Origin of the sequence: Microbacterium daqui, assembly GCF_050408675.1 — a bacterium.
Taxonomy (GTDB): domain Bacteria; phylum Actinomycetota; class Actinomycetes; order Actinomycetales; family Microbacteriaceae; genus Microbacterium.
The window spans coordinates 108630-164316 of sequence record NZ_JBNTKF010000004.1; the positions used below are offsets into that span (position 1 = coordinate 108630).

Annotated in this window: 57 protein-coding genes and 2 pseudogenes (1 of these 59 running past the window's edge); 21 read left to right on the forward strand and 38 right to left on the reverse strand. The window is 63.7% G+C overall.

From position 1 onward, the window contains the following. A protein-coding gene (locus ACQUSY_RS04025; RefSeq protein ID WP_428903226.1) for an FtsX-like permease family protein crosses the window boundary here: on the reverse strand, positions 1-2638 show its 5' portion. Its footprint begins 74 nt before the window's first position; 2638 of the gene's 2712 nt are visible here — the first part of the coding sequence; it begins with the start codon at positions 2636-2638; its stop codon lies beyond the left edge, outside the window. A 196-nt stretch (positions 2639-2834) separates the two neighbouring features. On the opposite strand from ACQUSY_RS04025, the pseudogene ACQUSY_RS04030 reads away from it, so the two are divergent. The 4 genes and pseudogenes from ACQUSY_RS04030 to ACQUSY_RS04045 form a co-directional block, all read left to right on the forward strand. After that, positions 2835-2930: pseudogene (locus tag ACQUSY_RS04030) on the forward strand (HhH-GPD-type base excision DNA repair protein); the annotation flags it as partial. Between the two features lie 66 nt (positions 2931-2996). Then, complete coding sequence (locus ACQUSY_RS04035) at positions 2997-3245, forward strand: type II toxin-antitoxin system prevent-host-death family antitoxin (protein WP_141381621.1); 249 nt, start codon at positions 2997-2999, stop codon at positions 3243-3245. A gap of 9 nt (positions 3246-3254) precedes the next feature. Further along, positions 3255-3512, forward strand: a complete 258-nt coding sequence (locus ACQUSY_RS04040; RefSeq protein ID WP_428903227.1) for a type II toxin-antitoxin system RelE family toxin — start codon at positions 3255-3257, stop codon at positions 3510-3512. Between the two features lie 235 nt (positions 3513-3747). Continuing rightward, entirely contained in the window at positions 3748-4089 is a 342-nt protein-coding gene (locus tag ACQUSY_RS04045; protein WP_428903228.1) for a DUF1905 domain-containing protein, read from the forward strand. A 4-nt stretch (positions 4090-4093) separates the two neighbouring features. On the opposite strand, the gene ACQUSY_RS04050 is transcribed toward ACQUSY_RS04045, so the two are convergent. After that, complete coding sequence (locus tag ACQUSY_RS04050) at positions 4094-4585, reverse strand: GNAT family N-acetyltransferase (protein WP_428903299.1); 492 nt, start codon at positions 4583-4585, stop codon at positions 4094-4096. 55 nt (positions 4586-4640) lie between these two features. Here ACQUSY_RS04050 and ACQUSY_RS04055 point away from each other — a divergent pair, with 55 nt between their 5' ends. Next, positions 4641-5216, forward strand: a complete 576-nt coding sequence (locus ACQUSY_RS04055) for an HhH-GPD-type base excision DNA repair protein (RefSeq protein ID WP_428903229.1) — start codon at positions 4641-4643, stop codon at positions 5214-5216. Further along, on the forward strand, positions 5213-5635 hold the full coding sequence (locus tag ACQUSY_RS04060) for a DUF1801 domain-containing protein (protein ID WP_428903230.1): 423 nt from the start codon (positions 5213-5215) through the stop codon (positions 5633-5635). The genes ACQUSY_RS04055 and ACQUSY_RS04060 overlap by 4 nt, the downstream gene beginning before the upstream one ends. Before the next feature lie 10 nt (positions 5636-5645). Here ACQUSY_RS04060 and ACQUSY_RS04065 read toward each other — a convergent pair whose 3' ends face one another. The 4 genes from ACQUSY_RS04065 to ACQUSY_RS04080 all read right to left on the reverse strand — a co-directional run bounded on the left by ACQUSY_RS04065 (position 5646) and on the right by ACQUSY_RS04080 (position 9716). Further along, a complete protein-coding gene (locus ACQUSY_RS04065) occupies positions 5646-6173 on the reverse strand; it encodes a hypothetical protein (RefSeq protein ID WP_428903231.1) in 528 nt (175 codons plus the stop codon). 31 nt (positions 6174-6204) lie between these two features. Continuing rightward, the gene (locus tag ACQUSY_RS04070) at positions 6205-6774 is read right to left on the reverse strand and encodes a cysteine hydrolase family protein (protein ID WP_428903232.1); all 570 of its coding nucleotides are present in this window, start codon (positions 6772-6774) and stop codon (positions 6205-6207) included. Beyond that, a complete protein-coding gene (locus ACQUSY_RS04075) occupies positions 6771-8243 on the reverse strand; it encodes a purine-cytosine permease family protein (protein ID WP_428903300.1) in 1473 nt (490 codons plus the stop codon). Before ACQUSY_RS04075 ends, ACQUSY_RS04070 begins: the two co-directional genes overlap by 4 nt. A gap of 183 nt (positions 8244-8426) precedes the next feature. Then, on the reverse strand, positions 8427-9716 hold the full coding sequence (locus tag ACQUSY_RS04080; protein ID WP_428903233.1) for a M18 family aminopeptidase: 1290 nt from the start codon (positions 9714-9716) through the stop codon (positions 8427-8429). A gap of 94 nt (positions 9717-9810) precedes the next feature. On the opposite strand from ACQUSY_RS04080, the gene ACQUSY_RS04085 reads away from it, so the two are divergent. Further along, a complete protein-coding gene (locus ACQUSY_RS04085; protein ID WP_428903234.1) occupies positions 9811-11088 on the forward strand; it encodes a BaiN/RdsA family NAD(P)/FAD-dependent oxidoreductase in 1278 nt (425 codons plus the stop codon). Between the two features lie 439 nt (positions 11089-11527). Here the strand turns inward: ACQUSY_RS04085 and ACQUSY_RS04090 are convergent, their stop codons facing one another. The 9 genes from ACQUSY_RS04090 to ACQUSY_RS04130 all read right to left on the reverse strand — a co-directional run bounded on the left by ACQUSY_RS04090 (position 11528) and on the right by ACQUSY_RS04130 (position 20287). After that, positions 11528-12754, reverse strand: coding sequence for a Dyp-type peroxidase (locus tag ACQUSY_RS04090; protein ID WP_428903235.1), 1227 nt, complete (start codon positions 12752-12754; stop codon positions 11528-11530). Further along, positions 12754-13344 (reverse strand): copper chaperone PCu(A)C, encoded by a 591-nt coding sequence (locus ACQUSY_RS04095; protein WP_428903236.1) that lies wholly within the window; start codon positions 13342-13344, stop codon positions 12754-12756. The genes ACQUSY_RS04090 and ACQUSY_RS04095 overlap by 1 nt, the downstream gene beginning before the upstream one ends. Positions 13345-13374: 30 nt before the next feature. Beyond that, complete coding sequence (locus tag ACQUSY_RS04100) at positions 13375-13968, reverse strand: copper resistance CopC family protein (RefSeq protein ID WP_428903237.1); 594 nt, start codon at positions 13966-13968, stop codon at positions 13375-13377. A gap of 105 nt (positions 13969-14073) precedes the next feature. Next, complete coding sequence (locus ACQUSY_RS04105) at positions 14074-14697, reverse strand: hypothetical protein (RefSeq protein ID WP_428903238.1); 624 nt, start codon at positions 14695-14697, stop codon at positions 14074-14076. 249 nt (positions 14698-14946) lie between these two features. After that, a complete protein-coding gene (locus ACQUSY_RS04110) occupies positions 14947-16332 on the reverse strand; it encodes a glycine--tRNA ligase (RefSeq protein WP_428903239.1) in 1386 nt (461 codons plus the stop codon). A 134-nt stretch (positions 16333-16466) separates the two neighbouring features. Continuing rightward, entirely contained in the window at positions 16467-16676 is a 210-nt protein-coding gene (locus ACQUSY_RS04115; protein WP_428903240.1) for a hypothetical protein, read from the reverse strand. 14 nt (positions 16677-16690) lie between these two features. Further along, complete coding sequence (locus tag ACQUSY_RS04120) at positions 16691-17065, reverse strand: hypothetical protein (RefSeq protein WP_428903241.1); 375 nt, start codon at positions 17063-17065, stop codon at positions 16691-16693. Positions 17066-17394: 329 nt separating this feature from the next. Beyond that, complete coding sequence (locus tag ACQUSY_RS04125; RefSeq protein ID WP_428903242.1) at positions 17395-18321, reverse strand: serine hydrolase; 927 nt, start codon at positions 18319-18321, stop codon at positions 17395-17397. Position 18322: 1 nt separating this feature from the next. Beyond that, the gene (locus ACQUSY_RS04130) at positions 18323-20287 is read right to left on the reverse strand and encodes a M13 family metallopeptidase (RefSeq protein ID WP_428903243.1); all 1965 of its coding nucleotides are present in this window, start codon (positions 20285-20287) and stop codon (positions 18323-18325) included. A gap of 78 nt (positions 20288-20365) precedes the next feature. Here ACQUSY_RS04130 and ACQUSY_RS04135 point away from each other — a divergent pair, with 78 nt between their 5' ends. Continuing rightward, positions 20366-21688, forward strand: coding sequence for an MATE family efflux transporter (locus ACQUSY_RS04135; RefSeq protein WP_428903244.1), 1323 nt, complete (start codon positions 20366-20368; stop codon positions 21686-21688). A 35-nt stretch (positions 21689-21723) separates the two neighbouring features. Beyond that, positions 21724-22206, forward strand: coding sequence for a hypothetical protein (locus tag ACQUSY_RS04140; protein ID WP_428903245.1), 483 nt, complete (start codon positions 21724-21726; stop codon positions 22204-22206). Between the two features lie 36 nt (positions 22207-22242). On the opposite strand, the gene ACQUSY_RS04145 is transcribed toward ACQUSY_RS04140, so the two are convergent. Continuing rightward, the gene (locus tag ACQUSY_RS04145) at positions 22243-22863 is read right to left on the reverse strand and encodes a TrmH family RNA methyltransferase (protein ID WP_428903246.1); all 621 of its coding nucleotides are present in this window, start codon (positions 22861-22863) and stop codon (positions 22243-22245) included. A gap of 184 nt (positions 22864-23047) precedes the next feature. Here ACQUSY_RS04145 and ACQUSY_RS04150 point away from each other — a divergent pair, with 184 nt between their 5' ends. Next, on the forward strand, positions 23048-23371 hold the full coding sequence (locus ACQUSY_RS04150) for a hypothetical protein (RefSeq protein ID WP_428903247.1): 324 nt from the start codon (positions 23048-23050) through the stop codon (positions 23369-23371). A 14-nt stretch (positions 23372-23385) separates the two neighbouring features. Here the strand turns inward: ACQUSY_RS04150 and ACQUSY_RS04155 are convergent, their stop codons facing one another. After that, positions 23386-23796: a four-helix bundle copper-binding protein gene (locus tag ACQUSY_RS04155; protein ID WP_489685720.1), complete on the reverse strand. Its 411-nt coding sequence runs from the start codon at positions 23794-23796 to the stop codon at positions 23386-23388. 157 nt (positions 23797-23953) lie between these two features. Between ACQUSY_RS04155 and ACQUSY_RS04160 the strand changes: the two genes are divergently transcribed. After that, the gene (locus ACQUSY_RS04160) at positions 23954-24586 is read left to right on the forward strand and encodes a metal-dependent transcriptional regulator (protein ID WP_428903249.1); all 633 of its coding nucleotides are present in this window, start codon (positions 23954-23956) and stop codon (positions 24584-24586) included. A gap of 111 nt (positions 24587-24697) precedes the next feature. Here the strand turns inward: ACQUSY_RS04160 and ACQUSY_RS04165 are convergent, their stop codons facing one another. The 5 genes and pseudogenes from ACQUSY_RS04165 to ACQUSY_RS04185 form a co-directional block, all read right to left on the reverse strand. After that, positions 24698-25633, reverse strand: coding sequence for a nucleoside hydrolase (locus tag ACQUSY_RS04165; protein ID WP_428903250.1), 936 nt, complete (start codon positions 25631-25633; stop codon positions 24698-24700). A gap of 29 nt (positions 25634-25662) precedes the next feature. After that, on the reverse strand, positions 25663-26649 hold the full coding sequence (locus ACQUSY_RS04170) for an SDR family NAD(P)-dependent oxidoreductase (RefSeq protein WP_428903251.1): 987 nt from the start codon (positions 26647-26649) through the stop codon (positions 25663-25665). A 485-nt stretch (positions 26650-27134) separates the two neighbouring features. Beyond that, positions 27135-27713 (reverse strand): orotate phosphoribosyltransferase, encoded by a 579-nt coding sequence (pyrE, locus tag ACQUSY_RS04175; protein ID WP_428903252.1) that lies wholly within the window; start codon positions 27711-27713, stop codon positions 27135-27137. A gap of 10 nt (positions 27714-27723) precedes the next feature. Continuing rightward, positions 27724-27975, reverse strand: coding sequence for an ROK family protein (locus ACQUSY_RS04180; protein WP_428903253.1), 252 nt, complete (start codon positions 27973-27975; stop codon positions 27724-27726). Positions 27976-28030: 55 nt separating this feature from the next. Next, positions 28031-28243: pseudogene (locus ACQUSY_RS04185) on the reverse strand (LacI family transcriptional regulator); the annotation flags it as partial. Positions 28244-28377: 134 nt separating this feature from the next. Here ACQUSY_RS04185 and ACQUSY_RS04190 point away from each other — a divergent pair. Next, positions 28378-29220 (forward strand): exodeoxyribonuclease III, encoded by an 843-nt coding sequence (locus tag ACQUSY_RS04190; protein ID WP_428903254.1) that lies wholly within the window; start codon positions 28378-28380, stop codon positions 29218-29220. Positions 29221-29246: 26 nt separating this feature from the next. Here ACQUSY_RS04190 and ACQUSY_RS04195 read toward each other — a convergent pair whose 3' ends face one another. Further along, entirely contained in the window at positions 29247-29678 is a 432-nt protein-coding gene (locus ACQUSY_RS04195; protein ID WP_428903255.1) for a VOC family protein, read from the reverse strand. Positions 29679-29804: 126 nt separating this feature from the next. Here ACQUSY_RS04195 and ACQUSY_RS04200 point away from each other — a divergent pair, with 126 nt between their 5' ends. Both ACQUSY_RS04200 and ACQUSY_RS04205 read left to right on the forward strand, forming a co-directional pair. Continuing rightward, complete coding sequence (locus ACQUSY_RS04200; RefSeq protein WP_428903256.1) at positions 29805-31067, forward strand: sensor histidine kinase; 1263 nt, start codon at positions 29805-29807, stop codon at positions 31065-31067. Then, positions 31064-31792, forward strand: coding sequence for a response regulator (locus tag ACQUSY_RS04205; RefSeq protein ID WP_428903257.1), 729 nt, complete (start codon positions 31064-31066; stop codon positions 31790-31792). The genes ACQUSY_RS04200 and ACQUSY_RS04205 overlap by 4 nt, the downstream gene beginning before the upstream one ends. Before the next feature lie 128 nt (positions 31793-31920). Here ACQUSY_RS04205 and ACQUSY_RS04210 read toward each other — a convergent pair whose 3' ends face one another. After that, positions 31921-32493 carry an NADPH-dependent FMN reductase gene (locus ACQUSY_RS04210; RefSeq protein ID WP_428903258.1) on the reverse strand — a complete coding sequence of 191 codons (573 nt, stop codon included), beginning with the start codon at positions 32491-32493 and terminating at the stop codon, positions 31921-31923. Between the two features lie 219 nt (positions 32494-32712). On the opposite strand from ACQUSY_RS04210, the gene ACQUSY_RS04215 reads away from it, so the two are divergent. Together ACQUSY_RS04215 and ACQUSY_RS04220 are read left to right on the forward strand one after the other, a co-directional pair. Further along, positions 32713-33597 (forward strand): ABC transporter ATP-binding protein, encoded by an 885-nt coding sequence (locus tag ACQUSY_RS04215; RefSeq protein ID WP_428903259.1) that lies wholly within the window; start codon positions 32713-32715, stop codon positions 33595-33597. Then, on the forward strand, positions 33594-34688 hold the full coding sequence (locus tag ACQUSY_RS04220) for an ABC transporter permease (RefSeq protein WP_428903260.1): 1095 nt from the start codon (positions 33594-33596) through the stop codon (positions 34686-34688). Before ACQUSY_RS04215 ends, ACQUSY_RS04220 begins: the two co-directional genes overlap by 4 nt. On the opposite strand, the gene rraA is transcribed toward ACQUSY_RS04220, so the two are convergent. Further along, positions 34685-35167, reverse strand: coding sequence for a ribonuclease E activity regulator RraA (gene rraA / locus ACQUSY_RS04225; RefSeq protein WP_428903261.1), 483 nt, complete (start codon positions 35165-35167; stop codon positions 34685-34687). The two genes, ACQUSY_RS04220 and rraA, sit on opposite strands and share 4 nt — an antisense overlap. Positions 35168-35277: 110 nt before the next feature. On the opposite strand from rraA, the gene ACQUSY_RS04230 reads away from it, so the two are divergent. Next, entirely contained in the window at positions 35278-36693 is a 1416-nt protein-coding gene (locus ACQUSY_RS04230) for an MFS transporter (protein WP_428903262.1), read from the forward strand. A 25-nt stretch (positions 36694-36718) separates the two neighbouring features. On the opposite strand, the gene ACQUSY_RS04235 is transcribed toward ACQUSY_RS04230, so the two are convergent. Together ACQUSY_RS04235 and ACQUSY_RS04240 are read right to left on the reverse strand one after the other, a co-directional pair. Continuing rightward, a complete protein-coding gene (locus ACQUSY_RS04235) occupies positions 36719-38872 on the reverse strand; it encodes an ATP-dependent Clp protease ATP-binding subunit (protein ID WP_428903263.1) in 2154 nt (717 codons plus the stop codon). A gap of 514 nt (positions 38873-39386) precedes the next feature. Then, positions 39387-40727 (reverse strand): MFS transporter, encoded by a 1341-nt coding sequence (locus ACQUSY_RS04240; protein ID WP_428903264.1) that lies wholly within the window; start codon positions 40725-40727, stop codon positions 39387-39389. A gap of 87 nt (positions 40728-40814) precedes the next feature. On the opposite strand from ACQUSY_RS04240, the gene ACQUSY_RS04245 reads away from it, so the two are divergent. Further along, positions 40815-41243 (forward strand): hypothetical protein, encoded by a 429-nt coding sequence (locus ACQUSY_RS04245; protein WP_428903265.1) that lies wholly within the window; start codon positions 40815-40817, stop codon positions 41241-41243. Between the two features lie 17 nt (positions 41244-41260). On the opposite strand, the gene ACQUSY_RS04250 is transcribed toward ACQUSY_RS04245, so the two are convergent. Both ACQUSY_RS04250 and ACQUSY_RS04255 read right to left on the reverse strand, forming a co-directional pair. Next, positions 41261-42361 carry a glycosyltransferase family 4 protein gene (locus tag ACQUSY_RS04250; protein WP_428903266.1) on the reverse strand — a complete coding sequence of 367 codons (1101 nt, stop codon included), beginning with the start codon at positions 42359-42361 and terminating at the stop codon, positions 41261-41263. 1 nt (position 42362) lies between these two features. Beyond that, positions 42363-43568: a glycosyltransferase gene (locus ACQUSY_RS04255; RefSeq protein ID WP_428903301.1), complete on the reverse strand. Its 1206-nt coding sequence runs from the start codon at positions 43566-43568 to the stop codon at positions 42363-42365. 247 nt (positions 43569-43815) lie between these two features. On the opposite strand from ACQUSY_RS04255, the gene ACQUSY_RS04260 reads away from it, so the two are divergent. Then, the gene (locus ACQUSY_RS04260; RefSeq protein ID WP_428903267.1) at positions 43816-44406 is read left to right on the forward strand and encodes a hypothetical protein; all 591 of its coding nucleotides are present in this window, start codon (positions 43816-43818) and stop codon (positions 44404-44406) included. 47 nt (positions 44407-44453) lie between these two features. On the opposite strand, the gene ACQUSY_RS04265 is transcribed toward ACQUSY_RS04260, so the two are convergent. The 6 genes from ACQUSY_RS04265 to ACQUSY_RS04290 all read right to left on the reverse strand — a co-directional run bounded on the left by ACQUSY_RS04265 (position 44454) and on the right by ACQUSY_RS04290 (position 50651). Then, entirely contained in the window at positions 44454-45497 is a 1044-nt protein-coding gene (locus tag ACQUSY_RS04265; protein ID WP_428903268.1) for a hypothetical protein, read from the reverse strand. Between the two features lie 112 nt (positions 45498-45609). Further along, positions 45610-46056, reverse strand: a complete 447-nt coding sequence (locus ACQUSY_RS04270) for a heat shock protein transcriptional repressor HspR (RefSeq protein ID WP_428903269.1) — start codon at positions 46054-46056, stop codon at positions 45610-45612. Positions 46057-46152: 96 nt separating this feature from the next. Next, positions 46153-47136, reverse strand: a complete 984-nt coding sequence (locus ACQUSY_RS04275; protein ID WP_428903270.1) for a DnaJ C-terminal domain-containing protein — start codon at positions 47134-47136, stop codon at positions 46153-46155. Positions 47137-47153: 17 nt separating this feature from the next. Next, positions 47154-47756: a nucleotide exchange factor GrpE gene (locus tag ACQUSY_RS04280; RefSeq protein ID WP_428903271.1), complete on the reverse strand. Its 603-nt coding sequence runs from the start codon at positions 47754-47756 to the stop codon at positions 47154-47156. An 8-nt stretch (positions 47757-47764) separates the two neighbouring features. Then, positions 47765-49624: a molecular chaperone DnaK gene (dnaK, locus tag ACQUSY_RS04285; protein ID WP_428903272.1), complete on the reverse strand. Its 1860-nt coding sequence runs from the start codon at positions 49622-49624 to the stop codon at positions 47765-47767. A gap of 484 nt (positions 49625-50108) precedes the next feature. Continuing rightward, the gene (locus ACQUSY_RS04290; RefSeq protein ID WP_428903273.1) at positions 50109-50651 is read right to left on the reverse strand and encodes a MarR family winged helix-turn-helix transcriptional regulator; all 543 of its coding nucleotides are present in this window, start codon (positions 50649-50651) and stop codon (positions 50109-50111) included. Between the two features lie 125 nt (positions 50652-50776). On the opposite strand from ACQUSY_RS04290, the gene ACQUSY_RS04295 reads away from it, so the two are divergent. Next, positions 50777-51439, forward strand: a complete 663-nt coding sequence (locus tag ACQUSY_RS04295) for a hypothetical protein (protein ID WP_428903274.1) — start codon at positions 50777-50779, stop codon at positions 51437-51439. 301 nt (positions 51440-51740) lie between these two features. On the opposite strand, the gene ACQUSY_RS04300 is transcribed toward ACQUSY_RS04295, so the two are convergent. Continuing rightward, positions 51741-53171, reverse strand: a complete 1431-nt coding sequence (locus ACQUSY_RS04300) for an MFS transporter (protein WP_428903275.1) — start codon at positions 53169-53171, stop codon at positions 51741-51743. An 89-nt stretch (positions 53172-53260) separates the two neighbouring features. On the opposite strand from ACQUSY_RS04300, the gene ACQUSY_RS04305 reads away from it, so the two are divergent. Beyond that, positions 53261-54088: a tetratricopeptide repeat protein gene (locus ACQUSY_RS04305; protein ID WP_428903276.1), complete on the forward strand. Its 828-nt coding sequence runs from the start codon at positions 53261-53263 to the stop codon at positions 54086-54088. Positions 54089-54156: 68 nt separating this feature from the next. On the opposite strand, the gene dcd is transcribed toward ACQUSY_RS04305, so the two are convergent. Both dcd and ACQUSY_RS04315 read right to left on the reverse strand, forming a co-directional pair. Beyond that, positions 54157-54762, reverse strand: coding sequence for a dCTP deaminase (dcd, locus tag ACQUSY_RS04310; protein WP_428903277.1), 606 nt, complete (start codon positions 54760-54762; stop codon positions 54157-54159). A 64-nt stretch (positions 54763-54826) separates the two neighbouring features. Next, entirely contained in the window at positions 54827-55576 is a 750-nt protein-coding gene (locus ACQUSY_RS04315) for a MerR family transcriptional regulator (protein WP_428903278.1), read from the reverse strand. Positions 55577-55687: the final 111 nt, after the last annotated feature.

The window sequence follows — 55687 nt, forward strand, 5'->3', positions numbered from 1 at the left end:
CGATAAACGCAATCGCAATGGCACCGGCCACGATGCCCACGATGAGTGGGTTGATCGCGAGCGTCGGCTGGTGCGAACCAGGCACTGCCGCGCTGACCAATACCGGAACAATCAGGGCGCTCATCGCCCAGCCCGCGAGCGCACCGAGCACCATCGATGTCGGCACCACCGTGGCCGCTTCAACAACCCGCAAGCGAGCCTGCGCTCGCGGCGCGACACCGACAGCGCGCAGAATCAACACTTCGTCGGCGCGAGTGGCGGTAAGGGAAGCCATCATCGCGATGAGGGCGATGGCCGCGAGCAGCGCGGCACCAACAGGGGCGATCCACCACGTGGTGATCAGGCCACCTGTGACGATGGCGGCAACATCAGTCGGCACCGTGACGTCGGCACCGAGCACGGTTGACGTTTCGGTCGGGTCAGCACCCGATAGCCAAATCTCGTTCGGGGCTGCGGGGCTTGCCGGAAGGTCAGCGAAAGCTCCCACAGGCACGGCCGCCCGCACCGCGGCATCGAGCGAAACCAGAACGGCTCGGGCCGAATCTGCTCCCGGGATAGCGTCGACGATGTCGGCCACTTCCGTCGAGAACCGTCGCCCGGTTCCGGCCACCCGCAGCTCCACCGGGTCGCCTACGCTCAGACTCAGATCTTTCGCGAACGCCGCCGACACAACGGCCGGAATCACCGGGCTCGTGGCGCGTGCGCTCCAGAACACTCCATACGGTTGGCTGGTGTTCGCGTTGGCGGAACCACCCAGCACCAGGCTGGGAACCGCCGGTTCAACGGCGAGCGGAACCATATCGCCGCCGGTTGAGGTCGCAAGTCGCGGTTGCGAGACCGTGACGATGGTGCCGTCAAAGCGGCCACCGTCGGTCGCCGTCATGCCGACGCTGAGGATGCTCGTCGTATTCACGGGCAGCAGCGTGGTTCCGGTCAATGTCACCGACAATTGGTCGCCGTAGAACCCGCGGTTGGGGTCGGGGTGACGCGACTTCTCTTCGATTTCGTCGAAGGTGAGCGTGACAAGGGTCGCGACACCGTTGGCGTCGGCAACCCACAGTTGTGCCGTCGCAGTCACGACCGGAAACTCCAGACCTTCGGCGTCAACCGTGAACCGAACTTCGGTGGATCCTTCAGGAACAGGCAGTGCGGTGGTCTCAGTTGTGAAGTTCTTCGCTAGTGCTGTGGGATCGACGAGGTCTGGAATGGGGATGATCACGTCAGCGAGCTGGTCTTGCGACAGGGCGATCAGCTCGGCGCTGGTGTCGCCGACGACGACATCGGCGGTGTACGCGGCGGCGGCTTTGCCAAGGCCTGCGGCCCTTTGCATGTCGGCAGGGGTGACGAACCCGAGGTCGGCTCGCACGTCAGCGCCGGCGCCGAGGTCGGCCGCGGATTCGGAAGCACGCTCCCATGTTGAGACATAGCTGGCCGCGAAGACAGAACCAGAGACCGTGATCACGACGAGCGCGACGGCCGTGGCGTAAGCAGGCAGGCGACGGGCGACGTTGCGTGCTGGGAGGCTTGGCGAAAGCGTCGGGCGACGGGCGGCGATACCGGCGATGACCCGGGCAAGTGGTGCCGCGAGTAGCACAGCAATGAGGGCAGCTGCGATGAGAGTGAGGATCGGAGCGAGCGACGACAACGTAACTCGCCACGCACTGTCGACGGGTGTATTGCGCGTGGCGAAGAGCTGCCACACCGCGAGCGCCGCGGCGAACACGATGAGGGCGAGCGCGCCGACCGACGCAACCTGTGTGAATCGTGCTGCTCGCGCAGAAACCTGCGCTTCGCTTTCAGCGGCGCGGGCCACGCTGACGGCGGCGGTCAGTCCTAAAACGACGATGGTGCCGATCGTGAGCGGGAGACCACTCGGGAGGGCGCCGAATGCTTCGCCACCGGCACGGAACCACGTCACAGCGACAGCGCCGGCAAAGCCGATGAGGCTGGCCACGACGGTGATGAGCGTGACTTCGCCGGCCGTCAGAGCGACCTTTTGCCCTCGAGACAAGCCGCGCGCGGTGAGGAGTGCCGTTTCGCGAGCGCGGGCTCGGCCCCACGCGCGGCTGAGTTCCATCACGGCAAACCAGCCGAGCACCGCGATGATGGCGAGCGGAATCGGCGAGATCGCGGCACTCGCGACGGCGCCCGTACCCGCGGCAGAGATCGTGGTGGCGAGACCGCCGCTGATCGTCAGGCCACCGACAGCGGCGGTTGAGCTGCGGAACCGGTCTTCGATTTTGTCGATGCCGGAGGCAATGCGCGCGGCCGATGCGGGCGTCAGCTTGTCAGTGTCGGGCGTGACGACGTACTGCACGAGCCCGTCGTCGCCCTCGACCGCGGTGCGCTCGATGTGAACGCTCGAGCCGAGCGTGCCAACAATGACAGATTCGGCTTCTTCGTCTTGCGCTGCGGGGTCTTTACCCACCCGGGTCTCGAGCACCAGCACGGCTGCATCACTGGTTCCGATCGCCGTCACCAGCGCACGGTGCGTATCAACGGTGATCCACGCGCCGAGGGTCGCGACCAAGAACACGACGAAGGCGATGAGGAGTCCGACGCCCGCCGCGAGCGCGCCGTGCGCGAATGTGCGGGCGCGCGTCAACCCGCTCAGTCGGATCAGACGCGTCGTACTCATGAACCCATTCGTCGTCGAGTGGTATATCAGACGAGCGCATCGTGTGCCCCCGCAGTCCCTTTACCCTAGTGCGCCCGCGCACCCCCGATCAGCAACCACGTGGTTCCGCGACGCCGTCGACGTCCGATCACGCGTCGGTAGATCCTCAAACTGCCTATGCGGTCCGCGAATGCGCACACCCCGTCACACTGGAACCATGGCTCTGCACATCAAGGATGACCCCGCGGCTGACACCCTGCTCACCGACAACCCGCTCGCTCTGCTGATCGGCATGCTGCTTGACCAGCAGGTGCGCTGACCACGTAGTGCGCACACCCGAGGGCTTGTGAGCATCTTGTACAAGTTGTACCATTAGTGAATGACATCGATCACCCTCTCCGAGTTCCGCGCACGCCAGAGCGACTACATCGCCGCAGCGCAACGTGAGCCCGTCGAAATCACGTCCCGAGGCGTAGGGCGTCGAGCGGTCGTCGTATCAGCGGACTTCTTCGACCGGGCGCTGGAAGCGCTGGAGGATCAGGCGGATATCCGTGCCGCCGCAGCCGCCCGCAATGAAAGCGATCCCCGTGTAGCTCACGCGGATGTGATGGCCGAGTTCGGCCTCTGATCACCGCTCGTGCGGTATGAGATCAGGTATGCGCAATCAGCATTGAAGTCGCTGCGCAAGCTCGACCGTGGGATCGCACGACGCATCCTCTCCGCCATCGACGCACTCGCGCTTGACCCCAGACCTCACGGCTGCAAGCAGCTCACGGGCGGCAGCGGCGAGATGCGCATCCGCGTCGGCGACTACCGCGTCATCTACGCCGTCAACGATGGCGAGGTGGTGATCCTCGTGTTGGCGATCGGTCACCGCCGCGAGGTCTACCGCTGAGCCTCCACCACGAATGGACATCTGACCGATGCAAGAACACACGCTCTCGGGCGGGAACGCCCCTGACCGCGTCCTGCACGTCGGAGAAACAGTGCGCAAGCCGTGGACCGCCGCCACACCCAGTGTGACGGCGTTCGTCCGGGCGGTCCTTGCGGCTGGTGTGGATGTTCCCCAGCCTCTCGGGAAAGACGAGGATGGGCGCTCAGTTCAAGAGTTCGTTCACGGGACGAGAGCCATGGATCTGGCGCCCATGGCTCTCGGCGATCCGACGCGGGTCGGGTCGATTGTGCGCGCCATCCACGATGCAAGCGCGGAGCGCATGAGTTTTCACGCCGCCATCGGAGTCGACATCAAGGGCGAGGTGTGGAGTTGCGTCGAGATTCCTGAGTCGGCGGAGTTCTTCGGAACCGGTAAGTCGGTCAGAGTAGACGCCGTCGTCGATGACGTGCGGCTCGAGAACGTCGGCGCGATGGTGACCGGAACGGGCGGACACATGATCTCGCTCAGCGCCAAGGTTCGCAAAGCCCTGGGCAAAGACATCGGCGACACCGTCGACGTCGCGATCACGCGTCGGTAGGTCCTCAAACCGGATCGGTCTTGAGACGAGCCGCCGTGACAACGTCGATGCGTTTGCCTTCGACGAGAAACTTCTCCCGCTCGAGACCTTCTTGAACAAACCCCGCCGCGCGCGCGACAGCCGCGGATCCGGGGTTGTTCGCGCGGTATCCGAGTTCCAGCCGGTACAGCCCACCCTCGCTGAGCTCCCGATCGGCAAGCGCTCGTACCAGCTGTGAAGTGACGCCGCGTCCTCGGGCATCAGGATGCGCCCAGTAGAACACCCAGCCATTTTCATTGGCCAGGTCAACCGTTACGGCGGCGAAAGCGAGGAGCCGATCGGCATCGTCGACGGCCACGAGCGTGCGTGTATCGGCGTTGTCGATCATCCGACTCACATAGGCACGAGCGGTGTCGAGGTCGTTGACCGTACCCTGACGGCTCATCTCGGCGGCGTCGGCCGTGAACGCGTCGAGAACCCGGGCAGCGTCGCTCGCTCGAAGCTCTCGAAAAGTCATCACATTGCCCAGCCTATGCGGTCCGCGAATGCGCACACCCTGTCACACTGGAACCATGGCTCTGCACATCACGGATGACCCCGCGGCTGACACCCTGCTCACCGACAACCCGCTCGCGTTGCTGATTGGCATGCTGCTTGACCAGCAGATTGCGATGGAGCAGGCGTTCAGCGGACCGCTCAAGATTGAGCAGCGCATCGGAGCGCTGACGGCTGAGCACATTGCGTCGTACGACCCCGAGGCGTTCACCGCCGCATTCAGTGAGACGCCTGCGGTGCACCGTTTTCCGGGTTCGATGGCGACGCGCGTGCAGACGCTGTGTTCGGTGCTCGTCTCGGACTGGGATGGCGACGCGGCGGCCCTCTGGACCCGCGGCAACCCCACCGGCCCCGAAGTGCTCAAACGTCTCAAGGCGCTCCCCGGCTTCGGCGACCAGAAGGCCAAGATCTTCCTCGCCCTGCTGGGCAAGCAGTACGGCTTCACCGGCGAAGGCTGGCGCGAAGCCGCCGGCGCTTACGGCGATGAGGGCTCGTACCGCAGCGTCGCTGACATCGTCAGCCCCGAATCGCTCACCCTCGTGCGCGAGCACAAGCGCGCCATGAAAGCCGCGGCAAAAGAGGCGAAGTCGTGAACCCTACCGGTGGTTCCGTCGACGAATTTATCGCGACGGTTCCGTCAGCCATTCGCCAGCGCGATGCCCTCACGTTGCTCGACATGATGCGCGAAATTTCGGGCCGTGAACCCCAGATGTGGGGCACGATCATCGGCTTCGGTTCGTGCCACTACGAGTACCCGACGGGCGGCTCTGGCGACATGCCGCTCATCGCGTTCTCGCCCCGCGCCGCGTCAATGAGCGTCTACCTGATGGATACGGCCGACCACGTCGCCGAGCTCGCGCAGGTCGGCCCACACACCATCGGCAAGTCGTGCCTGTACCTCAAGAATCTCGACAAGAACAACCTCGAAGTACTGCGCACCATCATCACCGAGTCGTTCAATCGGGTTGTCTCCGAAGAGACGAATTACGGAACCATTCGCGTCGACCCGTAAGTGCTTCCGCTTAGAAGAAGGTCGAAATCGCCTGCAGCCCGACGGCTCCGGCGGCGATGCTGCCGGCCGTCCACGGCACCCACTTTGGAAACGGGCGGTACGTCGTTGTGTCGCGGGCGACGATCTCGGTCGTCGTGAGTTTGCCGAGGCGCACGCGACCATCCCACCAAATCTCGGCCTTGTTCAGGCTCTGGCCGATCGCGGCTTCAACGACACCACGCGCACCGGGTTTGGTGACGGAACCACGGGCCACGACGGTCGCGAAGTTTGCACGCACGGCGGTGACGTCGGTCAGCACGTTCTTGGCGATGTCGTTCGCGTGAGCTTCGTGTGCGAGACGGTCACGCTTGTTCATCGTGGCGTCGTGCGAAGCCTCGACGAGCGTGAACGCCTTCGCCAGCAACTCTGAAAGCCGCTCGTGGTAGTGCATGAGGCTCGTGGCATACACATCGCCGTGCTCCGCGTGAGCGAAATCGGCGTCGGCGCGCAGGTCATCGAGCGCGGCGTCGGCCGCGGTCAGCGCTGCGTTCATGTGCATGCGCCCAGTCTACGAACTGACGGGCAGAAACTTAGTGAGAAGAGGCCGCGAGAATCTCTGCGGTCGTCGCGAGGGTAATCTGCGGCGGATACAGCCCCATGACGTGCACGGCGGCCGCGTGGTTCTCAGCCGTCGACCCCGCACACGCATCGGTTGCAACGGTGACCCACGCGCCCGCATCAGCGGCGGGCAGCACGGTCGAGAGCACGCAACAGTCGGTCGAAACACCCGTCACGACAAGCTTCGGCGCGGGTCCGGTGATGTCGGTGAGCGCTTCGCTCCACTTGCCGAACGTCGGCAAGTGGACGGTGGGCAAGACGCTGAGGCCAGCGGCTTGCGGAACCAGCTCGAAGAGATGGTCGTCGGCGGGCTGGTCGGCGAATGGCCAGGCGGCGAAGTACTCACCCCACGATGTGTCGCGATCAGCCGTTGGCAACCAGCGCGTCACGATGACGCGCTCACCAAACACCTCAGCGAGGGCGCGGATGTTCTCGAACGCGTCGTCGAAGAACGGCGATGCCCAGTCAGAATCTGGGGCCGCAAAAATGACCTGCGGGTCGATCACGACGAGCCAAGCGTCGTGATCAACCTGCAGCGTCATGACTGCTCCTGTCGGCGGATCGTTCCGCGACGGAAGATCAACGTCACGACGAATCCGATGACAAGCGCGAACAGCACACCGAGGTTAGCCCACGCCCATTCGCCGTCCTTGCCACCAACGAGACCCAGCAGGTAGCCCTGCCAGTTGTTCCACGGAGCCTCCTCCGCGTACCCGTTGATCACAAAGCCCCAACCAACAATGGTCGCGCCGATCAGGGTTCCGACCGAGATCCAATCCCACGCACCGTAGATGCCCTTCTTGTCGAACAGCGCATCCTCGTCGTACACCGCGCGGCGGCTGAAGATGTCGGCGATCAGAATGCCCGCCCATGCGGCAAGTGGAACGCCGAGGGTGATCAGGAACGACTGGAACGGCGCAAGGAAGCTTTCCGCGAAGAACACAACATAGATGGTTCCGGCCGTCAGGATGAGGCCGTCGATCGCCGCGGCCTTCGGGCGAGCGATCTTGATGCCGAGGCTCAGTAGCGTGAGGCCCGACGAGTAGATGCCGAGCACGGCCCCCGACACGAGCGCGAGAATGGCGGTCAGCAAGAACGGGATGAGTGCCCAAATCGGCAGGATCGTGGCGAGCGCGCCGACCGGGTCGGCGGCGATCGCCTCACTGAGGTCTGGGTCGGACGCGGCAAGCAGCAGACCGAAGGTCACCAGGATGACGTTGGCGACGGAACCACCAATGGTGTTCCAGAACACAATGCTGGAGTCTTTTGCGTCGCGGCGCTGGTAGCGCGACCAGTCGGCGGCAATGTTGATCCAGCCGAGGCCGAAACCAGTCATCACCATGACGAGCGCACCGATAACGGCGGTCATACTGCCGGCGGGCACGGCCATGACCGCGGCGAAATCGATGTGGCCGACGGTGAGGAAAATGTAGATCACGGTGACGATACCGGTCACCCACGTGAGCACCGCCTGCAGCTTCATGATGGTGTGGTAGCCCAGCACCGAAGCGGTCACGATGAGTGCGGCCACGATGACGGTCGCGAGAATCTTGATAAATGTGTCATTCGACTCATTTGCGACGCCAAGTTGGGTGAGCACGGTGGAGGTCGCGAGCACCGCGAGAATCGCGAGGAACGTCTCCCAACCAATCGACACGATCCAGCTCATGATGCCGGGAACCTTCTGGCCCGCAACACCGAACGCCGCACGCGACAGCACCATGGTCGGGGCCGACCCGCGCTTGCCGGCGATCGCAATGAACCCGCACAGCACGAACGAAATGACAATGCCGACGATCGAGACGATCGTGGCCTGCCAGAACGAGATGCCAAACCCGAGCACGAACGCACCCCACGACATGCCGAACACCGAAACGTTGGCCGCGAACCACGGCCAGAACAGGTCGGAGGGCTTTGCTGTGCGCTCCGACTCGGGGATGATCTCAATACCGTTGCGTTCGATCAGGGTCGACCCGGTGAGAATGCCGTCACTGCTCTGACTAGACACGATGCCTCCATCGGCTTCAATGCGGAATAGTTCTGAGGCTCATCATGGCACTGCACTCACAAGCGTGAAACATCCCGCGCGGCTTATTTCTCAAATATATAAAAATGTGATCTTGGTTCCGGAGCATGCAAAACGGGGCGCACACTCCCCCGTCAGGAGAGCACACGCCCCGTTTACCTGGTCTTTTTAGTCGGTGAAGAACGCTCCCGCGACCTTCGACAGGTCGTAGAGGTCACTCACGCCGGCGAGCTCGCGCGCCGAGTGCATCGACAAAATCGGAATACCGACGTCGACGGTGCGCAAGCCCAGGCGAGTCGCGGTGATCGGGCCGATCGTCGAGCCGCACGGCACCGAGTTGTTCGACACGAACTCCTGCTGCGTCACCTCAACCTTTTCGCACCAGTTGATCCACGCGGCAGCGCCCACGGCGTCGGTTGCGTAGCGCTGGTTGGCGTTGATCTTGAGGATCGGGCCGGAACCAAGCAGCGGCTTCACGACCGGATCGTGCTTGCCTGCGTAGTTCGGGTGCACCGAGTGGCCGACGTCGCTCGACAGGCACCACGACGACACGAAGGCCTGGCGACGCTGTGCGTCATCGGCACCGAGCGAAGCGTAAATGCGCACGAGAACGTCTTCGAGAATCGGACCGGCCGCACCGGAGCGCGAAGCGGAACCAATTTCTTCGTGGTCGAAAGCGGCAAGAACAGCGATGTGATCACCGTCGAAGCCGCCGCGCGCAGCGTTGCCGAGAGCAACGACACCGGCGTGCACCGAAGCGAGGTCGTCGAGGCGACCGCTGGCGAAGAACGCGTTGTCTTTGCCGAAGACCTGGCCGCGGGCGCTGTCGGCGACGACGGCGTCGAAGCCGCGAATGTCGGCCGGGTCGACGCCTGCGGCGTCAGCGAGTTCAGCGAGCAGGTCGGCGTCAGCCGGGTTGCCGAGGCCCCACACAGGCTGGGTTTCGACCTGCTTTTCGAGGGCGAGGTGGTCGTTCGCTTCACGGTTTAAGTGGATCGCGAGTTGCGGCAGGCGCAGTAGCAGGCCGGTGGCGGCGAGAAGGACAGAGCCGTCTTTCATTGCGAGGCGACCAGCGAGACGCAATTCGCGGTCAAGCCACGAGGCCAGCAGCGGGCCACCGTAAATCTCAACGCCAGCCTGCAGCCAGCCGTGCGCACCGGTGGTGGGCTTCGGCTTGAGCTTGAAGCCGGGCGAATCGGTGTGTGCGCCGAACACGCGGGTGGCTGTCGCGGGGGTGGCGTTGGCGGGAACGGCCCACGCAATCGCCGCGCCATCGCGAACGATGACAAAGCGGCCGCCCCGCTGGTCAGGCCAGGCGTCTTCTTCAGTCAGGCGGGTGAAGCCATCGGCTTCGAGTCGGCGGGCTACCTCTTCGGCAGCGTGGTAGCTCGACGGCGATGCCGCAACAAAGTCGGCAAGGTCTTCGGCATGGGAAATCGCTTCAGCGGTGACAGACAATTAAACCTCCGGTCGTCCCTCCCCATCGTAGTCCGCGGCCTCACCCATCCCTTCCGAATCACGCTCTTCGCCAACTTCACGGCACCATAGAGTTATGAACTTCCCCGCGGCCGACTCACCCACTGACCACTACGACGTCCTCGTTGTCGGTGGCGGGCCCGCCGGAATGATGGCGGCGGCCACAGCAGCAGACGCGGGCAAGAAGGTGTTACTGCTGGAAAAGAACCGTTCGTTGGGCAAGAAGCTCAACATCAGTGGCGGCGGTCGGTGCAACATCACCAATGCCGAGTACAACACGCACGCTCTCCTGGGCCACTACGGCAAGGCGGCGAAGTTTCTGCACAGTCCGTTTTCGCAGTTTGCCGTGGGCGACACGTTCGAGTTCTTCGAAGGCCGAGAGTTGCCCCTGCACGTTGAGGCGCGCAACCGAGCGTTTCCGGTGAGCCAAAACGCCAGTGATGTCACGGCTGTTCTGTCTCAGGCACTCAAGCGCGGTCAGGTTGAGGTCGTCTTCGACTGCGGAGTGACGTCACTCAACCGCAAGGGCGACCGGATCGCGTCCGTCAGCACGAAGCGCGGCGAGTTTCGAGCTGACTCGTACATTCTGGCCACAGGTGGGCTGTCGCGGCCCGAAACTGGCTCGACGGGCGCCGGCTTCGGGTGGCTGAAGTCGCTGGGCCACACGGTGCGGCAGCCGAGCCCCGGCATCGTGCCGTTGGCCACGAAAGAGAAATGGGTGGCGAAACTCGGCGGTAAGACTGTCGAGGGTCGCGTCACCTTCTTGCTCGATGGCAAGCGTCAGTTCAAGACGCAAGGGCGGATCTTGTTCACCCACTTTGGCCTCTCCGGCCCGACCATCCTGAACAGCGCAGCCCAGGTGGGCGAACTGCTGGAAGCAGGCACGGTGACGGCCGAGATCGACCTCTTCCCGCACCTCGACGAAGGCGCATGCGATCGAGAGCTCACGGCGTTGCTGGAGCTCCACAAGAACAAGGCCCTGAAGACCGTGCTCAAGGAGTGGCTGCCCAACGGCGTCTGGCACGTGCCGAACACGCTGTTGCCCGACCTCGATATGGAATTGAAAGTCCACAGCCTGCGCAAGGACGACCGAAAGAAGCTCGTCAAACTCGTGAAGGGCATTCGGTTAACGATCACCAACCTGATGGGGTTTGACCGCGCAGTGGTGGCCGATGGCGGTGTCGATCTCCGCGAGATCGACACGAAAACCATGCGGTCAAACCTGATCGAGAACCTGTATGTCGTCGGCGATCTGCTCGACATAAACCGCCCTTCCGGCGGCTACTCCTTGCAGATCTGCTGGACGACGGGTTATGTAGCCGGCCAAGCCGTCGCCGCTACCTCCGGTCGTTAGGCACAGACGCGCAGTGCGCGAGACAAAAAGCACCCCAGGCGTGCACCCACCCGGTTCGAAACGGACCCCATGGCTACGCACCCATGGTTCCGCACTCCCCGGTTGCGCACCCATGGTTCCGCACCGCATCGCACGGGAACGCGCGTTCCACGGCGTCATGCACGAGCGGCACATGGTTACGCACGGCGAGATGGCCAATAGTGGCCGAAACGCCGGGAAATAGCCTCTTTTGCGCGGGCTGCTCGTGCGTAACGCTGTTGGGTCGTGCGCAACGCACTGAGTACGAATCAAACCGGCTAAGCGGAACCGTGGGTGGCGCGAGTACAGATCCGAGAGAGCGCGCAGCGCCCGAGACGAAACGCACCGCAGGCACGCAGGCCGGGACAGCACGTTTCGTCTCGCTCCGCTCGCCCCGCGATCGACGAACGAGGGGCGTTCGTCAGCCGAGCAGCGTCTCGCCGATGTAGCCGCCGGGCTGGCAGCCCGGCGGAATCGCGAATACCGATGACCCGATCGGTACGGTCCACTCGTTGAGCATGTCGAGCTCATCGAGCCGGCGCTGAATCGGCACGTACTGGGTGTCGACGTCGGCCTGGAACGCGGCGAAGATGAGCCCCGAATTGGAGATCTCCTCCCCCCCCGGCGGCACGTCGTAGTTGTATGCGCGGCGGAACATGCGCTCGGTCGGGTTGTCCGTGCGCGAGCGCCGCATGTGCGAGTACTCCGGAATCACCGGAAAACCGATCGCGTTCTTCGCCTCGAAGTCGGGCTCATCGTGCTCGTTCACGCCAGTCAACGGCGCTCCGTTGCTCAGCTTTCGGCCGACCGACTGATCGCGGCCGACGCGATCGACGCGATCCCACCCGTCCAGATCCATGCGAATCCGACGGATCACCATCGTGGTTCCGCCGGCCAGCCAACCGTCGGTGCGCCACACCACGGTGTCGAAGTCGGCAGTGCCGGGGCGCGGATTCGACGTGCCGTCGACCTGCCCGAACAGATTGCGCATCGTGGTGCCGGGAGCCTCGGTGCCGTACGCGCGACGGAACCCGTGTTGCGTCCACCGCACCGTTGCAAAGCTGCGCGTGTCTTTCAGCAGCATACGCGCGGCATGGGCGACCGTGGTCGGGTCATCACCGGCGATTTGTATGAGCAGGTCACCCTCACTGAACTCGGGTTGCAGTCGGTCGATGCCGAAGGCGGGGAGTTGAGAGATGCCGGAACCACCGGCTCGGGTGACAAATCCGGGCCCGAATCCGAAGGTGACGGTAAGACGTGCCGGAGTGGCCGCCATTTCGGGTTCGGAGTCGGCCAAGGCGGGCTCACCCGCGGTGAGACGCGCGGCGTCATCGGTGAGGATGCGCATCAGGCGGCGCAAGCCGTCGCGATCGACCTCGGGTTTGAGGTCGAGGCCGATGAACGTACCGTGCGCTTGCGCGTCGGTTGCGATACCGGCCTGATGGTTCCCGTGAAACGCCACGGTCTCACCGCCGTGGATGGCGGGTTCGGTCGTGGGCTCAGGGCTTGCTGCGGGCGTAGTCGAGGAGTTCAGCGCGTAGTCGATGCCGATGGCTGCGGCCGCCGCGACGCCGGCGACAGCGCCTCCGAGGAGGAACTGTCGCCGGGTCGATCCAGGTTTACGCGCGCCCAGATCGGTTGTTGTCATTAGTGATCCATGCCCTCGTGGTCGGCACCCTCGTGATCCATGCCCTCGTGGCCGAGGTCGTCGTACGTCTCGTTCGCTCCGGTGTAGTCCTTCACGGGAGCGTCGAACTCGAGCGTTGAATCATCGGAGAACGTGACGGTGAACGTGACGACGTTGCCCGCGACGAGGGGCGACTCAATGTCCATCAGCATGATGTGGTTCGCACCGGGCTCGAGCAACAGGGTGTCGCCAGCCGCAATGTCGAAGCCGCCCTCGACCTGGCGCATTTTCATTTCGCCGGTTTCGGTTTCAACCGTTTCGTGCAGCTCAACCAGGTGCGAGATTTCGGTCGCTACCGACACCACGGTGACGTCGCTGGTTCCGGTGTTTTCCAGCTCGCCAAACGCACCGGTCATGCCGGATTCGACCGCCTTGATCCAGGCGTCGTGAACCACGACGGCGTCACCGGCAACGGATGCCGCGGCCGTCGTGCTCGGCTCCATGCCGGGCTCATTGGCGACGACGGTGCAGCCGGTGAGGGCGAGCGCACCGACGGCGACAATCGCGCCGAGACGTGCGAAACGGGTGGTGGTGATGTTCTTGATGGTCATAGCAAAGGCCTTTCGTTGTGAGACGCGATGTCACGCGTCGGTCGTCTCGGAGTCGCCGCGGCGTGCGCGGCGACGAGCAACAGAGAAGATCGTGAAACCGGCGGCCGCGATGACGGCCGCGGCTCCACCGATGAGGAGCGCGCGTGGCACTCCCCCGTTTTCTGTCGTGCCCTGCTCTTGTTCCTTCGCTGTTCCTGGTTCCGTAGCCGATGGTTCCGTCGCCATCGGTGCTGCGCTCTCGCGCACCAGCGGCTCGGCGTCACCAACCGTGAACGGGATGATGCCGCTGATCGGATGGCCGTCGCTAGATACGACACGCCAGCGCGCTTCGTACCCGCCGTCCGGCATGCTCGCGTCGAGCACCGCGGTGACCTCGCTGTAGTCGACGACCGGTTCGTCAAGAACCCAGTCGGTGCCGTCGGCGTCGACCACAATGATCGCCGCGCCCATCGTCATCACTTCTGCCGAAAACGTCAGCATGATGGTTTCGGGGGCGGTCTCGAGTTCTTGCCCCGCCGACGGGGTGCTCGAGATTAGTTCTTCGTGTGCGAGCGCGGCCGTTGTCGGCATAAGAACCAGGAGCGCGGCAAGTGCCACCGCGCTCGAAATACGTGCAATACGCATGATGTGACCCATCTGCGCGCCCGTGCCCGAAGCATCAGGCTGCGCGTTGAAACCCCACGCTCAAGGCGCGTTGGGGCGAAGTATTCCGCTCGGGAGCGGAGGGAGTCAGAGCACGCGTGCGACAGGTGGGCCGCGACGCCAAGCGCGCGCGACGAAAAGCCGGCTGAGCGCCGGAAGAACGGTGGTGTCGACCGCGCTGCGCGTGGCGCGGGCGGGTTCGACAAGAATGCCGATGAGGGCGACGATGACGCGGCGGAACCAGCCGGCGATTGCCGCGGCGAGCGCTCGCATCAAGAAGGCGGCGCGTCCGGCGCGGTACAACACGACAGCGGTGACGGTCGCGGCGAGCGCGTGCCAGCCCCACATCGTCGTGTCGGCAGTGATGAGAGTCGCCGTTGTTTCCCACTCAGTCATCACCATGGCGCCGTGATTGTGGTGGCCCATGGTTCCGGCTGTTCCGGCGGTTGCGCCGCTGGAGGCCGCACCGAGGATGAACAGCGTGTGGAAGAAGAATTGGCTGACGCCGACGCCGACCAGGGTGCGCGTGGCCGAGAGTTTGCGGCCCGCGAGCAGCATGCACAGCAGCATCGACAGGACGAGCGGAACCACGATGCCGACCCAGCCGGGAAGGGCACCGCCGGCGGCGACGTGCGACATCAACGCCATGAAGGTCGCAAAAGCGCCCGCCATCGAGCCGCGAACAACGCGGGTGACACGGGGCGAGCGCATGCGTCTATTCTGCCAGGTTTATTGCAGTCATCGGACGACTTCGTATTGCCGCCGCGATTTCGTTGAGCGTTTGTGAACACGCGTATACGCGGGGTGCGGCGCGCGTTAGCGACTCATCCGCGAATTCTTCCGACATGCGCTTTGAATTCAGCCCGAGTCCGGAACCCCGCGCACACGAAGAACGGAACCTCCCCTCGGCGCGCGAGAGAAGGTTCCGTTTCGCTTTGAATCGCTGTGAGCGACGATCGCTTATGCGCCGCTGAGGCGCTCCGCGAGGAAGGCGTGCAGGTCGTCGATCGCGATGCGCTGCTGTTCCATGGTGTCGCGATCGCGCACGGTCACGGCGTTGTCTTCGAGCGATTCGAAGTCAACGGTGACGCAGAACGGGGTACCGATTTCGTCTTGGCGACGGTAGCGACGGCCGATGGCGCCGGCGTCGTCGAAGTCGATGTTCCAGACGCCGCGGAGGCCGTCGGCCACCTGGCGAGCCAGTGGCGACAGCTTCTCGTTGCGGCTCAGCGGCAGCACGGCAACCTTGACCGGCGCGAGGCGCGGGTCAAGCTTCAGAACCGTGCGGGTATCAACGCCACCCTTGGCGTTCGGAACCTCTTCTTCAACGTACGAGTCAACGAGAAAGGCCATCATCGAACGGGTCAGACCAAACGACGGCTCGATGACGTACGGCGTGTAGCGGTCGCCCGAAGCCTGATCGAAGTACGTGAGGCTCTGGCCCGACGCTTCGGAGTGGCTCGACAGGTCGTAGTCGGTGCGGTTAGCGACACCCATGAGCTCGCCCCACTCCGAACCCTGGAAGCCGAAGCGGTATTCGAAGTCGATGGTTCCGGCGGAGTAGTGCGCGCGCTCATCTTCGGGCACGTCGAACTGGCGCATGTTCTCGGGGTTGATACCGAGCTCGATGAACCAGTCCCAGCACGCCTGTACCCAGTGCTCGAACCATTCCTGCGCCTCGGCCGGCGGCACGAAGAACTCAATCTCCATCTGCTCGAACTCACGCGTACGGAAAATGAAGTTTCCGGGGGTGATCTCGTTGCGGAAGGCCTTACCGACCTGGCCGATACCGAATGGCGGCTTCTTGCGCGACGCGGTCAGCACGTTCGTGAAGTTCACGAAAATACCCTGCGCGGTTTCGGGGCGCATGTAGTGCAGGCCCGACTCGTCGTCGACGACACCGAGGTACGTCTTGACGAGACCGGAGAAGGCCTTGGGCTCGGTCCACTTGCCGCGGGTACCGCAATCGGGGCACGCGATGTCGGCCAGGCCGTTTTCGGGCTGGCGACCCTTCTTCGCAACGAAGGCCTCAATGAGGTGGTCTTCACGGTGACGCTTGTGGCACTGCAGGCACTCGATGAGCGGGTCGGAGAACGTCGCAACGTGACCCGATGCTTCCCACACACGCTTGGGCAGAATGATCGACGAGTCGAGGCCAACCATGTCGCCACGGCCACGTACGAACGTCTGCCACCACTGGCGACGGATGTTTTCCTTCAGCTCGGTACCGAGGGGGCCGTAGTCCCACGCCGAACGCGAACCGCCGTAAATCTCACCCGCTTGAAAAACGAACCCGCGGTGGCGGGCGAGGGCAATGACTTTGTCGAGACGGGACTGCTCGGCCATGGTGGCTCCAATGGTCGTGAAGGGGTGATTTTGAGAGGCGTCAATGCGCCTCACGATGCCCCAAGTCTACCCGCGCAGACGCCCCGTCTCATCGTGCCTGCCGACGTGCCGAAGCGCGGCCTGGTCAAGGTCGCTCAGCACGCGGCCCGGTTGGCGGCCATCGTGCGCTCGACACCGGCGCCGCCGAAGATGTACGCGGCGGCCTCTTTCGACAGCGCGCGTCGGGCGGCGTCGAAGAGCACGGAAGGGTCGACCGGAACCAGGGGTGCGGTTCCGCCAATTCCGGCGCGGAAGATTGCAGACTGGGCATTGCGGCCAACGCCGCTCGGAGCTTCGTTGCTCATGCCCGCCAGCATAGCTAGACGAAGAACGGATTGGGGTCGTCGGGCCGCGAGGGCCGCAGCGTTGCGGGCGCCGGCCACGGCAGGTCGTACCGCGTGCTCGGAGCATCAATCGCGCCAAAGTCTTCAGTTTTCACCGCAATGCCGTCGGGCGTGAACTCGACGAGACGCACGCGCGTCGGCCCCTCGGGAAGCTCGAGCGTCCACGGGTCGGCGAGAAATGCGATACCCCAGTCTTCGAGCAACTGTTCGACTTCGAGCCACTCGGCGGGCTCACCCACTCGCCGCCCCAGCACATCGATGCCCTGCCACAAGTCGCCGGCGGGCACAATCCACCCCACGACCTCGCGATCACGGTCACGGCGGTGAGGAACGGCATCAGGCGGCAGCATGCTGTCACCCTACGCGGCACCCGCCGGTCTGGGGCGGAGTGTGACGCGCTCCATGCCCACCCTGCGCCCCGCGTGACGCGCGCAATCACCCAGCCCAAGGTTCCGCTGCTCTGAAACACGTACTTTGTCGTGAAACCCGTACTTTTGAGGCGATATTTACCGACTGAAACCGCCGTACTTTTCGCGCCTCTTCTTACGGTTTTCGCGACACTTTACGGTTCTCGCGACGTCGGGCCGTCTTACGCCATTCGCGCGTGCGCAGCGCAAAAAACCAGCGCAGAACGCGGAACCACGGGGTGCGGATCCGGGGACGGTTGCGCCGTGGCGCCTCAGAACACGTATTCCATGAGTTCGACGCCGAAAGTGCGCATGGCATCGTGCACGCGCAGGCGGTGGGCGATCGATAGGTCGTCGAAGCACACCGTGATGGCATAAGCGACACCAGCACGCGGCCCAGCCAGCACGCCAGCTTCAGCGCGCACGCCTTCGGCGCGGCCAGTCTTGTTGATGAACAAGATGCGGTGTTTGTCGTTTTCGTGGTCGAACGGGTCGAGGCCCGTCGCCGATGCCACGAGGCTGAGGTCTTGGTTCAGGCTCAACCACTCGGCAACCTGCGCGCTGACGGCCGGGTCGACGACCTTGCTGTTGACGAGCGCGGCAAAGAGTCCGGCGGTTTCGCGCGTTGAACCGATCGCGAGATCCGGGGCGTCATCGGGGCCGCGGTTGTCACGGAACCCGTCGAGCACCGCGAGCTGCGTCAGGCCCAGGCTCTCGAGCCGCGCGCGCACGGCGTCGGTTCCGACGCGCGCGAGCAGGGCGTTCGTTGCCACCGGATCACCGGTCGCGGCGGCCAGCACCGCGACGTCCGCGAGGGTGAAGTTCGTGGCAGCGAGGTGGTTCCAGATTCCTGCGACGGGGGACGGAACCACGCAGGTGCGGTCGATAAGTTCAGCAGGGTCGAGCGTGCCGGCGTCGAACTGCACGGCCACTTCAAGCAGCACCGCAACCGCGCCGAGACCACCGATCGGCTGCGACACATAGTCATCACCCGAGACCACAACGTGGCCGCGATCGAGGTCACTCACGTGCAGCGACACTTGGGCGCCCGTGCCGACGAGCTGTTCCAGCGCTCGCAAGGTCGTCGCGAAGCCGCGCTTCGAGGCGTCAATGCGCGTCGACTGGTGGCGCGCGCCACGACGGGCAGGCGGAAGCTCGGCTTGAGCCGCCGCCTGCTCACGTCGCGTGCGCGGGGTCACCTCACCAAATGGTGACGCGCTGGTCGGCGTCAAGCCAGAGTTCGTCGGATTCGGTGACGTTGAACGCCTCGTAGAACGCATCGATGTTGCGCACAATCTGGTTGCAGCGGAATTCGGCCGGCGAGTGCGGGTCGATGGTGAGTAGGCGAATCGTCTCAGCCTCGCGCGACTTCTGTTGCCACACCTGAGCCCAGCTCAGCAGCAGTCGCTGCACGCCGGTGTAGCCGTCGATGACGGGAGCCTCAGCGCCACCGAGCGACAGCTCGTACGCCTTCAGCGCGATGCCGAGGCCACCGAGGTCACCGATGTTCTCACCGATCGTGAGGGCACCGTTGACGGTGTTCGAGGCGTCGAGGCCGACCGGAACCAGGGCGTCGTACTGCGCAATGAGGGAGGCAGTGCGCTCTTGGAAAGCCTTCTTGTCAGCTTCAGTCCACCAGTCTTCGAGCTTGCCGTCACCGTTGAACGTCGCACCCTGGTCGTCAAAACCGTGCCCGATTTCGTGGCCGATCACGGCGGCGATGCCACCGTAGTTCGCCGCGGCGTCGCGCTCGGCATCGAAGAATGGGAACTGCAGGATCGCCGCCGGGAACACGATTTCGTTCATGAGCGGGTTGTAGTACGCGTTGACCGTCTGCGGCGTCATGAGCCATTCGTCGCGGTCAATCGGCTCGCCCACTCGAGCGAACTGGCGGTCGTGCTCGTGCACGGCCGATGCACGCACGTTGCCGAGCAGGTCATCTGCTGACACGTCAAGCGTCGAGTAGTCGCGCCACTTCACCGGGTAACCGATCTTGGGCGTGAACTTGGAGAGCTTGTCGAGCGCACGCTCGCGGGTCTCGTCGCCCATCCAGTCGAGCTTCGTGATGCTCTGGCGGTACGCCTCGACGACGTTGGCGACGAGGTCGTCCATCGCGTCTTTCGCCGCGGGCGGGAAGTGGCGGTCAACGTAGACCTTACCGATCGCCTCCCCCATCGCGCCCTCGGTCAGCGAGACGCCGCGCTTCCAGCGCTCGCGAATGACCGGAACACCCGAAAGCACCGTGCCGTAGAACGCGAAGTTCGCGTCAACGAGCTCGTCGGTCAGGTACGGAGCGGCTGCGTGCACGACCTTGAAACGCAACCATGACACGAAGTCGGCGACGCGCTCAGCCGTCAGCACGGTTCCGAGCCCCTCAAAGAAGGAGGGCTGGTACAGCACAACCTCGTCCAGAGCGGCCGGGGAGTTCGGGGTGACCGCCTCACGCCACGGGGTCATGTCGACGCCGATGGTCTCCTGCATTTCAGCCCACGTGCGGAGGTTGTAGGTCGCGACCGAATCTCGGCTGCGCACGTTGTCCCAGTGGTGCGACGCGAGTTCTTTCTCGAGCTCGAAAATGCGTTGCGCTTGAGCGGCCGCGTCGTCGATGCCGCCGAGTGTCAGCATTTTCTCGATGTGCGCGACGTACTGCTCGCGCAGCTCGGCGAAGTTGTCGAGACGGAAGTAGCTCTCGTCCGGAAGCGTGATGCCGCCCTGCAGCAAGAACGGAACGTAGCGCTCCGGGTTGCCGGGGTCGGGCTCGACGAACATGCCAATGACGCTGGCGATACCTTCGCGGTCGAACTCACCGAGCACGGTGAGCAGGCTCGGCACGTCGGTGATGGCGTTCACGCGGTCAAGCAGCGGCTGCAACGGCGCGGTGCCGAGAGCGGCGATCGCGTCGGTGTTCATGAAGCTGGCGTAAATGTCGCCGGCCTTGCGGGCGTCAGTGCCCGGCTCAGCGGTGACGATCTCTTCGATGATTTCGTGTACGTGCTTTTCAGCCTGCTCGGCCAGCTCATTGAACGAGCCCCACCGGGCCTTGTCGTCAGGAATGTCAGTGCGAGCGATCCAGTCACCGTTGACGTGACGGTACAGATCGTCTTGCGGGCGGATTCCTTCGTTGAATTCTTCGGTTTTCAAGCCGGAAGGCTGGACAGCACTCATGCACCCACCCTATGCCGATCTCGCGCATCGACAGCCACGTTTCGGGGTTCTTTTTCGGTACACCCATAGGCTGAAGGGGTGACAGCGCCCTCGACCCTGAATCGCGACATTCTGGGGCTCGCTCTTCCGGCTCTCGGTGCTCTCATCGCCGAGCCGCTGTTTCTCATGCTCGACTCCGCCATGATCGGTCATCTCGGCACGGTTCCGCTTGCCGGTCTCGGTATCGCGGGCGCCGTTTTGCAGACGATCGTCGGGCTCATGGTGTTCTTGGCGTACTCCACGACACCCGCCGTCGCCCGAAAGTTTGGTGCCGGAGATACGCGCTCGGCCGTCTCGGTTGGTATCGACGGCATGTGGTTGGCGCTCGGGCTCGGCGCGATTCTGGCAACGGCCGGATACCTCACCGCCCCCTGGTTCGTGTCCCTCTTCAATGCGCCAGCCGACGTCGCTGAGCAAGCCACCACCTATCTGGGCATCTCGATGGGCGGACTGCCCGCGATGCTCATTGTGTTCGCCGCCACCGGTCTGTTGCGCGGCCTCCAGAACACGATGACGCCGCTCTGGATAGCCGGCATCGGCTTCGGGGCCAACGCCCTGCTCAACTACGTCTTTATTTACGTACTCGATTGGGGCATCGGTGGGTCGGCGGCCGGAACCGTCGCCGCGCAGTGGGGAATGGTCGGCGCCTACGTGCTGATCGTGACCCGCTTGGCCCGCCAGCACGAAGCGCGTCTGCGCCCGCAGCGCGAAGGCGTCGCCGGCAACGCCCGCAGTGGCGGGTGGCTTTTACTTCGTACCGTGAGTCTGCGGGTCGCACTGCTGTTGACCGTCGCGGTTGCCACGTCCCTCGGCACGGACGAACTCGCCGGCTGGCAAATCGCGTTCACGATGTTCTCCACCGCGGCGTTCGCCCTCGACGCGCTCGCCATCGCGGCACAGGCCCTCATCGGACTCGCGCTCGGCAAGAATGATCCGCGTCAGGCGCGCCTCGTGCTGCGGCGCACCCTGGCGTGGGGTGCGTGGTTTGGCGTGATCGTCGGCATCATCATTGCCGCGCTCAGCGGGGTCATCGGTTTCGTCTTTACCGGCAGTGCTGAGGTTGCGGCGCTCATCCTGCCCGCGCTCATCGTGCTCGCGATCGCGCAACCGGTGTGCGGCATGGTCTTCGTGCTCGACGGCGTGCTTATGGGAGCCGGCGACGCCAAGTACCTGGCCATCGTCGGCCTGCTCAACCTGGTTCCGACTCTCCCCGCGCTGTGGCTTGTGGCAGCCCTGCACCCGACCGGTTCCTGGGGGTTGGTGTGGGTCGCCGTGTGCTTCTTCGGCGTCTACATGCTCGCGCGCCTCGTCACCCTCGGCGCACGCATTCGTACCGATGAGTGGATTGACAGCAACATTTAGGGTGCAGAATCAACCGTTCGGCCTACTCTGGTCACATGACGAAGCGATTGTGGTTGACGACTCCGGCCGTTGCGATTGCGGCTTTGCTCACGCTCTCCGGTTGCAGCACCGCGCAGACGCCTGACACCGACGGCCCCGAGCCGACTGTCACACTCACGCAGCAGCCCGACACTGGTGATGAGCCGACGTTCGAGACGATTCTGCCGAAGAACTCGACCGGCGCTTCGGTCACGCTACGTTCGGAGGGCAACCTCACGCCGGGCGAACCGGTCGACGCGACGTCGAATGACGCCGCGGATGGCGGCTGGATCGCACAGTTCGCGTGCGCGTCAGATGGCGCGGTCACCGCCGAGGTTCTGATCAACGATGAGGTCGTCGTTGAATCCACCGCGGTCGAGTGCGAAACGGCAACGCCGACGAGCGTCAAGTTCTCGGGCGGCGGAACCATCACGTTGCGCATCACAGGTGAGGGCGAAGGCATCTACGTGTCGCAGCTCTCGAAGGATGGCGCCGTTTAAGGCTTCGCGCTCGGCGCGGCCGCGCTCAGCAGGGCGTTACTTCGCGTAGCGGCGGCACCACTCGTACATGACGATGGCGCCAGCTGCCGACGCATTGATAGAGCGCGTGGAACCATACTGCGTGATTTCGATGAAGGCGCCGGCTGCGGCGAGCGCCTCGGGTGAGAGCCCGGGCCCCTCTTGTCCGAAGAGCATGACGCAGCGTTCGGGTAGCTCGGCTTTGTCCACCGGCTTCGCGTCACCGACGTTGTCGATCGCGAGAATCGGCAGGTTTTCGCTGGCCGCCCACGCCGCGAATGCCTCGACAGTTTCGTGGTGCACGACGTGCTGGTAGCGGTCGGTGACCATCGCGCCGCGGCGGTTCCACCGGCGGCGACCGATGATGTGCACGGTGTCGGCGAGAAACGCGTTGGCGCTGCGCACGATCGACCCGATGTTCATGTCGTGCTGCCAGTTTTCAATCGCGACGTGGAAGGCGTGGCGCTGGGTGTCGAGGTCGGCAACGATGGCCTCCATCGTCCAGTACCGATACCGGTCGATCACGTTGCGGGTGTCACCCTCACGGAGCAATTCGGGGTCGTACCAGTCGCCCTCGGGCCACTCGCCCTGCCAGGGGCCGACGCCGTGGGTTGACCGCTCCGGGGTTTCTTCACTCACCCATCCAGCCTAATCGCTGGGGTGTGCGCACCCCGCCGTGCCTCCGGGCCGCCCCGCTGGTTCCGCTGCCTTCTCTGGTTCCGCCGCCCACTGGTTCCGGAACATTCTGTTTCATCGTGTGACGGCGTTTTTCTGCAATCAGAAACCCGGACGTACCGTTGTGACACCGATTGAAAGGATCACCATGCTCACCACCGCCCGCCTCCAGCAGTCACTTGCGACCGCTTGCGAGCAGGGCGAGATGTGTGTGCATGACCGGTCAGGCCACCAGCTGAGCGCGATTCAGTGGCGACTCGCGACGGCTACGCCGAGCGGCTGGGTCGACGCACTCGTGACGGCCGTCGAATCGGACGGCTGGATCATCGTGGCAACGCTCGACGGCGAAAGCACGCGGCTGTGGAACCACGCTGACCGCACCTCTTCGCTGCGCGTTGGTGAGCCGGTTTCGGTGCACACTCGCTACGACGTTTTCGTTGCGGGCGAGACGCGCTTTAACGTCGCGCGCTGACGACTCGGTGTGGGTTAGCCCATACCCATTGACGCCATCATCTTTTCGCATGCCTTCATGGCGGCTTCGCACGCCATCGCGCACATGCGGCAGGTTTCGCTCATCTCGGCGTGCTCGTTACAGCAGTCCATGCACGCTTTTGTCATCGCCATCGTGGCGTGAAGCATCGGCATCATGGTGTCGTTCGACATGGCCATGGGGTGCATCATCATCTTCATCATGGTCTGGCACATCTCTGCGCACATTGTGCTCATCGAGACGCACATGCCCATGCCGTTCATGCCTGCCATGGTTCCGGCGCACATCGTGCATGCCTGCATGCACGCGTTACAGGCCTCCATACACTCCTGCATGGCGGTCATATCCATCGAGGCCATCATGGTGTTGTCCATAGGCATGGACTTCATCATCGCGGTCATATCCATCACGGCGCGCTCCTTCGCTCGGGTGAGCGCGGAAACAACGCCCACGTGACTCCCATGCTACGACTGCGAGGGTGCGCCCACCAGGGTGCGGGAGTAAACGTTGGGTTTCGGGCAACTCTTCACGCGACAATCGCGCAGGGGCGGGTAGCCTGGTGCGGTGAGATCTCCTGCGGCCGACGACTATCTGAAGACCGTCTATGCCCACACGGAGTGGCAAGACGAAGCCATCACGCCCTCGGTGCTCGCGGGCAAGCTCGGTATTGCGCCATCGAGCGTCACCGAAATGGTGAAGAAGCTCGCGGCCGCGGGTTTTGTGTCACACGTTCCGTACGGCGCTGTGACGCTCACCGAGGCCGGCCGCGAGCGCGCACTTGCCATGGTGCGCCGTCACCGTCTCATCGAAACGTGGCTCGTGAAGACGTTCGACTACTCGTGGGACGAAGTGCACGACGAGGCTGAAATCCTCGAGCACGCACTGAGCGACCGGCTGCTGTCAAAGATTGACGCCCAGCTCGGCCACCCCCGCTTTGACCCGCACGGCGACGCGATTCCTGATGAAAACCTCGTCGTCGCGTTCACACCGTTCGTGTTGCTCGCCGACGCGCCTGTAGGTCACACCGGCGACGTATTGCGCGTGAGTGACCACGACCCGGATCTACTGCGTGCCATCGAAGAGGCCGGATTGCTCGTCGGAACCACGCTGATCGTCGCGGAGACCGGAGTCGTTATCGAGGGCGCGACCCGCATGGTTCCGCCCGGCGCCGCACGCTCCGTCTGGCTTACGGCGTAAGGCGTCGAGCCTGCCCGGTCGCGCAACCGGGCCCGCTGTTTCGGGCGCAGCCCTCGTGGTTCCGCTCGGCGCGGCGCAGGCGTATCCCGATGGTTCCGCCCACGCGACGGCTTAGTCGAGCGTCTTGATGGCGTCGACGACGGCGTTCCAGAATCCGTCGACGTCGAGGCCGACGGCAACGTACGCGTTGGGTTCACGGTCGAGCACGCCGTGCAGGTCGACGCTCGTCGCGCCCGCCGTGTGCGTGCCCTTCGTTTCGACATCGAGGCGCACGTGCACAACCTCGACCGTCTCGGGAGCGGCGAGTACGGCGACGGCGACCGGGTCGTGCAGGGGGCCATCGGGCATGCCGTAGACCGTTTCGTTAGTGTCGCAGAAGAAGCGCATCAGGTCGTCGCTGAAGCGGCTGGTGTTGTTGCCGATCGCGATGATACGCTCACGCACCTCGGCGGTGAGGAGTGCCTGGTGGGTGACGTTGAGTCCGACCATCGTGAACTTGACGCCAGATTCGAGCACGAGCGCGAGAGCTTCAGGGTCGACGAGGGCGTTGAACTCGGCGTACGGGGTGGCGTTGCCGCGCTCGGTCGAGCCGCCCATCCACACCACTTCGCGAATGCGTGACATGAGGTCGGGGCGGTCGCGCAGCAGGATCGCGACGTTCGTGATCGGCCCGGTCGCGACGATGGCGATGGGTTCGGTCGACGCCTCAATCACGTCGACCATGAGCTGCTGAGCGCTGCGCTCATCGAGGGTCATCGTTGGTGTCGGGAGTTCGGGGCCGCCGAGGCCGTTTTCGCCGTGGATCCACTCCGCAGTTTCGAGTTCGCGCTCAAGCGGACCGGAAGCGCCGGCGGCGATCGGCACGTCATTGACACCAGCGACGGTGAGGGCGACGCGCGCGTTCATCGTGGTGAGGGGCAGCGGAACATTGCCGCCGACCGTGGTGACGCCGCGAACGTCGATGGTCGGGTTGCCGAGCGCCAGCCACAGCGCAACGACGTCGTCGTGGCCGGGGTCGCAGTCAACGATGACGGGAATGGTGCTCACAAGAGACCTTTCAAACAGGGTGAAACAGATTAGTCGCGGGGCGACTGGGCGGCCTCAAACGGCCAGGTGGTGCGCGTCGCTTCTTCGCAGAACGCCCACACTTCGCGCCCAACTTCAGGCAAGCGCGAATGCACGGTGAGCGTCGTCGACTTGGCCGCGGGGTAGACGCGGGGTGGTCCGGTGAAGGTGCGCGCGGGGCCGACAAGGTCGCCGCCCTGCACTTGCGGGTCGATGAGCGCGCGTACCTGAGATGCCGCCCCAGCCTCTTTCGATTGGCTGACGGGTGCCTGCAGGTTCGCGAAGAATCGCTTGCTGCGGCGCACTTCGTTGACGCCAGCAACGGCATCGGTGCGGCCGCTCAGCGAATAACCGGGGTGAGCGATGACGTTGGTGACGGCGACATCTGCTTCATCGCAGCGGCGCTGTGCTTCGGCCGCGAGTACCTGCGCCATGAACTTCGACTGCACGTAGGCGCGCGCGCCGCTGTAGTTATCTTTGAGCTCGGGGTCGATTTTGGTGGTCTTCCACGATGCCGTCGAGATGGATCCGAGCCACACCATGCGGCCGGTGCCGAAATCGCGGCCCGCCTTCGCGAGCGTCGGCAACAGGCCAGCGGCGAGAGCGAAGTGACCGAGCACGTTTGTCGTGAGCACGATCTCGTGGCCGTCGACCTCTTCGCGCTTGCGTGGCGGGTGCACGATGCCGGCGTTCAGAATGACACCATCAAGGCGGTCGTGCGATGACAGGCTCGCGGCAGCCGATCGCACCACCGAACGCTTCGTGACGTCGATGATCATCGATTCCAGCGAAGCCCCAGGAACACGACGCCCGATGGCAGCGCGAGCCGCGGTCAACTTGTTGACGTCGCGGCCGCTCAAAATGACGTGCGCACCCGCCGAAGCGAGCTGTTCGGCCGAGAAGAATCCGAGGCCCGAGGTTGCTCCGGTGACCAAATAGGTGCGCCCAGCAAGACTCGGGAGCGCACGCGCATCCCACGAATCCCGGGAACCAACCACGTGGCAACCCTATCCGGTTTCTGCGCCTCTCCGTCACCGTGCTCGCGTGCGTATGCCCTGGTTCCGCTCGCCCACCGGGTGACTTTGCGCGACCCACTGTCCTGAAACCCGTAGTTTGTAGCGAAACCCATAAAAAATGGCCCAAAAAGCACGGCCCCCACGACAGAGTACGGCTCTCGCGACCGCGGATGGGGACGGAACCACGAAGCACGAACCGCGGAACCACGGAGCGTCATTTTGATTGCGGGGGTTGGGCTGTGACTATATGGTCAAAATGTGACCAAGCGCATCGCGGCCGTCGTTCAAACCGCTGCCGAAGGAAAACACCCATGAGTGAACGTGACATTCTGTTCCTGGTTTCGACCGTCATTGTGGCGTCGACCCTGGTCGTTTTCGTGTGGCAGTACATCCGTAACCGCAACGACGAAAAGAAGAACAAGTAAGCGCCGGCAGGTTTCCCCACCGGCGCTTCCCAAAACCATGAATTACTGGGGTGCGAGACCCAGGTCGTCGAGGTCGATCGCGGCACGCCACTGCAGGCCCGCGTCTTCAATCGCGGCCTGTGCACCGGTCTTGCGGTCAACGATAACGATGACGGCAACAACCTCGGCACCAGCAGCGCGCAACACCTCAACGGCCTTGAGCGCCGACTGACCGGTCGTCGACGTGTCTTCGACAACGATGACACGCTTGCCCTCAACCTCGGCACCCTCGATCTGGCGACCGCGGCCGTGGTCTTTCGGCTCCTTACGAACGACGAATGCGTCGAGCGGCTTGTCGGTGCCAGCCGACGCGTGCATCACGGCGTTCGCGATCGGGTCGGCACCCAGCGTCAGACCTCCAACGGCGACGACACCGTCAAACTCGCTTGCGAGCTCCGCCGTCAGGCGGCCAATCGCGGGAGCAGCACGGTGGTCAAGCGTCAGGCGACGCATGTCAACGTAGTACGACGCCTTCTTGCCGCTCGACAGGGTGAAGTCGCCGTGGAAGACGGCCTCACTCTTGATGAGCTCAATGAGCATCTGGCGGTCAGCTTCCAGGGCGGGCGACGAGAACGCGGTCATGCCCCCAATTCTATGCGGGGGTGGCGGCGAAAATTCTCGCGTCATGCCCGAGTGCCAGTGCGGCGGCGCCCATGATCGCGCCTTCGTCGCCGAGGGACGGAACCATGACCGCAACATCGCGGGCATATGCCAGCACGCTGGTGTCGCGGATCACCGCTCGTACCCGATCGAGGTAGTCGGCGGCGACGTGTGAGAAGCCGCCACCAATCACGATCGCATCGACGTCGATCAGGGTCGCCATGCTCCCGAGCCCGCGGCCCATCGCTCGTGTCGGCGATCACTTCGTCAGCTACAACGCCCGGCATCGGCCGGTCGACGAGCACGATCGGGGTGCCGCCGCCAATCTCCTGTCGCAAATACGAAACGTCGGTCTGTTCCGGAATGACAACGACCAGGCCATCGAGGCGACGACGCACGACGCTCTGCAGCACGCGGGTCGCTTGCTCGGGATCATCGGTCGCGGAGGCAATCAGCACGAGCATGCCCTCGCTCTGCGCCCGCTCTTGAACGGCGTGCGCGAGCTGCGCGAAGAACGGGTCAGAACCGCCACTTCCACGCGCTCGCCCGCGGCGTGCTCATCGGCACCGCAACCCCGTAGGTCTGAAGAACAGCGGAACCGGGGGTGCTGTCGCCGGGTGTCGGTGGTGAACCGTAGGCTGGTGGCATGCGCATTGCCACCTGGAACGTCAACTCGATTCGCGCGCGCGTTGTGCGCACTGTGGAATTCGCCGTGCGCGAGAACATCGACGTGCTCGCGATGCAAGAGATCAAGTGCAAGCCGGAGCAGTTTCCGTACGCAGAGTTCGAAGCTGCCGGCTACCACGTGGTCGCGCACGGCCTGAATCAGTGGAACGGCGTTGCCATCGCGAGCCGCGAGCCCATTGAAGATGTTGAGCTCGCCTTCGCCGATATGCCGGGCTTCTTGAAGGGCTACGAAGGCCCCGATGCGCCGCTCGAAGCGCGTGCGATTGGCGCGACGATCAACGGCGTGCGGGTGTGGAGCCTGTACACGCCCAACGGTCGCGCGCTCGATGACCCGCACATGACGTACAAGCTGCACTGGCTCGACGCGCTCGCCCGCCACACCGAGGCCGAGCTCGCCGCCAACCCCGAGCTCAAGCTCGCCCTCGTCGGCGACTTCAACGTCGCCCCGTTCGACGAAGACAACGGCGACCCGACGATCGTCGAGGGCGTGTCAACGCACGTCTCGCCGCCCGAGCGCGCAGCCTTCGCTGCGCTGCAGTCGGCCGGCCTGACTGATGTTGTGCGTCCGCTGGTTCCGACGGGGTACACGTATTGGGACTACAAGCAGCTGCGCTTCCCTCGCAACGAGGGGCTGCGCATCGACTTCATCCTGGGCTCCCCCGCCTTCGCCGACGTGGTTTCGGGTGCGTTCATCGCGCGCGACGAGCGCAAGGGCGAGATTCCCAGCGACCACGTTCCGGTGGTTGTCGACCTCGATCTCGACCCGGTCGATGACGACGACATCCCGATGATTTTCGGGTAACGCCGACGGGCGCAACCGGGTAGGCGCTACCCGTTCTCCCCCATGTACGCTTCGGGGCCCTCGTCCGCAGCCTGTGGTTCCATGTAAAGGAATTCCAGAATGTTGCCGTCGAGGTCTTCGAGCGTGCGGGAGTACATGAAGCCGTAGTCTTGCGCTTCGCGCGGTTCGGAACCACCGGCTGCGATGCCCGCCACCAGGGTCGAATCGACGTGCTCACGAGAGTCACGGGTCAACGCGATGATCGCCTGCGCGTTGTCACGCGGGTCGACGATGGCCTTGTCGGTGAACGTCGTGAAGTAGTCGCGGGTGAGCACCATGAAGTGCACCTGGTCGCTCCACACCACGGAGGCCGCGTTGTGGTCGGTGAAGAGGGGGTTGATCTGGCAACCGAGGGCCGTGTAGAACGCCTTTGCCTTGTCGAGATCCGACGTGGGCAGGTTGACGAAAATCATGGTCATGACGTGCCTTTCTTGTGGAGGGACAGCGCACACATAGTGCCAATGACCGCGATGGCGGGTCACGGGGTTGCAAATCTCCGTCGCGTGGCGCAGGCGCCGCTTGCCTCCCCCGCCTACGGTGGAACTATGGCCGAAGTTCTTGCCCGCCCGGCGCCCACCGAGCAGGAGTACCGCACTGATCTCTGGATCGCGCTGGGAATGTTTATCGTCGGCGTCATCAGCGCCGGCCTCATGACGGTCGTCAACCTCTACGGTACGAGCCAGGTCGGCATCGAGTGGGCCCTGCTCACGACTGCGATCAACAGCGCGGCCCTTGCCGTGCGCCGCCGTTATCCGATTGCAGTCGCCGCAGTCGTCTGCGCCACGTACTTCGCGAGCGTGACCTTCCAGGTTCCGGAAGTCCACGTCGGCAACATCGCAATGTTCATCGCCCTGTTCACCGCGGGCGCGTGGGTCAACAATCGCCGCCTCGCGTTCTGGGGCCGGGCCATCATCACGACGCTCATGATGGTGTGGCTGTTCGTCAATATGTATATGGCCGCGACCGTTCCGATCGAGGGCGACGGCGGCCTGTCGCGCGCGGGCGCTTTCTCCCCTTACGTCGCCTACATGCTGCTGAACGTGCTGATCAACATCGCGTTCTTCGGTGGCGCCTGGTTCATGGGTGACCGCTCCTGGAACGCCGCGGTCGAAGAAGAACGCTTCCGCGAACGCACTCGCGAACTTGAGGCCGAGCGTGAACTCACCGCCGCCCAGGCCGTGGCCCTCGACCGTGTCGCCATCGCCCGCGAACTGCACGACGTCGTCGCGCACCACGTCTCAGCGATGGGTGTGCAGGCCTCGGCCGCGCGCCTCAGGATGACAAAAGATCCGCAGGCCGCAGCCGAAGCTCTCACCACGATTGAGACGTCAGCCCGCACCGCCATCACCGAGTTGCGCTTGCTTCTCGAGACCCTGCGCACGCCCGACAACGGCACAAACGAAAACGGGTTCGCCTCGACCCTTGGTCTCTCCGGCCTGGATGACCTCGTGAAGCACGCCAACGACGCGGGCATGCCGACGGCCTTCACCGTGCTCGGCGATAAGCGCGAGGTCCCGGGCGTCGTGCAGGCCAATCTGTACCGCATCGCCCAGGAGTCGCTCACGAACGCCCGCCGCCACGGTGGACCCGACGCGACCGCCGATGTGCGCCTGCGTTACACCCCGACGTTCGTCGAAATCGAGGTCAGCAACACGGGCCGCCCACCGCTCGCGCTGCGCCCCGGGCTCGGGCAGCTGGGCATGCGAGAGAGGGCAGCTGCGTCGGGCGGAACTATTGAGCTGGTTCCGCGCACGCATGGCGGAATGTTGGTACGCGCGCAAATGCCGTTGGCGGAGGTTTTCGTATGATTCGTGTGGTTCTGGTCGATGATCATGCCGTGATGCGGGCGGGGTTCCGCATGATTTTGACCTCGACGGACGACATCGAAGTGGTGGGCGAAGCATCAACCGGGCGCGAGGCGATCGCGATCGCGCACGAGCTGCAGCCCGATGTGATCTGCATGGACGTGCAGATGCCTGACATGGACGGCCTCGAAGCGACGCGCCAGATCGTGGCCGACCCTGCAGTTGGCGCGGCGATTGTCGTGGTGACAACGTTTGACCGCGACGACTACGTCTTTCAAGCACTACAAGCGGGCGCGAGCGGATTCTTGCTCAAGAACGCCAGCCCAGACGAGCTGATTTCGGCTGTGCGGGTGGCTGCCGCTGGCGATGCATTGTTGGCGCCCGAAGTGACGAAGCGCGTGATCGAGCGGTTCGCCGCCGAGTCGGCGGGGTCTTCGGGGGCGGCCGGTGCGGGTGCTTCGGGTGCTGTACGTGCGGGGGCGTCTGGCGCGAGCTCAAGCCCCTCCGCTGCATCGCCGGGCGCTACGACAATCGACGTCGACCTCACCGATCGTGAGCGCGAAGTACTGTGCCTGCTGGCTCGTGCGCTCTCCAACGCGGAGATCGCGGCCGAGCTCTTCATCGGCGAGGCAACCGTGAAATCACACGTCTCGAACCTGCTCGCCAAGCTCGGCGCCCGCGACCGCGTCGGCGCCGTCGTCTACGCCCACCGCCACGGCCTCGCATAGCCCAGCCCCACTGGTTTCGGCGGCACGTTTCGTCTCACTCCGCTCGCTCAACTGTCAGTGTGGGTGGGAAAAGCGAAACGCACTGACCGTTCGGGTTCGGTCAGTGCGTTTCCTGAAACGTCTGGTGCTTACGCGCCGACGAGCTCCTCAGCCGGAACATAGCGCTCGATGAGCGCCTCGAAGGCTGCGAGGTAAGAGCGCAGGAATTCTGCGGTGCCCTCGTTCGTCACTTCACCGTCTTCGGTGAACAGGTCGGGGGTCGTCTGCACATAGCCCTCGGGCTGACCGAGAACCGGTGCGTTGTAGTGGCTGAAGATGGCCTTCAGGTGCTGCTGAGCAGCAGCCGTAGCGATGCCACCACCCGAGGTTCCGATGATGGCAACGGGCTTGCCGTCGAACGAACCCTGGCCCCACGGGCGTGCCGACCAGTCCAGAGCGTTCTTCAAGACACCCGGAATCGAGCGGCTGTATTCGGGGGTCACGATGATGACGCCGTCAACGTCAGCGATGGCCTGCTTGAAGGCAACAGCCTCGGCGGGGTAGTTCGCGTCGTGGTCGGGCGAGTAGAAGCCAAGCTCCTTGATGGAGATTTCTTTCAGTTCGACACCCTCGGGAGCGAGACGCTCAAGAGCCTTTGCCAGACGGCGGTTGATTGAGGTCGACGAGATCGAGCCGACGATGTATCCAATGGTGCGAGTCATGGTTATATTCAAACGCATGTAAATGCAAGTCGCAGATCGAGGGCGTCATACTCAGCAACCTCTCAGCACTCCCCAGCCCCGCGGTTCCGCCCTCAACACGCCCATCTCCCCCTTCGAGAACGTGCCCTCCCCCTCACGGCGGAGGGGACATTTCCACCCCACGGCGGATGTGCCAACACCGCCGAATTTCTAGATTGGAACCATAGGGAAGGAGCGGAAATGCTAAAGCTCAACGGGATCACCAAGAACTACGGAACCAGGCAGGTGCTCGGCAACGTATCGTTCACCGTCGCAGACAATCGCCTCACCGGCTTCGTCGGAGGTAATGGCGCCGGCAAGACGACCACCATGCGCATCATCCTGGGTGTTCTGGCACCCGATGGCGGCGAGGTCACGATGAACAGCCAGCCGTTGCAGACCGCTCAGCGTCGCCACTTCGGCTACATGCCGGAAGAGCGTGGTCTCTACCCCAAGATGGGTGTGCTCGACCAGGTGTCGTACTTCGCTCGCCTGCACGGTTTCAGCAAGCGCGACGCGACGCACAAGGCAACCGTTCTTCTCAACGAACTCGACCTCGGCGAGCGCCTGAACGACAAGATTGAGTCGCTCTCGCTCGGTAACCAGCAGCGCGTGCAGATCGCCGCTTCTCTCGTGCACGACCCCGAGGTCCTCATTCTCGACGAGCCGTTCTCGGGCCTCGACCCGATCGCGGTCGACACCGTCGCTCAGGTTCTGCAGTCGCGTGCCGCCCAGGGCGTTTCTGTGCTGTTCTCCAGCCACCAGCTCGACGTGGTTGAGCGCCTGTGTGATGACCTCGTCATCATTGCAGGTGGTGAGATTCGCGCCGCCGGTAGCCGCGAGGCCCTGCGCGAACAGCATGCTTCGAACCAGTACGAACTCATGTCAACGGCCGACGCCGGCTGGCTGCGCACGCAGCCCGGCGTTCGTGTCACGTCATTCGAGGGCGGTAACGCCCAGTTCATCGCCGACAGCCCGGCCGTCGCACACACCGTGCTTCGTACCGCGCTGACCCACGGCGACGTCACCAGCTTTAGCCCTCTGCGCCCATCGCTGGCGCAGATCTTCAAGGAGGTCATCCAGTGAGTGCCACCGTTAGCCCCAGCTTTGGCCAGTCCGTCGCCCTCGTGGCGGAGCGCGAGGTCAAGTCCAAGCTGCAGAGCAAGGCGTTCGTGGTCTCGACGCTTATTCTGTTCGCGATTGTTCTCGGCGGAATCCTGTTCTCCGGCTTCAGCGGTGACGCGCTGAGCTCGAAGACGAAGGTGGCGGCCACCGGAACCTCCGCTTCACAGCTTGCCGAGGTTCCGGGTCTCGAAGTGGTTGAGGTGAACTCCGACGACGCGGCAAAGGAGGCTGTGCGCGACGAGTCGGCCGAGGCCGCCGTTGTTACCGACAGCGCCTCCCCCACGGGCTACACGATCGTGACTCTCACCGAAGTCGACAGCTCGCTGACGTCGGTGTTGTCGATCGCCCCGAAGACCGAGATTCTCGAGCCCAGCACCACCGATCCGTTCATGCGATACATCGTCGCGATCGCCTTCGGCGTCGTGTTCATGATGGCGGCGACGATGTTCGGCACGACGATCACGCAGTCGGTCATCGAAGAGAAGTCGACCCGCGTCGTAGAGATTCTGATCTCGACGATCTCGACCCGCGCGCTGCTCGCCGGCAAGGTGCTCGGCAACACGATTCTCGCAATGATGCAGGTGATCGGCATCGTCGTGGTGGCCATCATTGGCCTCACGATCACGGGTCAGAGCGGACTCCTCGGCATGCTCGGCGCGCCACTCGTCTGGTTCGCAGTGTTCTTCTTCTTCGGCTTCATCCTGCTCGCCGCGATGTTCGCAGCGGCCGCCTCGATGGTGTCGCGTCAGGAAGACGCCGGTGCCACCACCACGCCGATCACGATGCTGATCATGATTCCCTACGTGCTGATCATCGTGTTCAACGACAACTCGGCAGTGCTCACGGCCATGTCGTACGTACCGTTCTCCGCCCCGGTTGGCATGCCGATGCGACTGTTCCTCGGTGAGGCACAGTGGTGGGAGCCGCTGCTCAGCCTCGCGATTCTGATCGCCACCGCCGCGCTCGCCATCGTGATCGGCGCGAAGATCTACGACAACACGCTGCTCAAGATGGGCAGCCGCGTCACGCTGAAGGAAGCCCTGAAGGGCTAGTCAGCAGCCCGCTGCACCAGGATTCCGTCGGCATCAGCCCAGACGGTCATTCCCGGAACAAAGGTGGCGCCGCCGAAGGAGACGACAACGTCAACTTCGCCGGCGCCATCTTTTGCGCTTTTGCGCGGGTTTGACCCGAGCGCTTTGATGCCGATCGGTAGGCGTGACAGCGCGAGACGGTCGCGCACAACACCGTTGATGATGACCCCAGCCCAGCCGTTGTGCACAGCAGACGCCCCGATGAGGTCACCCACGAGCGCCGACTCCAGCGACCCGCCGCCGTCAACGACGAGCACCTGCCCGTGACCATCAGTGGCGAGCGTCTGTTTCACGAGCGCGTTGTCGCGAAAGCACCGAATCGTGCGCACACGGCCGGTGAAGGCTGTGCGGCCGCCCATATCGCTCATCACGAGGCTGACAGAATCAAGCGCTTCGCCGTGCTCATCGTAGAGATCGGCGGTCTGAAAAGTGCGGGTCATAGTGGAACCATATGTGGGGTTGCGTGCGCCCGTTGGGCTTGCAGAGAAGAAAAAGTTGGCGATCTTCTGATCGCGCAAAACTTGGCGACGTGACGTGCCAAACTTGCACGATGACCACCCCTGCCGCTGCACCCAGCGACGATGCTGGTTCGGGTGCGACCCGCGATGGTTCCGGACTCCCCTTCGAAGGATCAGACGCGATAGCTTCGACCGAGATCCCATACTCGGACATGCCGATCATGGGCGAAGCGCTCGCACACGAAGACGGCGCCGCGCCGGAGAACACCGGCCGCTCGCTGTGGCGCGACGGCAACTTTCTCACGATGTGGTCGGGGCAGGCGCTCGCACAGCTCGGCTCGCAGATTGCGGAGCTTGCGATTCCGACCCTTGCCGTCATTCTGCTGAACGCGAGCGAGCTCGAGGTCGGGTTCTTGAACGCGTCGGCGGTCGCGGCATTCTTGCTCGTCGGCCTGCCGGCGGGTGCGTGGGTTGACCGCATGCGTAAGCGTCACGTCATGATCGTGGCCGACGGCGTGCGTGCGCTGGCGCTGGCCGTGCTGCCGCTGTTGTGGTTCTTGGGATCCCTCGAGATGTGGCACATGTTCGTGGTCGCGGCGATCGTCGGCATCGCGAACGTGTTCTTCGATGTGTCGTATCAAAGCCTCGTGCCCTCGCTCGTCCCCGCGCATCAGATTGCTGAGGCGAACGGCAAGCTGGAGTCGACCGCACAGGTCGCCGGTATCGCCGGCCCTGCTGTGGGTGGCTGGCTCGTGGGCGTACTGACCGCGCCGTTCGCGATCTTGGCCACGGTCGGCACGTACGTGCTCGGCCTCATCGCGCTGCTGTTCACAAAAGACACCGAACACCTGGAGCCGCGTCTCGAGAAGGGTTCCCTCGCCTCTGACATTGACGAGGGTCTGCGGTGGGTGTTCGGCAACCGCTATCTGAAGCGCATTGTCGCAACCACCGCGGTGAGCAACTTCTTCAGCACGCTGTCGTTCACGCTGCTGCCGATCTTCATCCTGCGCGAGCTGGGGCTTTCGGTCGCGAACATGGGTCTCATCTTCTCGCTCGCGGCCGTCGGCGGCTTGCTTGGCGCGATGTCGGTGAAGTTTGTCATCGCCAAGCTGGGCGAGGCGCCGGCGATTCCGATTTCGGCAATCGGATTCAGCCTCACCGCACTTCTCCTGCCCGTCGCAGCCATGGTTCCGTCTGTCGCTTTCGCCCTGCTCATCGTGCAGGGCTTCATCGCGAGCTTCACGGTGCTGGTGTACAACATCACTCAGGTGACGTTTCGTCAGCGCATCACGCCGCGGCACCTGCTGGGTCGTATGAACGCGTCGATTCGCTTCGTGGTGTGGGGCGTCATGCCGATCTCGGCGCTGCTCGCGGGCTTCTTGGGCGATCAGTTTGGCGTGGTGTTCACGATGTGGGTGGGTGCTGTGGGCCAGGTCGTGAGCGCACTGTTTGTGATTTTCGGACCCTTCTGGAGCACACGAGAACTGCCGGCCACGGCAGATGCGTGACCGGCAGTTCTTTTTTGGCTCGGTTTTAGTTCTCGGTGGTGAGGACGAGACCGGAACCATCGACTGAGACGTCGACGCGAACCGTGTCACCGTCACGAACGTTGCCAGAAAGCAGCGCCGTGGCGAGCTTGTTCTGCACCTCGGTCTGAATCAGACGACGCAGCGGACGAGCTCCGAAGATCGGGTCGTAACCGCGTTCGGCGAGCCAGGCACGAGCGTCGGGAGTGACCGCCAGGGTGAGGCGGCGCTCCTTCAGGCGGCGCTGTAGCTGAGCGATCGCCAGCTCAACGATCTGCGAGAGGTCGTCGACGCTCAGAGCCTGGAACATGACGATGTCGTCGAGACGGTTGATGAACTCCGGCTTGAACGCCTGGCGCACGAGCGCCATAACGCTCTCACGCTTGACGTCGGTCGTGAGGGTCGGGTCGATCAGAATCGGCGAGCCGATGTTGCTCGTCAGAATCAGAATGACGTTACTGAAGTCGACCGTGCGACCCTGACCATCGGTCAGGCGGCCATCATCCATCACCTGCAGCAGCACATCGAAGACCTCGGGGTGCGCCTTCTCCACCTCGTCGAGCAGCACGACGCTGTAGGGGCGACGGCGCACGGCTTCGGTGAGCTGGCCACCGGCTTCGTAGCCGACGTACCCCGGAGGGGCACCGACGAGTCGCGACACCGAGTGCTTCTCGCCGTACTCCGACATGTCGATACGAATCATGGCGTGTTCGTCATCGAAGAGAAACTCCGCGAGAGCCTTCGCCAGCTCCGTCTTACCGACACCCGTCGGACCGAGGAACAGGAATGATCCCGTCGGGCGACCCGGGTCAGAGATGCCTGCGCGCGAACGACGAACCGCGTCGGAAACCGCGCGAACGGCGTCCTTCTGACCGATCAGTCGCTTGCCGAGCTCATCCTCCAGGTGGAGGAGCTTTTCGGATTCACCCTGCATGAGCTTGCCGACCGGAATGCCTGTCCAGGCGGCGATGACCGCGGCGATGTCTTCGTCAGTGACCTGCTCGTTGACCATGCGGGGTTCGTCGGCGGAGAGAGCTTCGGCTTGTTCAGCCTCTGCGATCTCTGCCTGCAGACGCTTTATCGTTTCGTACTCGAGTTTGGAAGCCTTGGCGTAGTCGGCCTCGCGCAACGCACGGTCACGCTGGGTGATCGCATCGTCGAGCTTCTTCTTCAGGTCACCCACACGGTTGAGACCCTGGCGCTCACGAGCCCAGCGCTCTTCGAGGACGGCGAGGTCCTTCTCCAGCCCGCCCAGCTGCTCACGCAGAGCGGCAAGACGCTCCTTCGAAGCAGGATCCTTCTCCTTCTTCAGCGCGAGCTCTTCGAGCTTCATGCGGTCGACCTGGCGCTTGAGCTGGTCAATTTCGACCGGCGAAGAGTCAATCTCCATCTTGAGACGGGACATCGATTCGTCGATCAGGTCGATCGCCTTGTCGGGCAGTTGACGGCTCGGCAAGTAGCGGTTCGAAAGGGCGGCAGCCGCAACGAGCGCACTGTCGGCAATCGTCACACCGTGGTGTGCTTCATAGCGACCCTTGAGGCCGCGGAGGATCGCAATCGTGTCTTCGACCGACGGCTCGCCAACGTAAACCTGCTGGAAGCGACGCTCGAGAGCGGCATCCTTCTCGATGTACTCGCGGTACTCGTTGAGCGTGGTGGCACCGATGAGGCGCAGTTCACCGCGGGCAAGCATAGGCTTGAGCATGTTCGACGCGGCAACCGAGCCTTCGCCACCGCCCGCGCCCATCAGCACGTGAAGTTCGTCAATGAAGGTGATGACCTTGCCGTCAGACTCGGTGATCTCCTTGAGCACGTTCTTAAGGCGCTCTTCGAACTGGCCGCGGTACATGGCGCCGGCAACCAGCGCAGACATGTCGAGCGAAATCAGCTCTTTGTCTTTCAGGCTCTCGGCGACGTCGCCCGCGACGATGCGCTGAGCGAGACCTTCAACCACGGCCGTCTTACCGACGCCGGGTTCGCCGATGAGAACCGGGTTGTTCTTGGTACGACGCGTCAACACCTGGCTAACGCGACGGATCTCTGCATCACGCCCAATGACAGGGTCAAGCTTGCCCTGACGGGCGCGGTCGGTGAGATTAATGCCGAACTGCTGGAGTGCGCTTTGCTGCTCCTCCTGCGTGGCGGGGTTGGTGTTGTTCAATTCGTCCTCCCGTTCACCACTCAAAGTTGAGTCGATATGACTCAACTTTATCACCGCGCACGTTTTTGGGCTAGTCATACACCTGCGAGATCGCCGAGTACCTGTCCCCGGCAACCACCCTCCCCACCGCACCCATGGTTCCGCACCACCTATGGTTCCGGCAGTCAATGGTTCCGCCCGACCCTGGTTCCGCACCCCTGGTTCCGGAACCAGCCGCACCTCCCCGCCGAATCAACGACCGTTCTGCACGACTCGATTCGGTACGCACGTAAAACCCGCCACAGCAGCAACACCAGTCACAGTTTTCACGCACGTGCGTGCAGAACGGTCGTTTGCGGGCGGGTTTTGGCGGGGACGCGTGACCGTTATGCAGGATTTGGAACGATCTGCAGGAAAAATCTGCCCGTTTCAGACCGATTTCACTCGAGATTCCTGCAGAACGGCACCGGAACCACGTGGCGCGGGCGCCGGAACCGTGGGTCCAGAAACAAGGAGCACGTCCCGGAACCTCGGATCAGTCGTCGGCGGGGCTGGGCTTGGGAGGCTTGGGCGCCTTAGGCGGGAGCAAGCCCATCAGGCGACGCACGTCGGCGCGGCCACGGAGGATGAAGATCGTGCCGATCAGCCACAGCGGAATCTGCGCCAAGAACGCAATGCGAAACGCGTCGAGCGTGTAGGTCTCGGGCGAGCCCGCGCCCTGCAGGTCGAGCAGCAGACCGATCGCAAAGATCACGGTGAGGGCTGAGATGAAGCCACCCGCGTTAACGAGTCCGGTCGCGGTCGACAAGCGGTGGGCGGGGTTGTGTGCACGCGTGTGGTCAAACGCGATCATCGACGCGGGGCCGCCCGTAGCGATCGCAAACGCGAGCACGATCAACAGCCAGATCGGTGCGGGGCCCGGCCAGAGGATGACGGCCATCCACGCCACGAATTGCAGCGCCACCGTCGGCAACACCAGGCCGTACGACCGATGCAGCGGGTGGCGTCCCGACAGCGTGCCCAAAATCGGCCCCATGATCATGCTAAACACGACCAGGAGCGTCGTGATGAGCGACGCCACTTCACGCGACTGGCCCTCACCCGCCGTCAAGAACGGCACGCCCCACAGCATCAAAAACGCGGTGCCGGCGAACGGTGTCGTGAAGTGCGACCAGAAGCCGAGGCGCGTGCCCGGGTTCTGCCACGCCTCCCCCAGCGACTGCCGCAAGTCAAACGAGCTCTTAACCACGCGAATTGCACCCGTGTCGGTGTTCACCGAAACGTCGGCGCCCACCGTCGCCGGGTGGTTGCGCACAATCAGGAAGACGAAGACGGCGAAGACAGCCGTTGTTCCGGCGAGCGTGGCAAACGCGACCTCCCAACTCGTGGCGTGCAACAGCATGGGCAACGGAACCAGGGCGAGTAGCTGGCCGAGTTGCCCCACGGTTCCGGTTAACTGCGCCATGAGCGGCGCGCGCTGCGCGGAATACCACGTTGACACGAGGCGCAAGACACCCGGGAACAGCGCCGCATCACCAGCGCCCAGAAGCATGCGCGCAGCAATCGCGACGCCGACGTTGGGTGAGAACGCCATGACAAGCTGGCCAACGACAATCATGCTGAGTCCGACTGTCATGATGGGGCGCGCACCGAATCGGTCGAGCAAAAGCCCCGCCGGAATCTGCATGATCGCGTACACACCAACCTGCAGCACGGCGAACATCGACAGCGTTGATGCGTCGGCCGAGAAGCGGTCGGCCGCTTCAACACCGAGCGCCGAGAGCGATGAGCGGTTCGTGATCGAGAGCACGTAGGCGAGTACTCCGACGGTCCAGATGATCCATGCCCGCACGCTTGGGGCTCGGTTCGCCTCCACGAAGCCTCCTTCTCCGGTCCAATCCTGCCACTGTCGGTGCGAAGTGCGTATTGTGAGGGTCACTTCTCGCAATACATCGGAGTCATCATGACGAACGCCACCCCACCGACCGGCGGTTTTGATCCGCAGTCCGGCGGTGTTGATTCGCAATACGGAACCACGCCCTTCGGCACGGCGCCACCACAGTTTGGCGGGGGTATGCCGGGCCGCGGGCAAGCGAAGTTCGGCAAGATCGGCACGATCCTTGCCATCATCGCCACGGTCATCGGCGCGCTTCAGGGGCTGCTCGTCACCATGTTCGTCCAAGCCGGCGCCGGAACCGCACCGTCGTGGTTCATGATGTACAGCCTCATCATGATCGTGATCGCCGCTGTCGTGCTCATGTTTGGTTTCATGGGCATGCGCCAAGACACGGATCGCCTGTATGCCGGGATCGCCATCGGTTACGGAGCGCTGACTCTGCTCGGCTACCTGTTGTCGTTCGTCTTCAACGCGGTTTTCGGGCTCTTCTACTAACGCGCAAAACCCGGTTCTTATCCGCGCGAAGCAGCCAACCGCTGCGCGGCTTCGAGAAGCACGCCCGCCGAGCGCTCCCACGTAAACCGTGCAACGTGCGATTGCCCAGCCGCGATAACCTCGGCGCGGCGTGCGTCATCGTCGAGCGCGACAACAGCGTCAGCCACAGCCTTCGGGTCGTGTGGGTCAACGTAGAGCGCACCGTTGCCGGCGACCTCGCGGAAGATCGGCATGTCGGTGACCACCGCGGGCACGCCGAGCTCAAGCGCCTCGGCGACCGGCAGACCGTAGCCCTCATCCAAGCTCATCGTGACGAGCGCACCATCATCAGCGAGCAACGCCGCATACTCGGCATCAGAAACGCCGTTGTGAAAAACGATGTTCGCGTCCGGTGCCGCGAGCGCCTCGTACTCCCCGCGACGCGCGGGCGTGATGCGGCTCAGCACGTGCAACGTGCGTCCGGGCAAATACGCCATCGCACGCACCAGCGTCTCGACGTTCTTGTACGGCATGAAAGAGCCCATGTACACAAGGTTCTGCGGCACTCCCCCGGTGACAGCAGCTTCGGCGGGCAACTGCTCGGCAAGCTTTTGCGGTGCGTTGTGAACGACAACGACCTCGCGCTTCGTGAGGTTGACCTCGGCGAACTGGCGGCGCGATTCTTCACTTACGGTCGCAACAATGTCGGCGCCGTTGAGCGTTATGCGCTGCGGCACATACGTGAGGTGAAACAGTCGCCAGCCGACGCGCACAACCCACGGCAGGTTCCGCGGTGGCGTGCGATGGCGGTAGTAAATCATGTCGTGCAACGTGAGGATGAGGCGAAACTTGCGTCCGGCTGATCCGAGGGTCTGCATCGGTGAATACACGACATCGGGGCGCAACTTGTTCAGCAGGCGAGCCGCGATTGCCTCTTTCGCCGAGGTCGGCGCATGAAACATGTGGGCTGCGGAACCAGCAGGCAAGAATGCGCGCTGCGCTTCGTCATGAATGAGGAAGGTGATCTCGACGTCTGCGGGCACCGTCGCCACGAGAGCGTGAGCCAGTTCGTGCGAGAACCGGCTAATGCCGTCGTGAAAGTCGGTGCGAATGTAGCGGGCGTCGAAGAACAGCCGCATGTCAGTCGATCGGCTCGTTGCGGTACAGCTTCTCGAACGTTGCGAGGGTGCGGTTGATGTCGTGAATCTTCACACCGTCAAGCGACGCCTGTTGCATGCGCGAGTACTCTTCTTGCGAAGCCGTCAGCACACGACGCATCTTGGCCGCGAGGTCAGCAACATTGCCAGGCTCGAACAGGTAGCCGTTCTCACCGTCGTGCACGAGGTGCGGCAGCGCAACGGCGTCAGCGGCCAGAATCGGCAGGCCCGAAGCCATGGCCTCCATCGTCGCGATCGACTGCAGTTCGGCGATCGAGGCGATCGTGAAGACGCTCGCGCGTGTGAGGAATCCGCGCAGCTCTTCGTCAGAGATGCGGCCGTGGAAACTCACCCGGTCGTTGAGGCCGAGCTTGTCGGTCAGCTCAACGAGGTTCTTGTGCTGGTCTCCGCCACCGACGATGTCGAAGTGAATGTCGAGCTCAGGCACCAGCGTCGCGATGGCCTTTAGCACCACGTCAACGTGCTTCTCAGTCGTCAGACGACCGACGAAGACAACCTTCATCTGGGTGCGCGGCGACAGGTCGGCGGTGTAGTTGCGCTGGTCGATACCGCAACTGATCGGAATGACACCTGTCACGTCGATCGTCTTCTCGAGGAACTCGGCGGCACGACGCGTCGGCGTCGTCACAGCACGCGCCATGTGGAACGTGCGCTCAGCGTCATCCCACGCGAGCTTAAGCACGAGCTTGTCGACAAGCGGTGGCATCGTCGTGAAGTCAAGAATGTTTTCGGCCATCACGTGGTTCGTCGCGATCACCGGAATGCCACGCTTGCGCGCAATGCGCGTGAGGCCGCGACCGATGACAATGTGCGACTGAATGTGCACGATGTCGGGCTGAACTTCGCTCAGCACCTTGCGCGCGTAATGCTTCGAACGCCACGGCCACACAAAACGCAGCCAGTCGTGGGGCGCCCAGCGCACCGACGGCAGGCGGTGCATTGTGACCGGCTGACCCTCGATGATCTCGGTGTGGGTCGGGTTCTTCTTGTATCGCGTGTTCGGCACGGTGACGTGCACGTCGTGCCCACGCTCCACCAAACCGGCGGCGAGGCGCTCAGCGAATCGAGCGGCACCGTTGATGTCTGGTGAGAAGGTGTCTGCACCGATCAGGATCTTCAACGGACGCTTCGCCGGCGGCTGCTCGGCGCCTGCGGTCGCGTCGGGCATCGGGGAGGAACTCACGAGGTATGCTGCCTTCTCTTTTTGTCGAGCGCGACGGTGGCCGCACCCAGCGCCCTAACTGTACCTGTTGACCCCTGAATACCAGCCGATCCCGCGCCGATTTTGCCGCTCATCACGTGGTTCCGCTCGCTGAATTCTTGGTGACGGAACCATGACACCCGCGGCGAGCAGGGGTTGCGGAACCATGGTGAAGGCACAGCAAGCGTGCGGCGGGTGCCCATAGGCTAGGGGCATGGCCAGACTTTTCGCAGAAGCCGACGCGACGACGTGGGTGCCCGTGACCGAATCCTTCGGTTTTCGTGGGCGGCGTCACCGCAAGGCCGCGCTGCGCATGCTCGTGGCGCAGATGACGGGAGCGATGGGAGCCGAGCAGCCGCGCGGCGGCAAGTTTGCGACGTGGGCGATGAGCCAGGCGGCGCCCGCGCTAATGCGCAAGGCCGCTGGCCGTGTGCTGGTGTGGGTACACAAGAATGACCCCGAACTGGTTGTCGTGATGGCGACGATTCAGCAGGCGACGCCGCAATTGCGCACCGCTCGAGCCATGCGCCCCATGGAGTATGACGACACCGTGAACTTCGGCCACCCGACCCTCGGCGTAGGCGAGAAGCTTGTGATGGATGCGCCGGGCAGCGGCCAGCCGCCGTTTGTGCAGTACTCGTGGGATCGCGGCACCGACTTCGTTGAGGTCACCGCGATCGCCGGCGACCCGAACCGTTTTGCCACGACGTTTGCCGACCTTGATGCGCTGGCGCGCGAAATTCGTGTGATCGACGACATGACGGTGAGCGAAGGCGCGCAGACGCTACGGATTGATCCCGCCTAGCGCAAAGAGGGAGCACCCCACGGGCACTCCCTCTCGCGTGATGCGGATTAGATCGCGACGTCACCGATCAGGTTGACGACGAGGCCCATGCGCTCGAACATGGCAGCCTTCGCGAGCAGCGCCTTGTCAGCCGATGCGGCGTCATCGGCGTAGACCATCTGCACGTGGTTGGCCTTGTGACGGGCCATGAACTGGTCGCGGCTGACACCGTGCAGCACGACGTGAGCGATCGGCCATTCGGGGTTCGTGGCCTGCTTACGACGCTCGGTCTCGTCGGCTGGCAATTCGATAGCGGAACCACGGAAAATGTCGACCTGCAGTTGGCCGTCGGCGAGGAAGACGCGGCTCAGCACGAGTTCGCCGGGCTTGGAGACACCGTTGATCGTCGAGCCGCCGGCCGGGAAGAACACGGGGTCTTGTCGCCAGCCCTCGGCGTTCTGCCAACCACCCAGGTGCGAAGCGGGCACCGAGCCGGAGATTTCGTAAACCCAGACGAACTGGCCGTCGTACTCTTCACCCCAGCGCACGTCGTGGAGGGTGTTGTCGGGCACCATGCCCATCGCGGTCCACACGCGGTCGGTAATGAGTGCGTCAACAGCCACGCCCTCGTCAGCTTCTTTGAAGTGCGGGAACGCGCGGCCGGCGTGCAGTTCGCGCTGGCCGTCGCGGGAGAAGACCGGCGGGCGCTCGGTCGAGTTGAGAATGCCCTCGGCGAAGATCGCGTTGTACATGCCCATGCAACCCTCATCGAAGACGCCGATGATGGCCTTGTCTCGCATCAGCTGGTCGCCCAGCGCGTAGCCCAAGTCGCGCTCGGGAGAAGCAGGCAACTCCGGCAACGCACGCACGTGCGATGCGTCGTGCGTGATGGTTCCGCTCTCCACCCACTCAGCCAGACCGGCAGCGAACCAGTCGTCGGTGAAATCGACTGACCAAATCGTCGAGTAGGGCTTTTGCATCTTGGTGAGGCCGGCGTTGAGGCCGAGCAGGCCCACGAGTCCGGGCCAGTCGCCAGCGAAATTCGCGACTGTGAGGATGGGGCCCTCGTGGGTGCGCAGGCCCGCGAGCACGTGGTGCGAGTACTGCCACACGGCTTCGGCGACGATGATACGCCCTCTGAGTACCGCGAAACACATTCTCGTCGTCGAAACACACGCTCCCCGGCAATGTCCGGCCAACGAGAGTGCGTTTCGACTGAAGAGCCTATTCGGTGTCGCGAGCGCGCTGAGCGGGGGGCGTCCACAGCTCAATGCCGGTTTCGCGGCGAATGCGCGTTCCGGAGCGGAGCGTGACGATCGAGCCGGTCGCGCCCGCCGCAAATACGCGGCTACCGGGGCGCTGCTCGCGCTCAACGCGCAACTGAGTCTCCAGATCAGTGACCTGTCGGCGCAGCGACCGCACAGTGTCTTCGAGACGAAGAATGTGGGCGATCGCGGGCAGGCTCATGCCATCTTGGGACATTTGTGCGACCTGCCGCAACTGGTCGATGTTTCGCATCGAATAACGGCGGGTTCCGCCGCGGGTACGGCCCGGAATGACCAGCCCAATGCGGTCGTACTGGCGGAGCGTTTGAGGGTGCATCGCGGCGAGTTCGGCAGCGACAGCGATCGCAAACAGCGGTGCGTCTTCGTCAATATTCTCGTGTGCCATGATGCTCCCTTCTGCGTTCTCCCCGCCGGGTTCGGCGGGTAAATACCGCCACGCCGCTTGTGCCGCACCATGCCCGGTGCGGCACAAGCGGGCACGCTATCCGCGCGCCTTTGCGAGCAATTCTGCTCGCGGATTCTCTTTTGGTTCCGCCGCCGCGAAAGCCTCCAAAGCGGCCTTCGCTTCACCCTCGAGGTGAGACGGCACCACGACCTGCACCGATGCGAGCAGGTCGCCGGTGCCCTTCGCGGTGTGCACGCCACGACCCTTGACACGCATGGTGCGACCCGACGGCGTGCCGGGTGCGACCTTGAGTTTCACGGGGTCGCCGCCGAGAGTCGGAACCTCGATGGTTGCGCCGAGAGCGGCTTCGGTGAACGTGACGGGCACGTTGACCTTGAGGTTCAGGCCATCACGCTCGAAGACCGGGTGCTTGCGCACCGCGACCGTCACCACGATGTCACCGTTTTCGCCGCCGTTGGTCGACGGGCGACCGCGGCCACGCAGGCGAATCTTCTGACCGTCAGAAACGCCGGCCGGAATCTTCACCTTGAACGGCTGACCATCTTCACCCACGAGGGTGATGGTTTCGCCGTTGACCGCGGTCGTGAAATCGATCGTGGTGCGCGCGGTGAAGTCGCCACCCTTCGTCGGCTCGCCAAAGCCCGCGCGTCGGCCGGAGCCGTAGCGTGAGTTGAAGTCCGACATCGGGTCTTGATTGAACATCGCGAAGATGTCGTCAAAGTTGGTCTGCTGCTGGCCACGAGAGCCACGGCCAAACCCACTGAAGACGTCTTCAAACCCGCCCGTCTGGCCGCCGCGGCCTCCCGAAGTGAATCGAGCGCCCGAACCCATGGCGCGGATCTGGTCGTACTCAGCCCGCTGCTCAGAGTCGCTCAGCACCGAATACGCTTCGCTGATCTCCTTGAACTTCGCCTCGGCAGCCGCATCGCCCTGATTGGAGTCGGGGTGATACTTGCGCGCAAGCTTGCGGTAGGTCTTCTTCAGGTCAGCTTCGGTGACGTTCTTGTCGACACCGAGAACCTTGTAGAAGTCCTTGTCGAACCAGTCCTGGCTCGCCATATGTTTCTCTCTTTCGCCTATTCGGCGGGAACAGCAACGACAACCTTGGCGGGGCGCAGCTCGACATCACCGAGCTGGTATCCCACCTCGACGACATCGATGATGGTGATTTCCGTCACACCCGGGGTGGGCTGCTGGAAGATCGCTTCGTGGCGCTGCGGGTCAAAAGCATCGCCAACAGCACCGTACGTCTCGACGCCCTGGCGGGCAACGAGCGAACGAACCTTCTCCGCGATGACAGCAAAAGCGCTGCCGTCAGTCAGGTCGCCGTGCTTTTCCGCACGGTCCAGGTCGTCCAGCACGGGCAGCAGAGACTTCACAACGTCGCCCTTGGCGCGCTGCTTCTCAATCTCACGCTGCTCCTCCGTGCGACGACGGTAGTTTGCATACTCTGCCTGCAGACGCTTGAGGTCGTTGAGCATCGTGTTCTCAGCGTCAGCCAGTGCTGCGTCAGCAGCCGCATCAGCGTCTGCGACGTCGGCATCCTGTGCCGCGCCGAGGATGTCATCGACCGTCAGCTCGTCGTCCTGCGAAGCGGGGTCGGAGGCGTGCGCCTCCGACCCCGGCTCACCGGACGAAGCATTCGACGAAGTCTCGTCAAAATCCTTCTCGTCCGACATGGTTCCTCTTACTTCTTGTCGTCTTCGTCTTCGACAACCTCGGCGTCGATGACATCTTCATCTTCTGCCGGAGCGTCGGTGGCGTGAGCCTCGGGAGCCTCAGCGCCAGCCTCGGCCTGCGACGATGCGTAAATCGCTTCGCCCAGCTTGCCCTGGCTCTCGTTGAGCTTGTCGAACGCGGTCTTCACAGCGTCGTCGTCTTCGCCGGCAAGTGCCGTCTTCAGAGCGTCAACGTCAGCCTGGACCGACTCCTTAACGTCAGCCGGGAGCTTCTCGTCGTTCTCCTTGATCAGCTTCTCGATGGAGTACGCAAGCGACTCAGCCTGGTTCCGCGTTTCTGCAGACTCACGACGCTTCTTGTCTTCAGCAGCGTGCTCTTCAGCCTCGCGCACCATGCGCTCGATGTCTTCCTTCGGCAGCGAGGAGCCACCGGTGATCGTCATCGACTGCTCCTTGCCCGTGCCCTTGTCCTTAGCGGAGACGTGCACGATGCCGTTGGCGTCGATGTCGAACGTGACCTCGATCTGCGGGATGCCACGGGGAGCCGGAGCGATACCCGTCAGCTCGAAGGTGCCGAGCGGCTTGTTGTCGCGCGTGAACTCACGCTCACCCTGGAACACCTGGATAGCAACCGACGGCTGGTTGTCGTCGGCCGTGGTGAAGGTCTCCGAACGCTTGGTCGGGATGGCGGTGTTGCGCTCGATGAGCTTCGTCATCATGCCACCCTTGGTCTCGATACCGAGGCTCAGGGGGGTGACGTCGATGAGCAGAACGTCCTTGCGCTCGCCCTTAAGAACACCAGCCTGGAGTGCGGCGCCGACAGCGACGACCTCATCCGGGTTGACACCCTTGTTGGCTTCCTGGCCACCGGTCATCGTCTTGACCAGCTCAGCAACCTGCGGCATGCGGGTCGAGCCACCGACGAGAACAACGTGGTCAATGTCAGAAACCTTGACGCCAGCTTCGCGGATAACGTCTTCGAACGGCTTCTTCGTGCGGTCCAGCAGGTCTTTCGTGAGGTCTTCGAACTTCGCGCGGGTCATCGTCTCCGACAGCGAAACGGGGCCCGAGTCGGTCAGCGACAGGTAGGGCAGGTTGATCGACGTCGACATCGAGCTCGAGAGCTCCTTCTTCGCCTGCTCAGCTGCTTCCTTCAGACGCTGCAGAGCGATCTTGTCGCCCGAAACGTCAACACCCGTGGTGTCCTTGAACTGCTTGATCAGGTAGTCAACAACGCGCTGGTCCCAGTCGTCGCCACCGAGGCGGTTGTCACCGGAGGTTGCGCGAACCTGAATTGTGGAGAAGTCGTCGTCCTTGCCCACTTCGAGCAGCGAGACGTCGAACGTACCGCCACCGAGGTCGAATACGAGGATGAGCTCGTCTTCCTTACCCTTGTCGAGGCCGTAGGCGAGAGCCGCAGCGGTGGGCTCGTTGATGATACGCAACACGTTGAGGCCGGCGATCTCACCGGCGTCTTTCGTTGCCTGACGCTCAGCGTCGTTGAAGTATGCGGGAACCGTGATGACAGCGTCGGTAACGGTGTCACCGAGGTACTCCTCAGCGTCCTTCTTCAGCTTGCCGAGAATACGAGCCGAGATCTCCTGCGGCGTGTACTTCTTGCCATCAACGTCGAAAGTCCAGTCCGTACCGATGTGGCGCTTGACCGACGCGATGGTGCGGTCAACGTTGGTGACAGCCTGGCGCTTCGCGGTCTCACCGACGAGCACCTCGCCATCCTTCGTGAATGCGACGACCGACGGGGTCGTGCGGAATCCCTCAGCGTTGGCGATAACCTTCGGCTCGCCACCCTCAAGAACCGCAACGACGGAGTTCGTCGTACCGAGGTCAATACCTACTGCACGTGCCATTGTTTTTCCTTTCATGCTCCGCCGCTGTGATGCGTCGGAGCGGTGGCTCGCCCTTGCTGGGCCGCAGCCTAAATCCGTGGGCCCTCACCCGACTGATGAGGGGTTAACCAAGACTTGAGCCTTGATGACTCAATGTTAAATCCGTCGATTCTCGTTTGTCAATTCAAACTTGAGTCAAACAGCCTCAACTTTGTAGATGCATAGCTGACACTCAGGAATGGGTGACCCAGCCCGGTTTCCAGGTTCGGCGACGAGCCTTGATGGCGACCATCTCGGGTCGCAACAGCGCGCGAATGCCGCATGAATGGTTCCGGAACCACGTGCTGCGGATCGCGAGATTTACTGCATGTCGGGCTTTTGGTTCCAGAAGAGGCGTGGAAGCGCCGCCATCGCACTCGCGACGAAATTCTTCCGACATCCGGTAGAACCGGGAGAGCGGAACCACGGGGCCAGGGGCGCGGAGGTGCCCCAGAGAGGGTGGCAGTTAGCGGTTCGCCCAGGCCGTGGCGAACATCGTGAAGAGGCGGGCGAAGTCGGCACGCTCTTCCGCCGTGAACTGTTCGAGAGCGACGCCGATACGATCGCGGCGATCCCGGCGCATCGAGGTCGCGACGGCACGCCCCTGATCGGTCAGTGCAACGCGCATGCGGCGGGCGTCTTCGGGGTCAACTTCACGGGCAACAAAGCCCATCAGCTCAGCCTGCTGCACCAGCCGGGATGCGCGTGGCTGGTCAACGCCGATGAGTTCGGCGATCGCGCTGATTGACATTGGCTCGCCCGCTGCCGCGAGCGCTTCGAGCATGCGCATGCGAGCCGGACCGGCGGCATGACGACCACCGCGCTCGCCGCGCCCGCCGCCACCCACGCCGGGGTGACCGTGATGCGGATGGCCCGCATGATCATCATGATCATCGTGAGAGTGACGCGGCATGCCTGGTCTCATGCCGCGCGGACCGCCACGCGCCGACCGCATTGCCGCGAGCGCCGCCGCAATCGCATCAATCTCTTCGTTGGTCGGCTTTGTCATGCGTCCAGATTACATGCAACTTGACATGCGTTCTATTCGCATGTCATAGTACATACATGCAACATGACATGCATTGAGATCGCGAAAGGTTCTGCGATCCACGAAAGGACTCCATGAACGCCCCAATGACTCCCCCAGACTCACCGTTCACCCCAAGCACCAACGGCCCGCTCGGCGCGCTGCTCGGCAACGCTCAGGCGCTTGTCGCCGCAGCAACAGCCCAAGCTCTCCGCGAGGCTGGCAGCAGCCCACGTGAATTCCGTCTGCTCCAGCGACTCGCTCGTATCAGCGAGGTCGCCGGTACCGACCACGCCCGTCACCTTCGGCGTCGCATCGACGTGAAGGTTGCGCAGCCCGGTTCGATGGCTGCGACGTTCGCCGCCCGCGGCTGGCTCGCCTACACCGATCAGGCCTGGCATCTCACAACCGCCGGCGAAACTGAGCTGGCTCGGCTCGAAAACGTCGTTGCGGAGATCATCCCCGCAACCAACACCGACCTGGGCGAGGCGCTGACCGCGCTCATCGACTCCCTCGGCGGAGAAGAAGCCGCGCGCGAAGCGCACCGCACCCAGCGTCGACGAATGGGCAAACGCTTCACGGCAAAGATGCACCGCTTCGGCCACGCTCACCACCATCGCTGCGACCACGAGTCACGCCACCACGGTTGCGCAAAGACTCAGCCCGGCGAGCACCCGAACCACGGCGCCGTCTCCGGGCGCGGTTTCAACCGGCAGCACGGTCGCGGCCGCGGCGTCCACCGCCCGGCCGATTCAGACGCCAGTAACTAACCCACTCCTCACAAAGGGCGGACCCTCCTGGTCCGCCCTTTGTCGTTTCGTACCATGCACTCCCCCACGTTCCCAACCGAATGTCGAACTCATGGTTCCGGAACCCCCAACGGCAACGTTCCCATCGCACTCCCGACGAAATTCTTCCGACATCCGGTAATGGAACCACGCCACAAGTCACGGAGGCACGAAGCGGAACCACGACATAAGTTCCAAAGGCGCGAAACGGAGCCACGACCACAGTCCCGAAAGACGCAAGGGCCGGGCTCCGCATCGCAGCCCGACCCAAAACCGACAGAAACTATCGCGGCGCGCGGCTGCCCATCGGCGGCATCTTGACGAACAGCATGAGCACGAGGCCGGCGGCAATGACGATCATGATGCCGAGGATTCCCCAGTAGATCGCGCCCATGACGCCCGTGAACACGGCCCACAGCATGGCGGCGAGGAAGCTCGCGGCACGCCCGGTGGTCGCGTACAGGCCGAAGATTTCACCCTCGCGGCCCGCCGGGGTGACGCGGGCGAGCAGCGAACGTGATGCGGCCTGCACGGGGCCGACGAGGGCGGAGAGGATCATGCCGCAGATCCAGAACACGACCGAGCCTGCGTCGTGCAGGAGGAACACCAGCATGCCAGCCACCAGCAGTGCGGCGAGAGCAGCAACGATGACGTTGCGCGGGCCGAAGATGTCGTCCAAACGGCCAGCGATGATGGTTCCGATGCCGGCGATCAGGTTCGCGGCGACACCAAAGATGATGACCTCGTTGGCGGAGAAGCCGTAGACGTGCGCGGCAATCACAGCGCCAAACGTGAAGACACCGCTGAGGCCATCGCGGTAGACGGCGGAGGCCACCAAGAACCAGAACGTCGGGCGCGATTCGCGGAAGATGCGCTTCACATGCTGGTAGAGGTCTCGGTAGCTGAGCAGGAAGTCCGTGAGCCAGTTGCCACCACGGGGCTTGGTCTGCAGGCGGGGCGTCTCCGGCACGTTGAGAATCATGGGAATCACAAAGATGCATGCCCACACCGCGGCGCCCACACCGATCAGGCGGTAGGCGTTGCCGTTTGAGGTGTCCATGCCGAACCAGTCGAACGTGTTCAGCACGACGACGATCACGAGCGCGACGATGCCGCCGATGTAGCCGAGGCCCCACCCGAGTCCACTGATCTTGCCCACCGTCTTCGGCGTCGAGATCTGCGTGATCATGGAGTTGTAGTTGACGCCGGCGAGTTCACTGAAGACGGTTCCGGCCGAAATCAGCACGACACCGAGCATGAAGTACGCCGGGTCAGCCTGCACGAAGTACAACAGGAACATCGTGACGATGAGCGCACCCGTGTAGATCAGCAGCCACCGCTTGCGGCGACCCGCGGCGTCAGCGCGCTGCGCGAGCACCGGAGCCAGCACCGCAATGAAGATGCCCGCAATGGTTCCGCCCCACCCGAGAATCGAACTCAGCTCAGCCAGCGCGCGCTCCTTCTCGGGCGCACCATCTTCCAGTGCGGCGATCGCCGAAGGCAAGAAGTCGTCGCCCACCAGGTACAGCGCGACGAACACGAACGTAAGAATGACGCTGTTAAACGGCTGCGTTGCCCAGTCCCACATCGCCCACGACCAGACCTGCTTCTTGGGGATGACCCGGTCTTCGTTGAGCTCGAGCCCAATAGGTGCGATCGCTCCGGTGTTCGCCACCGTCGGGATCTTGCGATTTGTGGGCATCTCGTTGCTCATGCGCTCACCTTAGTGCGTGGCGGCTTCTGCACAGTTAACTGCGCGCGCGAAGTTGTATTGTTTGGTGAATCGCACATGAGGAGGACACCGTGAGCGATCAAGCGTTGGGGACCACGCATACCGCGTTGACGCAGGCGCGCGCCCTTTTGGCGCAGGCGGAAGACGGAACCACGACTGCAAATTCCGGAACCACGGAGCAGGTCACTGCGCTGTTGCGTGAAGCGCTCGCTGGCGGTGTGACGCAGGCGGGCGGCGATCTCGGCCGCCATCTCGTGCGCACCGCGCAGGGCAACCATGATGTGTTGCGCGAAGCTCTCAGCCTCCTGGCCGCCGCCGCAAAGAACCACGGCGGCGAAGATACCCTCTCGTACGCGCGAGCGGTGCACTTGCTTCCGGCCAAACTCACGGCAACGCACTATGTCGCAGCGGCGTCTCGCCTCAACGAACTCCTCCGCACCGCACCCGGCGTCGAAGCCATGGTTCTCACGGCGTACATGCTCGCAAGCGGCCACGGCTACGCCGTCAACCCCGGCCGCGCCCGCGCCATGATGCAGGCCGCCGCCGATGCGGGTTCTGCCGACGCGATGTTTGAGCTCTACGTGTACGACGCCACCGGGTTCACCGGCGACGCCGACCTCGAATCGGCCACCCGTCACTTGCATCAGGCCGCCAAACTGGGCAGCGCGCGTGCCATGACCAACCTTGCCGGCGCCTACGCCACTGGCCGCGGCATCGGCCGCGATGAGGTCAAGGCCGTCACGTGGTACCGCCGCGCCGCCGAGGCCGGCAGCGTGCGCGCAGCCACCACGCTCGCCCACATGTACGGCACCGGTCAGGGCGTCGACCTGAGCCACGCGAAGGACGCCCGCTATGCGCAGCGCGCCCACGAGCTGGCAAGCCAGCCCCTTACGGTCTGACGCTTTGCCCGACAACAGCCCGTGGTTCCGGGGCTGTTAATGAGAGCGGCGTGCATTCCGCAGGCGGTTTAATTGCCGCGTGAACCCGCGTCAGTGACGCCGACGTTGGTGTGGTGGAAGTTCTGGAACGAACGCGACGCCGTCGGGCCGCGCTGACCCTGGTAGCGGTTGGCGTAAGTGCCGGTGCCGTACGGGTTTTCGGCGGGCGACGACAGCTGGAAGAAGCACAGCTGACCGATCTTCATTCCCGGCCACAGCTTGATCGGCAGGGTCGCAACGTTGGAGAGTTCGAGCGTCACGTGGCCCGAGAAGCCGGGGTCGATGAAGCCGGCGGTCGAGTGCGTCAGCAGGCCCAGGCGACCGAGCGACGACTTGCCCTCGAGGCGTGCGGCGATGTTGTCGGGCAGGGTGACCTGCTCGTACGTCGAGCCGAGCACGAACTCGCCGGGGTGCAGAATGAACGGCTCGGTCGGGTCGACCTCGATGAGGTGCGTGAGCTCGGGCTGGTCTTCGGCCGGGTCAATGAACGGGTACTTGTGGTTGTCAAACAACCGGAAGTAGCGGTCGAGGCGAACGTCAACGCTCGACGGCTGAATCATGGCCGCATCGCTTGGTTCGAGGCCAATGCGGCCAGCGGTGAGTTCAGCCTGAATATCGCGATCAGAGAGCAGCACGGCACCAGCCTACGATGCCGTGCCGCTCTCTGCGAACAGGTTGCGACCGCGCGGTCACGATGGGTTACGCCGAAACGTAGATCGCGAGAGCGTCACGCACCAACTCGGCACCCGTCGTGCCGCCGTAATTCGCGCCGAAGCGAGGGTCGGCGACGTACATCTCCCCCAGCCCCCTGACGTACCCGGCGATGTCTCCGCCGTCTGCGGCCGGGGTTCCGGGAATCGACGTCAGCCAGGCAACGTGGCGCGCTGCCAGCTCTTGTGCTTCGGCGCTTGCCGGGTCGATGCCGCGTTCGGCGGCGGCGGTCCAGTCGGCGCCGAGTTGCTTCGTTGATTCCTGCCACCGTTGCTTTTCGGCGTCAGACATCGCACGCCACCACCTGTCGGAGCGGCGGTAGGCGTCGGCTCCCCAACGCTCTTCAACCTCCTCCTTGTACTGGGTGTGGTCAAAGCCATCGAATGTGTTTTCTGCCACGAGGGGCACTCCTTCCTTGCGAGCATGAAGTGTGGTGGTGACCGCCGCGATTTGGCGTGCGATCCGATCCTGTTCTTGGCGTAACCACTCGAGGTGCGACTCAAGAGCTTTCGCTTCGCTCACATCGCGAGCGAGCACGCCACCAATGTCGTCGAGACCGAGCCCCATCTCTCGCAGCAACAGAATGCGTTGCAGTGTGACGAGGTTGTCGTCGTCGTAGTAGCGGTAGCCGTTTGTCCCGGTTCGGGCGGGTGTCAGCAGGCCGAGGTCACCGTAGTGACGCAGTGTGCGACTCGTCGTACCGGAGAGCTTGGCTATCTGTTGGATCGACCATTCCATGCGTTTTCCTTTCGCATACGACGATAAAACCTTCCGTTACGTCAAGGTCAAGCCCGAATTCGCCCGAAAACCGAAAGTTCTCTGCAAGCGTGGTTGAACTCGCGATATATC

What these genes read in the sequence shown, in the direction of transcription:
- ACQUSY_RS04035 (WP_141381621.1), top strand. Translation starts at nt 2,997, where the DNA reads ATGACATCGATCACCCTCTCCGAGTTCCGCGCACGCCAGAGCGACTAC.
- ACQUSY_RS04045 (WP_428903228.1), top strand. Translation starts at nt 3,748, where the DNA reads ATGGATCTGGCGCCCATGGCTCTCGGCGATCCGACGCGGGTCGGGTCG.
- ACQUSY_RS04050 (WP_428903299.1), bottom strand. Translation starts at nt 4,585, where the DNA reads ATGACTTTTCGAGAGCTTCGAGCGAGCGACGCTGCCCGGGTTCTCGAC.
- ACQUSY_RS04055 (WP_428903229.1), top strand. Translation starts at nt 4,641, where the DNA reads ATGGCTCTGCACATCACGGATGACCCCGCGGCTGACACCCTGCTCACC.
- ACQUSY_RS04065 (WP_428903231.1), bottom strand. Translation starts at nt 6,173, where the DNA reads ATGCACATGAACGCAGCGCTGACCGCGGCCGACGCCGCGCTCGATGAC.
- ACQUSY_RS04070 (WP_428903232.1), bottom strand. Translation starts at nt 6,774, where the DNA reads ATGACGCTGCAGGTTGATCACGACGCTTGGCTCGTCGTGATCGACCCG.
- ACQUSY_RS04085 (WP_428903234.1), top strand. Translation starts at nt 9,811, where the DNA reads ATGAACTTCCCCGCGGCCGACTCACCCACTGACCACTACGACGTCCTC.
- ACQUSY_RS04090 (WP_428903235.1), bottom strand. Translation starts at nt 12,754, where the DNA reads ATGACAACAACCGATCTGGGCGCGCGTAAACCTGGATCGACCCGGCGA.
- ACQUSY_RS04095 (WP_428903236.1), bottom strand. Translation starts at nt 13,344, where the DNA reads ATGACCATCAAGAACATCACCACCACCCGTTTCGCACGTCTCGGCGCG.
- ACQUSY_RS04100 (WP_428903237.1), bottom strand. Translation starts at nt 13,968, where the DNA reads ATGCGTATTGCACGTATTTCGAGCGCGGTGGCACTTGCCGCGCTCCTG.
- ACQUSY_RS04105 (WP_428903238.1), bottom strand. Translation starts at nt 14,697, where the DNA reads ATGCGCTCGCCCCGTGTCACCCGCGTTGTTCGCGGCTCGATGGCGGGC.
- ACQUSY_RS04110 (WP_428903239.1), bottom strand. Translation starts at nt 16,332, where the DNA reads ATGGCCGAGCAGTCCCGTCTCGACAAAGTCATTGCCCTCGCCCGCCAC.
- ACQUSY_RS04115 (WP_428903240.1), bottom strand. Translation starts at nt 16,676, where the DNA reads ATGAGCAACGAAGCTCCGAGCGGCGTTGGCCGCAATGCCCAGTCTGCA.
- ACQUSY_RS04120 (WP_428903241.1), bottom strand. Translation starts at nt 17,065, where the DNA reads ATGCTGCCGCCTGATGCCGTTCCTCACCGCCGTGACCGTGATCGCGAG.
- ACQUSY_RS04130 (WP_428903243.1), bottom strand. Translation starts at nt 20,287, where the DNA reads ATGAGTGCTGTCCAGCCTTCCGGCTTGAAAACCGAAGAATTCAACGAA.
- ACQUSY_RS04140 (WP_428903245.1), top strand. Translation starts at nt 21,724, where the DNA reads ATGACGAAGCGATTGTGGTTGACGACTCCGGCCGTTGCGATTGCGGCT.
- ACQUSY_RS04150 (WP_428903247.1), top strand. Translation starts at nt 23,048, where the DNA reads ATGCTCACCACCGCCCGCCTCCAGCAGTCACTTGCGACCGCTTGCGAG.
- ACQUSY_RS04155 (WP_489685720.1), bottom strand. Translation starts at nt 23,796, where the DNA reads ATGGATATGACCGCGATGATGAAGTCCATGCCTATGGACAACACCATG.
- pyrE (WP_428903252.1), bottom strand. Translation starts at nt 27,713, where the DNA reads ATGACCGCGTTCTCGTCGCCCGCCCTGGAAGCTGACCGCCAGATGCTC.
- ACQUSY_RS04180 (WP_428903253.1), bottom strand. Translation starts at nt 27,975, where the DNA reads ATGGGCCGCGGGCTCGGGAGCATGGCGACCCTGATCGACGTCGATGCG.
- ACQUSY_RS04190 (WP_428903254.1), top strand. Translation starts at nt 28,378, where the DNA reads ATGCGCATTGCCACCTGGAACGTCAACTCGATTCGCGCGCGCGTTGTG.
- ACQUSY_RS04195 (WP_428903255.1), bottom strand. Translation starts at nt 29,678, where the DNA reads ATGACCATGATTTTCGTCAACCTGCCCACGTCGGATCTCGACAAGGCA.
- ACQUSY_RS04200 (WP_428903256.1), top strand. Translation starts at nt 29,805, where the DNA reads ATGGCCGAAGTTCTTGCCCGCCCGGCGCCCACCGAGCAGGAGTACCGC.
- ACQUSY_RS04205 (WP_428903257.1), top strand. Translation starts at nt 31,064, where the DNA reads ATGATTCGTGTGGTTCTGGTCGATGATCATGCCGTGATGCGGGCGGGG.
- ACQUSY_RS04210 (WP_428903258.1), bottom strand. Translation starts at nt 32,493, where the DNA reads ATGACTCGCACCATTGGATACATCGTCGGCTCGATCTCGTCGACCTCA.
- ACQUSY_RS04215 (WP_428903259.1), top strand. Translation starts at nt 32,713, where the DNA reads ATGCTAAAGCTCAACGGGATCACCAAGAACTACGGAACCAGGCAGGTG.
- rraA (WP_428903261.1), bottom strand. Translation starts at nt 35,167, where the DNA reads ATGACCCGCACTTTTCAGACCGCCGATCTCTACGATGAGCACGGCGAA.
- ACQUSY_RS04230 (WP_428903262.1), top strand. Translation starts at nt 35,278, where the DNA reads ATGACCACCCCTGCCGCTGCACCCAGCGACGATGCTGGTTCGGGTGCG.
- ACQUSY_RS04245 (WP_428903265.1), top strand. Translation starts at nt 40,815, where the DNA reads ATGACGAACGCCACCCCACCGACCGGCGGTTTTGATCCGCAGTCCGGC.
- ACQUSY_RS04250 (WP_428903266.1), bottom strand. Translation starts at nt 42,361, where the DNA reads ATGCGGCTGTTCTTCGACGCCCGCTACATTCGCACCGACTTTCACGAC.
- ACQUSY_RS04255 (WP_428903301.1), bottom strand. Translation starts at nt 43,568, where the DNA reads ATGCCCGACGCGACCGCAGGCGCCGAGCAGCCGCCGGCGAAGCGTCCG.
- ACQUSY_RS04260 (WP_428903267.1), top strand. Translation starts at nt 43,816, where the DNA reads ATGGCCAGACTTTTCGCAGAAGCCGACGCGACGACGTGGGTGCCCGTG.
- ACQUSY_RS04270 (WP_428903269.1), bottom strand. Translation starts at nt 46,056, where the DNA reads ATGGCACACGAGAATATTGACGAAGACGCACCGCTGTTTGCGATCGCT.
- ACQUSY_RS04275 (WP_428903270.1), bottom strand. Translation starts at nt 47,136, where the DNA reads ATGGCGAGCCAGGACTGGTTCGACAAGGACTTCTACAAGGTTCTCGGT.
- ACQUSY_RS04280 (WP_428903271.1), bottom strand. Translation starts at nt 47,756, where the DNA reads ATGTCGGACGAGAAGGATTTTGACGAGACTTCGTCGAATGCTTCGTCC.
- dnaK (WP_428903272.1), bottom strand. Translation starts at nt 49,624, where the DNA reads ATGGCACGTGCAGTAGGTATTGACCTCGGTACGACGAACTCCGTCGTT.
- ACQUSY_RS04290 (WP_428903273.1), bottom strand. Translation starts at nt 50,651, where the DNA reads ATGACAAAGCCGACCAACGAAGAGATTGATGCGATTGCGGCGGCGCTC.
- ACQUSY_RS04295 (WP_428903274.1), top strand. Translation starts at nt 50,777, where the DNA reads ATGACTCCCCCAGACTCACCGTTCACCCCAAGCACCAACGGCCCGCTC.
- ACQUSY_RS04300 (WP_428903275.1), bottom strand. Translation starts at nt 53,171, where the DNA reads ATGAGCAACGAGATGCCCACAAATCGCAAGATCCCGACGGTGGCGAAC.
- ACQUSY_RS04315 (WP_428903278.1), bottom strand. Translation starts at nt 55,576, where the DNA reads ATGGAATGGTCGATCCAACAGATAGCCAAGCTCTCCGGTACGACGAGT.